Raw genomic sequence first — 57,671 nt, forward strand, 5'->3', positions numbered from 1 at the left:
ATTGCTCGTGCAAAAGCGCGTAAAGCGCAACAAGAGACTGAATCTCAACCTGTTGCAGAAACAGCTTCTCAAGAGCTTGGCGAAGATCCGAAGAAAGCCGCGGTCGCTGCTGCGATTACTCGTGCAAAAGCGCGAAAAGCTCAACAAGACGCGAATAAAAATAATACCGAGGAGAACGAGTAATGTCGTTTTTTATTGCCAGTTCACCGCATGCGCATAGTCGTCGCAGCACGCCTGACTTAATGAAATGGGTAGCCTTATGTGCTATCCCTGGCTTGGCAGCGCAAACGTACTACTTTGGTTGGGGCACATTAATCCAGCTGATTTTTGCTATCGCCGTTGCAGTATCACTTGAAGCACTCGTGATGATCTGTCGTAAACGCTCGCCAATGAGAGCGTTACGAGACAACAGTGCAATTGTCACCGCATGGCTGCTCGCCGTTGCCATTCCACCTTGGTCTCCGTGGTGGATCATAGTTATTGGTTTAATTTTTGCGATTGTGATTGCCAAACACCTTTATGGTGGCATTGGACAGAATCTCTTCAACCCAGCAATGGTCGCCTACGTTGTACTTTTGATTTCCTTCCCGGTTCAAATGACCAGTTGGAGTGCACCAACACTGTTGATTCCAGACCATGTAAATTTCGCAGATACCCTCTCTTTGATTTTCACTGGTTTTGATTATGACGGTCTTTCATTGCAGCAAGTTCGCGCTGGTGTTGATGGTGTAACAATGGCAACTCCACTGGATGCCTTTAAAACAGGTATTCACACGGGAGCAACCCCTAGTGAAGTGCTTTCACAGCCGATCTTTGGTGGCTTGGCTGGTATCGGCTGGCAGTGGGTGAACATAGCCTATCTGATTGGCGGCTTAGTGATGATCAAAAAACGCATCATTCAGTGGTACATTCCAGCAGGCTTCCTCGCGAGTTTGACTCTGTTTAGCCTTATTTTCAGCGTTATCACGCCGGGAGAGACGGCTTCGCCAATCTTCCATCTGCTGTCAGGCGCAACCATGCTAGGTGCGTTCTTTATTGCGACAGATCCAGTATCGGCATCTACCACAGTAAAAGGCCGCCTTATTTTTGGTGCGCTAATCGGTGCTCTTGTCTTTATTATTCGTAGTTGGGGCGGCTTCCCTGATGGCGTCGCCTTTGCGGTTCTTTTAGCCAACATGTGCGTTCCGCTTATCGACTACTACACCAAACCTAGAACTTACGGCCACTGAGGTAAACATGTTAACCGCAATTAGAAAAAATGGTCTGACACTGGCGATCTTTGCTTGCGCCACAACAGGTTTGGTCGCGTTGACTCAGTACTTAACCGAAGATCAAATCAAGCTTCAGGAACAAAAGCAGCTACTTTCAGTGCTTAACCAAGTAATTCCTGAAACGATGCACGACAACGCATTAACTCAATCATGCACGTTGGTGACGTCTCCAGAGCTTGGCACGATGCACGCGATGCCTACCTACATTGCCACCAAAAATGGTGAGCCAACAGCCATCGCCATTGAGTCGATTGCACCAGAAGGCTATAACGGTGAAATCAAAGTCATCACAGGTATCGATAATCAAGGTAAGATTTTAGGTACGCGCGTACTTAGCCATCAAGAAACTCCGGGACTAGGCGATAAAATAGATCTTCGCGTTACCAGTTGGATTCTTGGTTTCACGGGTAAGCAAGTCACCGAAGATAATTGGAATTCTTGGAAAGTTCGTAAAGATGGTGGAGACTTTGATCAGTTTACTGGCGCTACCATTACGCCTCGAGCTGTCGTCAAAGCAGTCAGAAACACCGTAAACTACGTAAATCAATCTCGTGATGAGATTCTCAGCCAGCCACTAAACTGCGCAGGAGACAATCAATGAGCGAAAACAAACAATTGATGAAGAACGGCATGTGGAGCAACAACCCAGCATTGGTTCAGCTGCTCGGTTTATGTCCTCTACTCGCCGTTTCATCGACGATCACCAATGCGCTGGGGCTTGGTATTGCCACATTACTGGTACTAGTGGGGTCTAACGTAACGGTTTCACTGATCCGTAACTATGTTCCTAAAGAGATCCGAATTCCGGTTTTCGTTATGATCATTGCGTCACTCGTAACCTGCGTCCAGCTACTAATGAATGCTTACGCTTACGGATTGTACCTATCACTGGGTATCTTTATCCCGTTGATCGTAACCAACTGTATCATCATCGGTCGCGCCGAAGCTTACGCTTCAAAAAATGATGTGCTTCCTGCCGCATTGGACGGCTTATGGATGGGACTGGGCATGACCAGTGTGCTAGTTGTGTTGGGCTCAATGCGCGAGCTTATCGGCAACGGCACATTGTTTGACGGCGCAGACTTGCTATTGGGTGACTGGGCTGCAGCGCTGCGCATTCAAGTATTCCAATTTGATAGCAGCTTCTTATTAGCACTATTACCACCAGGTGCTTTCATCGGTGTAGGACTTTTGATTGCGTTGAAAAATGTTATCGACAGCTCAATTCAGGCTCGTCAGCCGAAAGAAGAAAAACCGGCCATTGAGCGTGCTCGCGTAACTAACGCATAATATAAGAATTCTAAAATCAAGGCTCTACCACTCGTAGGGCCTTTTTCATAAACCGCAAAGACGGGTTTGGAAGTCAGCAATGAACAAAGAAAAAAGAATAGAAATTCTTGAACGATTAAGAGAAAACAACCCCAATCCTGAAACGGAACTGAACTGGAGCTCTCCATTTGAGTTACTCATCGCTGTGCTACTTTCAGCGCAAGCGACCGATGTCAGTGTCAACAAAGCCACTGATAAACTCTTCCCCGTTGCGAATACGCCACAAAGTATTCTCGATTTGGGTGTCGATGGTTTGAAGGAATACATCAAAACCATTGGCCTGTTTAACTCAAAAGCAGAAAACACCATCAAAGCCTGTAAGATCTTATTAGAAAAGCATAATGGCGAAGTACCAGAAGATCGCGCCGCTCTTGAAGCTCTTCCAGGAGTCGGACGTAAGACCGCCAATGTCGTGCTCAACACCGCATTTGGTTGGCCAACCATTGCCGTCGATACGCACATTTATCGCGTTTCGAATCGTACTAAGTTTGCGATGGGAAAAACGGTAGATGATGTCGAACAAAAGCTATTAAAAGTGGTACCAAAAGAGTTCAAACTCGATGTACACCACTGGTTAATTCTTCATGGTCGCTACACTTGTTTAGCGAGAAAGCCTCGCTGTGGAAGCTGCATTATTGAAGATTTGTGCGAATATAAAGAGAAAGTATACCCAGATAGTTAACGCTATCTGAAAACAGAAGCTAGGAGCTAAAAATGTCAAACGGTCGAATTCTACACACTATGCTTCGCGTAGGTGATCTAGACAAATCAATCAAATTTTATACTGAAGTCATGGGCATGCAGTTGCTTCGTACCAACGAAAACAAAGAGTACGAATACACACTTGCCTTTGTTGGTTACGGTGATGAATCCCAAGGTGCCGTGATTGAACTGACTTACAACTGGGGTAAGACAGAATATGACCTGGGCACAGCATTTGGTCATATTGCAATTGGCGTAGACGACATTTACGCAACATGTGATGCAATCAAAGTTGCAGGCGGTAACGTTACTCGCGAAGCGGGCCCAGTGAAAGGTGGTACAACACACATCGCCTTTGTAAAAGATCCTGATGGTTACATGATTGAGCTTATCCAGAACAAACAAGCTTCTGCGGGTCTAGAAGGCTAGTTCATCTGATTCACTTGCATTGCAAGTCGAACCTCAATTACAGGCAGGTCTGCGATCTGCCTGTCCTTTTGTAAACAAACCACTTTACTTGATAATGATTATCGTTTAGATTCATCCCAAATTCGATACGTGGGACAACGATAATGATCAGTGAATGGGAAAAACACACACTCCTAGCCGATACTGCCCTGCAACTAGATGATCCTGTACGCAGCATTCTTCACTATCAACAAGCTTTAAGCTTAAGTGAAGACATTAGTGAATGCGTGGAAATTGAAGCAGACGAACGACTTTTGATTTCTGTAATCTCTTGTCACAACCTCGCGCAATTTTGGCGCTGGGCTGGTGATACCGAATACGAACTCAAATATCTTCAGCTGGCATCTGAAAAAGTGCTCACACTTATTCCCCAATGCCCAAACCAGAATTGCGCGAGCTTTATTGACTCCATCGGCTGTTGCACAAAAGCACTTATCGACTTTATGAAGCGTCATCCAAACCCAGCAATTGCGAAACAAGTAGAAAAGATCGATACCGCAACCAATTGCGAAGTGATCGCTAAGTTTCGTTTAAATTAATGAGCAAAGGTCGAAAATAAGCTGACCTCATCACTTGGAAATAACTCACGAAAGTTATTCAACAGTAAGTAGATACTCACTAACATATACAACGTAAGACTTGAGCGTTTTCGATGCTCTTACTTAATTTACAAGCTAACAACGTCAATATACAAAAACGCCGGAGATTATTTCTCCGGCGTTTTTTATGTAAGCATGCTTACTACGGCCTAAACTTGAGTTCGACCTAAAGAGATGACTACACGACGGTTCTTGTCTTTACCAATCGGCGTGCCATTATCAGCAATAGGTCGGCGCTTGCCATAACCTTGCACTTGAATACGATCCTCTGGCAAACCCAGTGATTCAAAGTAAGTGCGTAGAGACTCTGCTCGTCGCTCCGATAGGCTCTGGCTTTCGCTCTTACCATCGGTTGAATCAGTGTATGTCGCCACCAGCACGAGGTCGATATCTTGATTGTGACGCACATAATCAGCAATCTGAGCAAGACGCTTTTTAGACGCTTTCGTCAGTTGGTCGCCCTGACGTTCGTAATGCAAAATCGTAAACGCAATATCTTCGAAACTGTACTTCAACAAATTGGCGATACAGTCACTAAACGCATTGTACTTACTTTGGAATAATACGGATGACAACGCGACTTCAATTCGTTGATCGCGACTTTGCCAATCTTGATAGCTGAATGTTGGGTAACGGCCTTTCTCTAATTCAGATAAAATACCCCAAGCAGTTTGCCCACCGACATACCCATCAAACTGTTTGAAAAACTTCAGATTCGTGATGCGGTCGGCATGCTCACCCGGTCGCCAAGGTGGTGGCATTGAGATCAAGCTGACATTGCGTGTTTCACCCATAGGGCGACGCATCTTAAGTTCAAAATCCAAATTGATTTTTTTACTCGCACGCGACGAAAACACCGCATCACCAAAGCTTGGAATTGGATGCACAAGCTGACATTCCAAAGGGGTATTTACCACCATTTCCCATTGTGATTGCTGCGGAGTAGCGACATAACGCTTGCCCATCACCGCGTAACTGTTTGCGCTAAGCAGTGAAAGCATGACACCACTGGTTATCAGCCATTTATTCATCTAGTACAATCTCTCAAACGGCAGTCTTTTGCCGTTAATTGGAATCATTAAAACTACAACGATTGTCATGCAAAAATCCCGCCAATGCTCTAACTTTCTTGGTGAGAGTATCAAAATGAACGATTCCAGCTCTGATTTCTCCCACAAATGCCGCTAAATCGTATCTATTTCCGAGTTAAATATGCACCTGCGTGATACAAAAATCGGTACTTGTGCTCTTTATCTCAAGCGCCGCGCGAGCTTATTGATTAGATGGAAAATAGAATTCCGTTTTTCTCCGAAATTGCGGTTTTTCTCATCGATATAATCTGCAATAATGCAGCCTTCGTCACACAAAAATAAGCCAACATGACAATAGAAAATGAAGCCCTAACCCTGAAAAAGCGTTTTCGTGGTTATTTCCCAGTGGTTGTTGACGTTGAGACCGCTGGTTTCAATGCTCAAACCGATGCACTTTTAGAAATCTGCGCCGTCACCCTTCGTATGGATGAAGAAGGCGTTCTGCATCCAGCCTCCACTATTCATTTTCATATTGAACCTTTTGAAGGCGCGAATTTAGAGAAAGAAGCGCTTGAGTTTAATGGTATTCGTGACCCTTTCAGCCCATTACGCGGTGCAGTTTCTGAACAAGAAGCATTAAAAGAAATTTATAAGCTGATTCGTAAAGAACAAAAAGCATCTGATTGCTCACGTGCAATAATGGTTGCACATAACGCCGCTTTCGACTTAAGTTTTGTTAATGCAGCGAACGAGCGCTGCAAGTTAAAAAGAGTCCCTTTTCATCCCTTTGCTACTTTTGACACCGCCACATTAAGCGGCCTTGCTTATGGTCAAACTGTTCTCGCTAAAGCATGCAAAACGGCAGGGATGGAATTCGACAATCGTGAAGCGCACTCTGCCCTTTACGATACACAAAAAACTGCAGAGTTATTCTGTGGCATCGTGAACAAATGGAAGGCCCTCGGCGGTTGGCCGCTTGTTAACGAAGAATAATAAGTAAACACAACATATTGGGAATAGTATGAATCCTGTCGTTATCTCAGTTTGCGTCATGCTCGTGTTAGCATTGATGCGTGTAAACGTGGTGGTCGCCCTCACGTTTAGTGCCATTGTTGGTGGCCTTGTTGCGGGAATGAGCTTAGGCGATACCGTAGCGGCCTTCGAAAGTGGCTTAGGTGGCGGTGCAACGATTGCACTTAGCTACGCTATGCTTGGCACATTCGCCGTTGCCATTTCTAAATCTGGTATCACTGACCTGCTCGCAAAAAGCGTGATTAAACGCCTAAACGGCAAAGAAAGTGCGGCATCGACTACTGGCCTTAAATACGCTGTATTAGTGGCGTTAGTGCTCGTAACCATGTCTTCTCAGAACGTAATTCCTGTTCATATCGCCTTTATTCCAATTTTGATTCCACCTCTTTTGGGCGTATTTGCGAAGCTTAAACTGGATCGTCGCTTAATTGCGTGTGTGCTGACTTTTGGTCTGATTACACCTTACATGGTGCTTCCTGTTGGTTTTGGCGGGATCTTCTTAAACAACATCTTGCTAAAAAACCTGCATGACAACGGTTTAGAGAACGTTGTCGCAAGCCAAGTACCAACCGCAATGTTGCTTCCTGGCGCGGGTATGATTTTTGGTTTGCTACTGGCCATTTTTGTTAGCTACCGAAAACCTCGCGAGTACAAAGAAACAGAGCTGACGGTGGTTCACGAAACCGACCACAGCATTAACAAACAGCACATCCTAGTGGCTGCACTTGGTATTATTGCCGCGCTTGGTGTTCAGCTTTACACCGGCTCAATGATCATCGGTGCTCTCGCTGGCTTTATGGTGTTCACGTTTGGTGGCGTTATCGCATGGAAAGAAACCCACGACGTATTCACCAAAGGCGTTCACATGATGGCGATGATCGGCTTTATTATGATCGCAGCCGCGGGTTTTGCAGCGGTAATGAAACAAACCGGTGGCGTAGAAACCCTAGTTCAGTCACTGTCTACAAGCATTGGTGACAACAAACCGCTTGCAGCGCTACTTATGCTGGTTGTTGGTCTGTTGGTAACCATGGGTATTGGTTCTTCATTCTCGACGATTCCAATTCTTGCAACCATCTACGTTCCGCTTTCTTTGGCGTTTGGTTTCTCACCAATGGCAACGATCGCATTAGTAGGTACAGCTGCAGCGCTAGGTGATGCAGGTTCTCCTGCATCCGACTCAACATTGGGCCCAACTTCTGGCCTAAATGCTGACGGCCAGCACGAACACATTTGGGAAACGGTTGTTCCAACCTTCATCCACTACAATATCCCACTGATCATCTTCGGTTGGATCGCTGCAATGGTGCTTTAGTATCAAGTTTTCTAACAGAAAAGACTGATACCTTTGCTAACAAAAAAACCGCTCGATATGAGCGGTTTTTTTAATTCAATCGAAAACGAAGCCACTATTGCGCTGGCATGTTTTCGATAATGCGTTCACGAATCAACTTAAGCGTTGGCTCGGTCGATAGGTAATCCACCTCAATTGGGAAATACGCATCGTTGATTTGCAGCACCAAACTAGGGTAAGAGTTAACACCCAAACTTTTCGCTAAACTCAGTTGGTCTTGGAATACACCTTCCAATAACGTGCCATCCATATCATTTTTAAACTGCTGCACATTCAAGCCAATCTCTTTCGCTAATTGAAGATGCGTTGCTTCTTCATGAGGCGGCATTGCACGTAGATAATAGGCGTGCTGAATCGCTTCGAGCATTTGCTCATACGAATCTTGAAATCCCGCGGCGATAACAGCGCGGCATGATTGATACGTACTTCTCACTGGTGTGCACAGTTTCCAGAAATCGTAATTAAACTTGGTGCCTAGCTGAGTTTCGATTTGCTTCCAAATCCCCTCAAGCTTTTGTTGCATTTCTGGCGGCATTGGCAAATTAGTATCTGGTGCAAGCCCACCCACCACATACTCAAACTGAATCACACCTGGCAGTTGTTGTTTTAGTTTTTCGATGGTTGGTTTGTATCCCCAGCACCAACTGCACATAGGGTCATGTACGTAGTAAAGCTTTATGTTCATTCCACTAACCTAAAAAAGAAAAAGGAGCCAATGCGGCTCCCTCGTATTCTATCGCCAAATGTAAGTATTTACGAATTACTCAGCTTGACCTTCAGCGCGTGCTGCAGCTTCTTTGATTAGAGGCTGAAGTTCACCCTTCTGGAACATTTCCAGAATGATGTCACAACCACCAATTAGCTCACCTTCAACCCATAGTTGTGGGAACGTTGGCCATTGTGCGTATTTTGGTAGCTCAGCGCGGATGTCTGGGTTTTGTAGAATGTCTACGTAAGCGAACTTCTCGCCACATGCCATTAGCGCTTGTGATGCTTGAGAAGAGAAACCACAGCTTGGCAGTTTCGGTGAGCCTTTCATGTACAGCAGGATTGAGTTTTCAGAGATCTGCTGTTTGATTTTGTCGATAGTTTCCATCGCTTCCTCATTCATGGATGTGAACTTGTTTCTTTGCCACATTCTACTCAATAACGACAGAATAAAAACCATATAATTGATGCGGTTTATACTGAGATGATTTAAAAGCAAAAAGTTTGACCGCTTACTACCACTTCGTTGGTAAGTGGAGGAGCATGAACAACACTTAGCATCTCAAAATATTTTCATATCGGGGTTTTAATAAAGTAAAAACTTGCTAAAATACCTAGCAAGTCAGCCGTAAAGGCTACATAGCTATAAAAAAACACTGGAAGCAATCGAAAGGTTAACCTTTCATATCAATGGAGAATCGAGTAATGGCATTTGAACTACCAGCTCTTCCTTACGCGAAAGACGCACTAGAACCACACATCTCAGCAGAGACTCTAGACTACCACCACGGTAAGCACCACAACACTTACGTTGTTAAGCTTAACGGTCTTATCCCTGGTACTGAGTTCGAAGGCAAAACTCTAGAAGAGATCATCAAGACTTCTACTGGTGGCGTATTCAACAACGCAGCGCAAATCTGGAACCACACGTTCTACTGGCACTGTCTTGCTCCAAACGCGGGCGGCGAACCAACTGGCGCAGTTGCAGACGCAATCAACGCAGCATTCGGTTCTTTCGAAGAATTCAAAGCGAAGTTCACTGACGCAGCAATCAACAACTTCGGTTCTTCATGGACTTGGCTAGTTAAGAAAGCTGACGGTTCTCTAGAAATCGTTAACACTTCTAACGCAGCAACGCCACTAACAGAAGAAGGTACTACTCCACTTCTAACTGTTGACCTATGGGAACACGCGTACTACATCGATTACCGCAACGTACGTCCTGATTACATGAACGGCTTCTGGGCTCTTGTAAACTGGGACTTCGTAGCTGAGAACTTAGCGAAGTAATTGACTTCCCCCTAGTTCAATTTAGTCTTATTTTAAAAGCTCGCTGAATCAGCGAGCTTTTTCTTTTCTCGCTTAAAAATACCCATTTAATCTCTTCTTTTTCCTAAAGTTCTTCTTTGATGCGCCGTTATAAAAGCATCTCAAGAGGAACATCATGCAAATTCATACGTTAGACAAAGCAGCAATTATCAACGAAATTCAGTTCGGCAACGGTATCAACCATGCTGTTCACGAAGGTCGTCGTGCCGATTTTTCGCTGATTTTGTCTATGTTCTCAAACGATGTTCGAGATGTCGTACCGGTTGAAGAAATTAAAGAAACGGCCACAAGCGACGAGATTCTTCGTCAACAGTTTGGGCTCTCTCAGCCACAAGCTTTGCGCTCCGATAGCAGCAGCTACGAACTCGCCGCATTACAAGCGAAACAATTCCATAATGCGGGTCTGCCATCTGCAAAGTTAAGCCACTACCTAAAACCAGACGCCCTAACCTACTTGCCAGAAGATACGTTCGATCTTCCTGAAGACGTTTATCATAATTTGTCAGGCCATGAGCGCCGCACTTTAGGTGAGCGCAACAAGAGCCTTATCCCTGATGCGGGCCTCTACAATCAGCTAGTGACGGCTCAACGTCAGTATCAGATCCAAGCTCAAGCATAGAGATCAGCTTTTCATCCAACAGCTTGCAGTATCAACACGTCAGAAATGTGACGCCTTACAAATTACCGCACAATAGTCCTTACTCGAAAGCGTTAGTTTGAGGCCTTTCACACTGAGCTCAACGATTTTCAACCATGCTGATAGCACAAACCACTGGTGTATTGTTTTTCACACATGGATACAGTGAAGGTGTTATGGATATTAAAGAGTCAATCATTCTCGTCACATCTGCGGGTTCGGTCATCGGAAGAACGTGCTCCAGCCATTTCGCTCACCTCGGAGCGACGTTGATCCTGTGTGACCAAAATTCAAGCGCCCTAAAGGCGAGTTATGATCAGATCCGCGCATTTACCGACAAAGTCTATGCAATGAATGTGTGTAGTGATAACCCCACATCCATAAATCTATTGTTTGATCAGATCGAATCGCAGCTAAGAGCAACGCCAGATGTTATCGTTAATTGCTGGACGAGCTCACCGATGCCAAGCCTAATGGCGCCAGAACCAATGAGTATCTATATCGACCACCTATCTTCCGCGGCACGTTTTCTCTATACCTACGGGCAAGTCGGCGCGGAACGATTTAGAGCGCGCAATAAAAAAGGCGTGATCGTGAATGTCATTTCGCACGATAACCACGAAGATCTGACTGGTGTTGAAAGCATGGCGGCTTTGGTGTCTGGCTTTACGCACAGCTGGGCAAAAGAGCTCACCCCTTTCAATATCCGCGTCGGCGGCGTCATTCCCTCTGTCAGTCATACACGAGAGGATCTTGACGAAAGGCACTGGGCAGAGATCCAAGACGAACTGGTCCGTAACACAGCGTACATCGTCGCGAATGAATACTTCAGTGGCCGAGTAGTTGCGACCGAAGTGTAAACATACACCATTACTCTGTGTTTCCCGGCTCCGATGTAAGCAACCTCCGATACCTAAACAAAAAAAGCCCCAGTCATTTGACTGGGGCTTTAACCTTTTCCCGATTAAGGTTTCGTGCTAGCGAAAACCTTACTCAAAGCGACTCTTAATTACGCGTCAGCTTTTTCTTTTTTAGCTTTAGGAGCAGATTTCGCTGCTTCTTGGTCTGCTTTCTTCTTGATTACTGTAGTACCTTCAAAAGTTTCACCTTCAACGAAAGCTTTACCGTAGTAAGAAGCTAGTAGAACGTCTTTTAGCTCGCTAATTAGAGGGTAGCGTGGGTTCGCACCAGTACATTGGTCATCGAACGCTTCAACCGCTAGCTCGTCTAGTTTCGCTACGAAGTCAGCTTCAGCAACACCTGCCGCTTGGATAGACATTGGGATGTCTAGGTTAACTTTTAGTTCATCCAACCATGCTAGTAGACGTTCAATCTTCTGAGCAGTGCGGTCACCAGCTTGGCTTAGGCCTAGGTGGTCTGCAACTTCAGCGTAACGACGACGTGCTTGTGGACGGTCGTATTGAGAGAACGCAGTTTGTTTAGTTGGGTTGTCGTTCGCGTTGTAACGTACCACGTTAGAGATTAGTAGTGCGTTAGCTAGGCCGTGTGGCAAGTGGAACTCTGCACCTAGTTTGTGCGCCATTGAGTGACAAACACCTAGGAATGCGTTCGCAAATGCTACACCAGCGATAGTTGCTGCGTTGTGAACTTTCTCACGAGCGATTGGGTCATTTGCACCATTCGCGTAGCTTGATGGTAGGTATTCTTTTAGCATCTTAAGTGCTTGAAGAGCCTGACCGTCAGAGTATTCGTTCGCAAGAACAGATACGTAAGCTTCTAGAGCGTGAGTTACTGCATCGTAACCACCGAATGCTGTTAGAGACTTAGGCATGTTCATTACTAGGTTCGCATCAACGATAGCCATGTTTGGCGTGATTTCGTAGTCAGCTAGTGGGTACTTAGCACCAGTCTTGTCGTCAGTAACAACTGCGAATGGAGTAACTTCTGAACCAGTACCTGAAGTAGTAGTGATACATACAAGCTCAGCTTTTTGACCCATTTTAGGGAACTTGTAGATACGTTTACGGATGTCCATAAAGCGCATTGCTAGTTCTTCGAAGTGAGTTTCTGGGTGCTCGTACATTACCCACATGATTTTCGCTGCATCCATTGGTGAACCACCGCCTAGCGCTAGGATAACGTCAGGTTGGTAGCTAGCCATTTGAGCCGCGCCTTTTTCTACTACAGATAGTGTTGGGTCAGCTTCAACATCGAAGAATGTTTGAACTTCCATGCCTTGAGCTTTCAGTAGGCTTACTACGTCATCTGCGTAACCGTTGTTGAATAGGAAACGGTCAGTTACTAGGAATGCGCGTTTCTTGCCTTCTAGGTCGCCAAGTGCGATTGGAAGGCTGCCACGACGGAAGTAGATTGACTTAGGTAGTTTATGCCACAACATGTTTTCAGCTCGCTTCGCTACAGTTTTCTTGTTGATTAGGTGCTTAGGACCTACGTTCTCAGAGATAGAGTTACCACCCCATGAACCACAACCTAGAGTTAGAGAAGGTGCAACGTTGAAGTTGTACAAGTCACCGATACCACCGTGTGTAGTCGGGATGTTGATTAGGATACGAGCAGTCTTCATCTTGTCACCGAAGTAACGGATGCGGTCTGCATTCACGTCTTGGTTAGTGTATAGACCAGATGTGTGACCGATACCGCCGATCTCTACCATTGTTACTGCTTGAGCGACTGCATCTTCGAAGTTGTCAGCACGGAACATACCTAGAGTTGGAGACAGTTTCTCGTGAGCAAATGCGTCATCGTAAGATACTTTGCCTAGGCCTTCACCGATAAGCACTTTAGTATCTGCAGGAACTTTAACACCCGCCATTTCAGCGATAGCTGTAGCTGGTTGACCAACGATTTTCGCGTTTAGCGCGCCGTCGATTAGAAGCACTTTACGTACTTTGTCAGCATCTGTTTTAGATAGAACGTGAGCTTTATGAGAAGCAAAGCGCTCTTTTACTTCGTCGTAAACTTCGTCAACTACGATTACAGCCTGCTCAGAAGCACATACTACGCCGTTATCGAAAGTTTTAGACATTAGTACAGAAGCAACTGCACGTTTGATGTCTGCTGTTTCATCGATAACTACAGGAACGTTACCTGCACCTACACCGATTGCTGGCTTACCAGAAGAGTAAGCTGCTTTAACCATGCCTGGACCACCAGTCGCAAGGATAAGCGCGATGTCATCGTGTTTCATTAGAGCGTTTGATAGCTCAACTGAAGGTTGGTCGATCCAACCGATGATGTCTTTTGGTGCACCTGCTGCTACTGCTGCATCTAGAACAAGTTTAGCTGCATCGTTAGTAGAGTTTTTCGCACGTGGGTGTGGTGAGAAGATGATACCGTTACGAGTCTTCAGAGAGATTAGAGATTTGAAGATCGCTGTAGATGTAGGGTTAGTTGTTGGTACGATACCGCAGATGATACCAACAGGTTCAGCGATAGTCATAGTACCTAGGTTGTCATCCTCTTCTAGGATGCCACACGTTTGTTCGTCTTTGTATTTGTTGTAGATAAACTCAGAAGCGAAGTGGTTCTTGATTACTTTATCTTCAACAATACCCATACCAGATTCTTCTACCGCTTGTTGCGCTAGAGGGATACGAGCTTGGTTAGCTGCAAGAGACGCTGCACGGAAGATTTTGTCTACTTGCTCTTGAGAGTAAGTAGCGAACTCTTCTTGCGCTTTCTTAACGCGAGCAATCATTGCATCTAGTTCAGCCATATTAGTTACAGGCATAGGGATTCTCCTAAAATTAACAAATATTAAAAACTTTTTATTAAGGCAATTGTCTTTCGTTTTTACTGTTTATCAGTCACTTAGAGAACAAACGTCTTAGTAAATTGCTTTCAGGACTGAGTATAATATTTCAGAGTGTGAAAAAAATTGACTTGGATCAGTTCTCACACTCGAAATACCACCAAAGTAGTGGTTAACCACAACAATTCAATGTAACCATTTGATAAACAAATAAATTAAACCAACTTATTTATTGCATAAAAAACAAGCAAACAGACAAAAAAATAAAAGAAACAACAACAACCTGTAAAAAAGTTTCATTTTTAGCCAACAAAATTACATGTAGGCCTAATTTTTTGTGCTACTGAGAGTATATCGAATCAAATACATCTCTCTACAAACCACCTTTGTTTTTATCAAAAATGTGCGAATGTTAACGTTTGTGTAAAACAGCACAATTTCACAGCAACACCCTATGTAACATTTCACTCTCAGATTAGATACATTTTATTAAAAAATTAGTTTTTCTCACAAATAGTGGGGTCAATACGTTAGTTTTTTTCATTTCTTCCTAATGCACTTTTGCCTTACATTTAGCGCCGAAAACCAATCTGGAATCTGGTAAGTAGATGTTCCAATAATTGCGCAGAAATTCGATAAGAACAAAGGTGCGTATCGCAGTTATCCATCCCTTTCTAACTGTAGTCACCTCCCACGAATTTACTTAGCAACAAAACCCGATAGATTGGTGTAAATTTACCCTTTCCGTTTTTCACTAATGTGAACATTTACGAGTACGCAATATGCAGACTTTAGAGCTAGCCATTTTCCTGCAGTTTTTCTTGGGGTTGGTTGCCGCCGTTAACCCTGTAGGCATCATGCCTGTTTTCGTGTCTTTAAGCGGACATATGACACCAGAAGAAAAGATCAAAACCGCGACAACAGCCAATGTGGCAGTGGCCGTCATTCTGATCATTTCCCTGCTTGCAGGTCAGTTACTGTTGGATATGTTCAGTATTTCACTGGATTCATTCCGAGTGGCAGGTGGCTTGCTGCTGTTAAGCATCGCCTTTTCGATGATGAGCGGTAAGCTCGGTGAGGATAAGCAGAACAAACAAGAAAAATCTGAATACGTTAGCCGCGAACAGATCGGCGTTGTACCACTAGCGATGCCACTAATGGCTGGTCCTGGTGCAATCAGCTCAACAATCGTTTATGGCGCGCGTTACCCAAGTATGTTCGATACCGTGGGCATCGTTATCACGATTGGTCTGTTTTGCCTTTGTTCTTGGTTGCTATTTCGTTCGGCACCTTTGATCGTTCGTTTCTTGGGTCAAACAGGCATCAACGTGATCACACGTATCATGGGTTTGATTCTTGGTGCGCTAGGCATCGAGTTTATTGCAAACGGCTTACGTAACTTGTTCCCTGGATTAGCCTGATTTTATTAATGACGTTATGATAGAGCGATTCAACAATGGATCGCTTTGTCATGACGACTCACTCTCTAAAAAATACACTTTACGTCACTATATTTGGCACCCACACCAAAGCCGGCCGTGCTTTTGATATCGCGCTTATTATTGCCATCATCAGCTCGTTAGCCGTTCTCGTTCTAGATTCCATTCCCTCGGTACGTGCCGAGTGGGCAAAAGAACTGAAGTACCTTGAATACACCTTCACCGGCCTGTTTACCATTGAGTACTTGCTACGTCTGTATTGCTCGCCAAAACCGGTGGCGTACGCAAAAAGTTTCTACGGTATTGTCGACCTGTTGGCGATTATCCCAACTTACTTAGTATTGTTCTTCCCATCCGCCTCTTTCATGGGCGTGATCAGAGCACTACGTGTGATGCGTATTTTTCGTATCTTGAAGTTGGTGAGGTACCTGCAAGAGTCCAACATTTTGTTGCGCTCATTACTAATGGCTCGCAGAAAGATCTTCATCTTCTTCACAACCGTCGCCATTTTGGTCACGATTTTCGGTTCATTGATTTTTATTGTTGAAGGGCCAGAAAACGGGTTTACCAGTATTCCGAAAAGCATTTATTGGGCTATTGTGACCATAACCACCGTGGGATATGGAGATTTGGTTCCGCAAACTAACTTAGGTAAAGCGCTGGCATCTATAACCATGCTCTTGGGTTACTCGATTCTCGCGGTTCCGACAGGGATATTTACAGCTGAGCTACATCAAGAGATGCAATCCCACAAAGTACTGGTGAAGTGCCCTAATTGCTCTCAAGCTGGACATGACTCGGACGCTATCTACTGTAAACATTGTGGAAGCGAGTTGGCCGACCCGGACAAACGAGTGGTTCGAGGTGAAGGTTAAAATAGAAGGTAAAAAAAGAGCTCCTACTAATAGGAGCTCTTTTTACGAAGTTTTGTCGATTACGCTTTTTCAGAAAGGATAATACGAAGCGTACGACGCAGCGGCTCGGCTGCACCCCAAAGTAATTGGTCACCAACAGTGAACGCGTTTAGGAAATCATCACCCATTGCCATCTTGCGCAGACGACCAACAGGAACTGACATAGTGCCGGTGACCTTCGCTGGCGTTAGCTCTTGAGCCGTGATGTCACGATCGTTTGGAATCACCTTCACCCAGTCATTGTGAGTTGCAATGATTTCTTCGATTTCATCCATCGGCACATTTTGCTTAAGCTTAATAGTCAATGCTTGAGAGTGACAACGCATCGCACCGATACGCACACATGTACCATCGATAGGAACTGGAGCGCCTTGAGAACCAAGGATCTTGTTTGCTTCAACACCCGCTTTCCACTCTTCTTTGCTCTGACCATTATCGCGCTTCACATCGATCCACGGGATCAACGAGCCAGCTAGTGGTACGCCGAACTTGTCTGTAGGGAATGACGCGCTGCGCATTGTGTCTGCAACTTTCTTGTCAATATCAAGAATTGAGCTTGCTGGGTTTGCCAGTTCTGAACTTACTGCATCGTTGATAACGCCCATTTGAGAGATCAACTCACGCATGTTTTGCGCGCCAGCGCCAGAAGCCGCTTGGTAAGTCATCGCACTGGTCCATTCCACCAACCCTTTTTCAAACAGGCCACCAAGACCCATCAGCATCAGGCTAACGGTACAGTTACCACCTACAAAGGTGTTCGTGCCGCCATGAATGCCATGTTGAATTTGTTTTAGGTTCACAGGGTCTAGCGTGATGATCGAATCTTCCGCCATACGCAGTGTTGAAGCTGCATCAATCCAGTAACCTTTCCAGCCTGCTTGACGAAGTGCTGGGTACACTTTTTCAGTGTAGCTGCCACCTTGACACGTAATGATCGCATCAAGCTGTTTTAAACTTTCGATATCAAAGGCATCTTGAAGCATACCTGCATCTTTTCCTAGATTAGGCGCAGGGATACCTACTTGAGAAGTGCTGTAGAAAACTGGTTCAATCAAGTCAAAGTCTTTTTCTTCGACCATACGCTGCATTAGAACCGAACCGACCATGCCGCGCCAACCAACTAAACCTACTCTCATCGCATAACTCTCCATGTAATAAATTAAACCTACCCCATAGTTCATTTTTCGCAGAAAAATCTCAAGCCCTAATTTGTAAATGAGGTCAATTTTTACCCTTTTACCGAGAAAATTCACGTTAGCCGTAATTTCGAACTATTTGTGCTGCCTTTACTCCTCGATTAACAAGTAGGGAAATCCCCTACTCCGAGCGTATTGGTCTTACCACTCAGTGAGAAAACAACAACTGAAGCACAATAAATTCACATCACACAACATTTAAATACATAGATTTTAAAATTAATTGGCAGTTAATTTTACAAGCAAACGTTTTAGCCGACGAACATCAAGATAAAACACCAAATATTCGAAATATAATTTTTGTTAATGTATGTTATGCGCCATTACAACAAGGAGCGTCTTCCTCTATTGCTCCAAGATTGACAGAGGCACATATGAAGCAAGTTACAACACGCCTTCCTAGCTTGATACAGGTATTTATCTCGCTAGGTTTATTTCTACTTCTGGCATTTTCCTTTACTGCCAAGCTAGACCTGCCAATTCAGCTCGCGCTGTACATCGGCTGGTTTATCATCATGCTATTGGGTCTTAAACTTGGTCATCAGTACAAAGACTTAGAAAAAGCCGCGCTTAACGGTATTTCTAATGGTCTGGGTGCAGTATTGATTCTCCTTGCCGTTGGTGCACTTGTCGGCACTTGGATTTCAGGCGGAATCGTACCAACCATCATCTACTACGGTCTTAAAGCCATCCACCCTTCTATCTTTTTGCTAGCAACAATGATCATCTGTTCATTGACTGCGTTGGCAACCGGCACATCTTGGGGTGCAGCAGGTACCGCAGGTATCGCAATGATGGGGATTGGCCAAGGTCTTGGCGTTCCTGCCCCAATTACAGCGGGTGCAGTACTTTCAGGTTGTTACTTCGGTGACAAGATGTCGCCTCTATCAGATTCAGTGATTCTTGCTTCATCAATGTCTAACGTTGAAGTGATGGAGCACATCAAAGGCATGCTGCCTATCGCGCTGATCAGCTACGTGATCACTGGCATTATGTTTACTGCTTTTGGTTTCCACTACGCAGGTCAAGTAGACATGAGCCAAGTGGACTCGGTGATTAAAGCGATGGAACAGCAGTTCTACATCACGCCTTACTCATTTGTTCCTGTGATCATCGTATTGTCACTTCTAGCAATGCGTATGCCTTCATTCCCAGTGATCAGTTTTGGTTCTCTGCTAGGTATTATTTGGGCAGTAATGATTCAAGATGTGGACTTCCTGACTGCGTTCAACACTGCTTGGGCTCCGTTTGCAATCTCATCTGGCGTAGATTTCATCGACTCGATTCTTAACCGTGGCGGCATGTCTTCAATGCTTGGTTCGGTAGCGGTTATCGTGTTCGGCCTTGGTTTTGGTGGCCTGCTAGACAAAGTGGGCGTGCTTGAAACTATCGCGAAACTGTTTGAAAAACGCGTTCAAAGTGCAGGTTCACTGGCAACAAGCACAATTGGTACAGCCTTTATGGGTAACGTGTTTGGTTCGGCGATGTACGTTTCACTTATCCTGACACCAAAAATCTGTGCGAAGAATTACGACCGTCTAGGCTACAAACGTAAGAACTTATCTCGTAACGCAGAATTTGGTGGCACGCTAACATCAGGTATGGTTCCTTGGAGTGACAACGGTATCTACATGGCAAGTATTTTGGGTGTTGCTACGCTGTCTTACGCCCCATTCATGTGGCTAAGCTTTGTATGTATTATTGTGACTATCTTCACGTCTTACATGGGTTGGTTTGTTGATAAATGCGAACCAACAGCAGAAGCAGTTGAACAAGCTGAAGGCGAATTAAAGCAGCAAACGGCTTAACTTCGCAGAGTTAGGAAGAACCTCCCTTCCGAATGAAAGACAAAGAAAAGAGCGCATTCGCGCTCTTTTTTGTATCTAAACTACACGTTAGCTTTGTTTTACTTTTGTTTTCACCGCCGCTCGCTTGCCAAGCACATAACCTAAACCAAGCGGAGCGAAGAATATCGCAGCAATGAACAGAATAAAGTAGACAATTGTGCTCTTCACTAATTCTATCAACTTGGTCATGGCGAGATTCACAACCTCTTGAGACACTCTATCCATATCCTGAGCAAACTTCTCACGTTCATGAGTGATGATCAGAGCGATCTCTTGGCGCTCTCTTGCCACCATTTCTTCTAATGCTTGTCGCTCTTCACCTAACTGAGACAAACGCGCTTCGGTTTTTTGATCAATGTCGTCCACTAAAGGCTGCAGTTCAACCGCCATTTGTTCAGCCAAATAACGCATATACTCAGGGTTGTTATCGATGAAATCTCTCATTGAGTCAGCAGTCACTTGCAGACTGTTCAAAGCGGCATTAACCTTCTCAATACTTGCCGAACTGTTCAACGCTAATAACTGCGCCTTCCAAGTCATGATCTTTGGCGTTTGTTCAGAGACCAAACTCAATCTATCGGATACATCTCCCAATGCTTCCGGCATCGTACCCAACGTTGTTACCGCGTCTTCCTCACTGATTTGATTGGCTTCTAACCAAGCACGGTAAGCGGGCGTTCTAATCATGCTTAAATCAGCAAACGGATACTGTCTAACAAAGTCAGCAACAAAGAGCTTCGTTTTATCGTAAACCTCTTTTTTCAACAGTGATTGAGCGAGCTGGTCTACCTCATTGGCTAAGTGTGCCGAGACTTGTTTGGCTTCATCCGTAGCAAAAATGTCACGGCCAGCGCCCGTTGCATAAAACTGGTTCATTTGATGAGTGAACACCCACGTATCAATCAATGCAGCCATTGGTGATACTTGATATGCTGCTGCTTGCAAGCCTTCTTCTGCATTGATCTTCCACAGCAGGACGTAAGACTGGTTCACTTTATCATTGGGGTCATACTGCTCTTGAAGCACATCGGCGGCTTGCTCAACTTGAGCAAAAAATTGAAGTGCATATTCGCGCGTTAAAATGCGCATATTAAGCTCTTGCTTGGTGAGAGGAACGGTCTGGCTGTCAATTTTCACTTCTAACAGGGAACACCCTGAAAGAGTGGTAACCAACCACAAAACCATTAGTGACGATATTCGACGAATGGACATGAAGCTACCTTTATCAAATTGTATAGAACAGGAATTAAGCGGAACCCAAGTGTAGGTTCGAACGCGCCTTTAATACCTCAACCGCCAACATTTTAAGTCAGAGGAATATCAATCTGTTAGCACTTCTCGTATCTTTTCACTGTTGAGAACTTTCTCTGCGAAAAGTGTTGTTTGTTGTAATACATCCCTTAATTGACAGAGCTTATTATCCGGTACCTCTTTGCCCTGTTTTATCAATAATTCTATCTCACCTGAGATGTAATGCAGGGGCATTGCACCTAAACTTCCTGACACCCCTTTCAGGCTGTGCGCCGCGCGCTGTGCGTTGTCTATATCTTCGTTTAGAAGTTTATATAATTTAGAGCCATCTTCAGCATGATCTTGAATAAAGACCTCGAGCAACATTCGGACAGCGCCTTCATCGCCAGAAAGCGAATCCAGCATTCTGTTGATATCGATAAACGGTTCTTGCGGAGCCAGCAATTCTTGTCGCGAATCAGGGGTTAGCTCTTGCGTTTTATTCGCTTGAGCATCACTTGCCAACTCACGCGCTTTGTTCTCGTGTTCTAAAGAATTGGATGCGTTTTCAGTTTGAGAAACGGCAGGATCTGATGAACTTGAATTCGCCACCGCATTTTTAGAGAAGACAGCCCATGAGACCAACGCCAACAGACAACCGCTCACGACAATGAGCCAAAAGATGAAAGAAACCAGTTTTTGTTCGAGCGTAGCCTTCATCGACACCAACTGATTAGGAAAATCTGGCTTTAATAACTGATTCGCCAAATAACTACCCTGCGCATTCGCCGCAAGAACACTTGAGGTTTGTGCGAGTCGACGTTGAAATGCAGAACGCTCCCCTGTCGAAAGTGAATCCGATTCGATGAACAGTAAATCCAGTTCGCGATAGGTATCCGTATTGGTGTTGGAATCGCTAAAAATCGATTCAAGAACCAAGGCTCCCAAGCGGTAATACATGTTTTCAATTTGCTGCGAGTTGTTTTCCGCACCTCGGCTGGTGTGCAGTTGCTCCGCCAACGATACCAACTCGCCATCACTACCAATAAAAGCGCGTGCACTTTCCAAAAATCGGTCAGTTGAATAAAGCAATTGCGTGACGTCTGGCCCATTCGCATCAGAGACTTCACTTTCTAATTGAAGGCGAACCGCGTACACAAGCTGAAGTTTGAGTGAGACTTGATCGACATGCTTAACTCGATACGGCAACTCAAAATTAAAGAAGTTACGTACTTCCTCAACTTTGCTGCCGAGTTCATTCAATGTGGAAAGCGTTTGCATCGTCTGCTTTGCCTGAAACCAAAGAGTTGCAGAAAATACACACCACAAAATGAATAAGAACCAAATAATCCGCTTAATCCCTGCTCTTAATTGATGCAACGCTCAGTCCTCATATAATCCATTAATTACAAGCATATACCATGTTCTGAGCTCTGGCAGTGCTTGCTTCACATAAAAAAAGAGAGCCTAGGGCTCTCTTCATAAGAATTAGTTACGACTTAACTGATCTTTCAAGTTTGGCGGTGTCCCTTTGATCGTCAGCGTATCTGTTTCTGGATCGTAGAAAATACGCTCGCCCAATAACAAGCTGTCAAAGCTGATATTTAAACCACCACCGGCACCCACATATTTAGTCAGCTTACGAACCGTTGAGCGATCACCAGGGAATGATTCTTCAAGCTCGTAACCTTGCTCTTTGGTGAAGTCCATAAAACTCGTACCATCTTGGCTTGGCGGTAACTCACCAGAAAGTTCAGAAATTTGAACCTCTTCACCAGATTTGATCTGCTCGTTACAGTAGTTATAAACCTGCTTTTTGTACTCGTTAACTTCTTGCTTTTCCAACTTAGAATCCGCACAGAAGTCATCCACCGCTTGCATCAACACAAGGTTTTGCTGTTTCGTGTCTAACCCAATATCGGCTTGCAGAAAATCAAGGAAGAAGTCAGCGACTTTACGACCAACACGCCCTTTGATGTATTGTAGGTAACGGTTAGATTCTTTATCCGTCTCGTAACTCGAAAGGTCAATGCGCGCCGCGATGTCCATCTTCGTGATATCGAGGTAGTCCGTCGCGCTGATGTCCAAACCCTCAGTCACTTTCAGGCTTTGGTTCATCGGCAAGATACCAATGAAAAGATAATCTGTTGCTAAACTTTGGTACTCAGCAAAAACCAAAATGCCTTCATCCGCAAATGGGTACTTAATCAGTTCTTCTTTCAGGCGATTTGCACTAATTTGTGAGAAGTCGTAAAAATCTCGCTCTCCTTTGCGCATTTCTTGAAGCCAAAATTGAAATTCGCTGTCTGACTGGAAAGAGCCAAAACCTTTACCAGCTTTAGAATGGAATACTCGATGGAGCTCTGCGACGAGATTTTCAGTTGAAGCATCGTTTTCTAGTGATGCTGGACGAAGTTTAACAACCAGTTCGTCCTGATCGTTTTTGCACAGTTGATGCAGAATAACGTTTGAAAGATGAAGGCTCATAGTGATTTTATCTTGCTACAAGGTTTTAGTTGATGGGCATTGTAGGTTATCATAAGCCGCTTTTACTATCATTATTAGAGTCTTTATGCCGATTACATCTAAATATACTGACGAACAAGTAGAGAAAATTCTTGCTGAAGTCGCTTTGGTTCTTGAAAAACATGCCGCTTCTCCTGAATTGACGCTAATGATTGCCGGAAATATCGCAACGAATGTCTTAAATCAACGTGTTGCAACTTCACAACGCAAACTGATTGCTGAAAAATTTGCTCAGGCGCTGATGTCTTCATTAGAAACACCAAAAACACATTAATAACGGATAAATAGAACACATACATGGTAGACAGCGGAAACTCATACGGCGAACGTGTATCTCGACTGGTTGGTTGGGGTCATTGGTTTGCATTCTTCAACATCGTAGCTTCGATGTTGATAGGCACACGCTACATTGTTCAGTCGCCTTGGCCCGAGACGTTGCTGGGTCAGTTCTATCTTGCGGTTTCGTGGGTTGGCCATTTTGGCTTCCTTGTTTTCGCTCTCTACTTATTGGTTCTGTTCCCGTTGACGTTTGTCCTGCCATCACGGAAGTTATTCCGTTTGGTGGCAGTGATCTTTGCCACTGTTGGACAAACAATCTTATTGATTGATACCCAGGCATACCAATCCATTAACCTGCACCTAACCCCTGTGGTTTGGGAGCTGTTATTCAGCGATGATAAAAGTGCGTTAAGCTCGGATCTACAACACCTGTTTGTTGTGATGCCGCTGATATTCCTTGTTCAGCTCGCCTTATCAGAATGGGTTTGGCGTAAACAGCGCAAACTGTCTCACAAACACGTTGGTCGTCCACTGGCTGCCGTGTTCTTTTTGAGCTTTATGACCAGCCATTTGGTCTACATTTGGGCTGATGCCTATTTCTATAATCCGATCACGAGCCAACGCTCAAACTTCCCGCTTTCTTACCTAATGACGGCGAAAAGCTTTATGGAAAAACATGGTCTGCTTGACCGTGAAGAGTACCTAAAACGCTTAGCGGAGAATGAAAATAACGTTGAGCTGGTGAACTACCCACTAGAAAAACTTGAATTCAACCGCCGTGTAAACAAGTTGAACGTGTTGATGATCAGCGTAAATAACCTGCGTGCAGACGCGCTGAATCAAGAAGAAATGCCAAACCTCTACGAGTTTGCACAACAAAACCAAAACTTCCGTAAACACTACAGCTCAAGCAATGACACCTATGGTGCATTTGGCTTGTTCTATGGTTTACCAACGAGCTACGCCTCTAGCATCAAGGCACAAGGTGCCTCGCCTGTACTTCTTGATGTACTTAAAGATCAAGGCTACACCTTCGGTTTGTTTAGCGGCAGCGGTTTTGAAGATGATCTTTATTCAGAAATCGTATTCCGAGGCGTAAACCTAGCTGAAAAACTGGATGGTACTCAAGCCCATACCGATAAACAATCTATCGCCGATTGGAACATGTGGCTAACGGAAAAAGCGAACCAGCCTTGGTTCAGCTACATCGAAGTTACTACGGTAGATAATTTTGAATCTATCCCGTCGAACTCGAAAGAAGATATGTCGGCGAGTGAACGCTTCAAAAATGCTTATGAGTTTGCCGTGAAATCTGCGGATGACAAAGTCGGCGGTATTATCAAAACACTTGAAGACGCTCAATTATTGGCAAACACCGTTGTTATCGTCACTTCCAACCATGGCAGTGAGTTTAACGAAACCAATACCAATAGCTGGGGCGCAAACAGTAACTACAGTCGTTACCAATTGCAGGTGCCTATGGTAATCCATTGGCCTGGTATGATGGCTGGTGAGTTTAATCACAGCACGAGCCATTTAGACCTTTCAGTTACGCTACTGCAAGATATGCTTGGTGTATCGTCCAATCCATACGATTACAGCAGTGGTCGTAACTTATTTGACGAAAGCCGTCGCCGTTGGATTCTTGCTGGTGATACTCGAGAACTTGCTCTCATCACAAATAACCAAACTACCGTGATCGATAAGTTCGGGAACTACAAGCTATACGATGAGAACTACAAGCGCATGCGTGATGAAACGCCTAAACTGCCGGTTCTTATGCAAGGCCTAACCGAGTTGCAGCGTTTTTATTCTAAAAGTGAATAGTTGAGCACTCAAAGTTGATAGAAAAGCTCTCCAAATGGAGGGCTTTTTTGTTTATTTAAGCAACAAACAACACAAAATCGAACAGGAAACACTCAAACGAATAATTTAGGGGTTTACAAGGTTTTCAAAGCCTTATATTATTCGCGTCAACAACGGAGAGATGGCTGAGTGGTTGAAAGCACCGGTCTTGAAAACCGGCATACGTTAATAGCGTATCTAGGGTTCAAATCCCTATCTCTCCGCCACATTTAGAAAAAGCCCGCTAAGAAATTAGTGGGCTTTTTCGTATATTCAGATTTGAAAGGACTTGGACAAATCCCTCCTTGAATACAAGCCCAACACTCCGCCACATTTAGCAAAAGACCACTAATACGTTAGTGATCTTTGTTCTGCCTAATTACCTTTTTCAACTATCAAGAGGCAAAGACTTCTGTCGCCGCTTTTATTAACTGCATGTGAATAGGTACAAGGTCTGCGTGGTTTGTTCTATATCCACCACCCACAACGGCGGCAACAGGAATCCCTCTGTTTTTCATCAGTTGAAAAAGAAAACGATCACGCTCAAAAATTGCTTGAGTCGATACGTCAAAGTAACCAAGCTCATCATCTTGATGAATATCTACCCCAGCGTCGTAAATCACCATATCTGGACGATGGAGATTCAACGCCATCTCGACCACCTCTTTAAACGTCATCAAAAATGTTTCATCGTCTGTTCCTTTTGCTAACGGAACATCCAAATCAGACTGTGGTTTTCTCGCAGGAAAGTTTTTATCGCAATGAAAAGAGAGCGTCACGATGTCCGGCTCTTCTTGGCACAAGGTGGCGGTTCCATCACCATGATGAACATCACTATCAATAATTAAAACCTTATCAACGTGCTCGTTATCCAACATGTGTTTAGCCGCAATCACTAAATCATTGAACAAACAGAATCCACTACCAAAATCTTTGTGAGCATGGTGGTAACCACCACTTAAGTGCAGTGCGATACCGTGTTCAAGCGCTTTTTCGGCTGTCAGAAGTGTACCAGCCGCTGAAGTCAGTGTTCGAGTGATCAGAGCTTCACTCCAAGGAAAGCCGATTCGACGCATTTTAGCGGCGGGCATATTACCTTGTGCCAGTAAGTCAACATACTCCGCATCATGCACGCGCTTGATCGCTTCAATTGACAGCGCTTGTGGTTCAAAAAACTGTACCCACTCAGCTTGCACACCGCGACGTACCTCTTCATAGAGATATTGATACTTCATGATTGGGTAACGGTGCCCTACAGGCAATTCAAGTTTTGAGTATATAGGGTGGTATATCAGTGGCAACATGAGACATTCTTTTCATACAACGTTGTGAAATATTACCAACTACAAAGGTTGAATAGAAATTAATTTAATTGATAATGATTTTCATTAAAAAATGAAATTTCATACTCCAACGATGAAGAAAACGACATTTACGGTCCTAGGCGCTTTGTTTGGTTCCTTCTGTGCTATCTCTGTATTTATATCCCTGTTGTTTAGTGCATGGTGGTTAGTTGATTTTGTCGCACTCAGCTAACACAATAGTTCGATAACGAGTCGTACCAGAGAGTTAAAAATGGCCCATTATGTTTTTATCACAGGCGCAAATCGTGGTATTGGTTTGAGTCTGACAGAGCTTTATCTTGAACGCGGGTGGAACGTCCACGCTACTAGCCGTAACGTCACAGACAGTGACGAACTACAAGCTTTGAGAGCACGTTACTCCTCTTTGAGCTTGCATGAACTGGATGTTACTGATTACGCAAAAATCGCGTTACTTGCTCAGAGCCTGCCACCTATCGACCTTTTGATTAACAACGCTGGTTACTACGGCCCTAAAGGTTATGGGTTTGGAAACACCGATGTGGATGAATGGCGTAAAGTACTTGAGATTAATACGATAGCGCCACTTAAACTGGTCGAAACGCTCTATCCACAACTGCAACAAGGACAGTTGAAAAAAATCGCCTGCATCTCTTCAAAAGTCGGGAGTATGACGGAGAATACATCGGGTGGCGGCTATATTTATCGCTCGTCAAAGGCGGCACTCAATTCCGTAGTCAAAAGCTTAAGCAATGACTTAACGCCTGACGGTTTTACTGTCCTTGCTTTGCACCCTGGTTGGGTACGCACCACAATGGGTGGGCCAAATGCACTTATAGATGCTGAGACATCAGCTCAAGGACTGGCACAAGTTATTGACCAAAGCACCGTTGAACACTCTGGTCAATTCATCAATTACGACGGAACTTCGCTTCCTTGGTAAGTATTTTATAAAAAGATGAGAGGTAGGTTAGCTTTATGCTTTCTACTTCTCTGACAACCTTGAATTTCTGCGTTTCCTTTCCAGACTTAGTAAGGCTATCAAACAAATAAGGAGAGTGAGCATGGCTGCGGATAGAGATCTGGTGAATTTTAGTGAAGATCACGAACTCAACTACTGCTTAAGAAGCGCAGGGAAACGTCAGACACAAGCGAATCGCGATGCGTTGGTCGATTTAGGTAAGCAAGTCAAACAAGTCTCGGGCAAACGAGTTCTTACGCAAGATGATGTAAGAGGTGCCATTCAAAATCACGGCGATCTGTTTGAGTAACACCACCACAAACAACAAGCAAAAGCGGCGCTATCATGCGCCGCTTTTGTTTAAGAGCTCTTTCGCTTTGAGGCTCCCGCTTTCGATGCCCCACTCTTTGGGTAGCTTCGCTTTTTACGCTTGAACGCCGGACGTTCGACTTTAGGTAAGTGGCACAGAGAATCCGGTATTGGCCCTGATTTTACTTGGCTCATCAACCCATCAATACGCTGTTCAAGTGCCTGCATGAAAGGTTGATAAGCTTGATTTCTTTCTGCCATCCCCTGAAGTTGGTGCTCCCAATGAGCGGTCATGTCAGGATACGTCGCATCTTGTGGTAATGCGTTGATTAACCCTCGTCCAGCTTGCGAGCTGAGTATGGATTTACCTTGCCTTGTCAATAACTGACGCTTAAAGAGCGTATCCAAAATACCCGCACGAGTCGCTTCCGTACCTAATCCATCTGTGTCGCGCAGAATTTTTTTCAACTCTTTATCGGCAACATAACGAGCAATTCCCGTCATCGCTTGCAGCAGAGTGGCTTCAGTAAAGTGTTTTGGTGGCTCAGTTTTTCGGTCTTTAATTTCACCTTCACGGCATGTTAACACCGTGCCTTCACTTAACGGTGGCACTGCATCAATACCTTCGTCTTCTTTATCCGTTTTTCCCATCAGTGCTTTCCACCCCGGCGAAACAAGTTGACGGCCTTTAGCGATGAAAATGCCACCAGCGATGTCGAATACCAATTTCGCTTCGGCATAGACAGCCGCAGGATAAAACTGCATTAAATATTGGCGCGCAACGAGCTGATACACTCTCATTTCGTTGCCAGACAGCGCATTAACGTTGGCTTGCTTAGGCGTTGGAATGATGGCGTGGTGAGCATCGACTTTTTTGTCATTCCACGCTTTCGACTTAATCGATAAGTCGGCACCATTCACTGCGCTTTGCAGTTCTTTGGCGTTGTTTGCAATAGCGGATGTAACCGTTCCAGCTTGAGAATAATGCTCCAACGGCAAGTAGCGACAATCAGAACGCGGATAAGTGATCAGTTTGTGCTTTTCGTATAGTGCCTGACAAGTATCTAGCACCTGCTGCGCACTCATGCCATAACGCTTTGCTGCATCAATCTGCAAAGCAGACAATGAATATGGCAATGGTGCAGATTGCTTGGTTTGCTTCTGCTCTGATTCCTTCACTATCGCTGGCTGGTTCGCGATCCGATTAGCGACGTTTTCGACTAACTTGCGATTTAATACTCGCCCTTCTTCATCCTGCCATGGTTTGCAAGCCTCACTGGGTTTCCAGCGTGCGCGAATATCAAACGCCCCATTTTGGTCTTGATACGGGATCAATGCGTGCAGCGTGAAGTAATCTTTCGGAACAAAGTTTTCAATTTCTTCATCTCGACGGACGACAAGCCCTAGAACCGGAGTTTGCACACGCCCAACCGAGAGCACACCTTGGTAGCCAGCCTTTTGTCCCAGTAAAGTATAGGCGCGAGACATATTCATTCCGTACAACCAATCCGCTCGCGAGCGCGCAAGAGCAGAAACAGACAGAGGAATAAAATCACGATTGCTGCGCATTGAGCTTAGTGCGCGCTTCACTGCAGGTAAGTTCAAGTCAGAAATCAGCAAACGCTGTGTCGCTTCTTTCTTAGTTTTGGAAAGCTTGCAGTAGTCGAGAACCTCATCAACTAACAACTGCCCTTCACGGTCTGGGTCTCCCGCATGAATCACTTCAGTTGCTTCTTTGAGCAATTTACGAATCACGGTTAACTGCTTACTGGCACTTTTTCTCGGTCTAAGTTGCCATTGCTGAGGAACAATCGGCAGATCGGCCATGTTCCATTTTTTGTAGCGTTCATCGTAAGCGTCTGGCTCAACTTGCTCTAGCAAATGACCAATACACCACGTCACCACATCACCATTTCCACAACGGATAAAGCCTTGGTCTTTCTTTTGGGGATTAGGTAAAGCAGCCGCAATAGCACGACCTAGACTGGGTTTTTCAGCAATAAACAGACGAGACATAAGGATTTGGAAATCAAAATAATTAGGGCCACATTATCGAATGTAGCCCTAAGAAATCAAGGAAAAACTGTATAAATGAACAGTAAGCGTTATCTAGGTATGTATTTATTGAAATTCAACAAACTTAGACAAATCGCGCTCTGGCACTTTCATTGGAGTACAACCTGGTGTACCAAGGTATAGAAATCCAACAATTTCATCTTCACCTTCTAGGCCAAATGCTTGATGTACCTCAGGGTGGAACATCCATTTACCTGAACGCCAAAAACCTTGGAAACCTTGCGCAACCGCCGCCATTTGCATTGCTTGAACAGCGCAGCCCGCAGAAAGATATTGTTCCAATGCAGGGACTTTCTCATGCTCGGTTACTTTCGCGATCACGGTAATGACCATTGGGGCACGAAACGGCGCATTTTTCACTTTTTCGATCACAGCCTCATCACTATGGTCTGCAATCGCGGCTTTCACCAAAATATCTGATAGCTTCTTCAAACCATCACCTTGAGCAATCACAAAACGCCAAGGGGTTAAGCCCGCATGGTCAGGAGCACGAAGACCTGCGCGAATAATATTCTCCAACGCTTTGCCCTCTGGTGCTGGCGCAGATAATTTGGCGATAGAGCGACGGTTAAGCAAAAGATCGAGAGCTTCCATGAGCGAGTCCTTATTGAATCTAACTGTTATTTTCTTTGCTGCTCACTTTAGCATAATCCTCTCACTCGAATAACAATCTGTTTTTTAGGGATTATCGTGATGATTCACACAAACCGAGAGTGACAGAAACAAAAAAGCTGCGCATCACACGCAGCTTTTGAGTCATATAAAGCTCGATGTTATAGCTTCACAGCAAGTTTTACGCCTTGGCGAATTGCACGCACTGCATCCAACTCACCGGCATGATCAGCGCCACCGATGATATGCAGTTTTTCACCAAGTTCAGACCACTTGTCTTCAAACGGACGTACTGATTCCTGTCCCGCACAAATAACGACTTTATCAGCCTCTAAAAGCTGCGCCTTACCATCTACATGAATGTGTAAACCGTTGTCATCAATTTTGTCATAAGACACGCCACCAAGTAGATGCACTCCGCGTTTTTCTAATGTGCGTTTATGGATCCACCCTGTCGTTTTACCCGGTCCTTTACCAACACGACCTTTGCGACGCTGAAGCACCCACACTTCTTTGTCACTCACCGCGTCTGGGTATGGGTACAGTCCACCTGGTTGCGACATTTCTTTATCAATGCCCCATTCATGCAGCCAATCATCCAACGTTTGCCCTGCTGGCTCGGTAATCATTGTTGCAACATCAACACCAATACCACCAGCACCAACAATGGCGATTTTTTCACCGACCGGCGTTTTGTCACGAATCAGCGTTTGGTAATCCACCACTTTTTCTGCATTATCAATACCTTCGATATTGACCTTACGCGGTTCAACACCAGAAGCCATCACAACCTCATCGTACTCTGTCAGCAAATCGTAGTTCGCTTCCGTAGACAAATGCAGATTTACACCCGTTTCATCAATTCGGTTGGCAAAGTAGCGAATCGTTTCTCTGAATTCTTCTTTACCTGGGATTTGCATCGCTAAGCGGAATTGCCCACCAATTCGGTCGTTCTTTTCAAACAGATCAACTTTATGACCACGTTCAGCTAAAGTCGTCGCACAAGCTAAACCAGCAGGGCCTGCGCCTACAACGGCAATATTTTTCTTCTTGAACGTTGGTTCAACCACAATTTCTGTTTCGTAACAGGCAAGTGGATTGACGAGACAACTAGCGCGCTTACCTTTAAATACGTTGTCCAGACACGCTTGGTTGCAACCGATACAAGTATTAATAAACTGCGCTTTCTCTTGTTCTGCCTTCGCGACAAAGTATGGATCCGCCAAGAACGGGCGAGCCATTGACACCATATCCGCCTGACCAGAAGCAAGGATTCGCTCTGCTTCATCAGGAGTGTTAATTCGGTTACAGGTGACGATTGGCACAGAAACGTGCGGTTTCACCTTCTCGGTTACCCATGTAAATGCACCGCGAGGTACTTGCGTTGCAATGGTCGGAATACGTGCTTCATGCCAACCAATACCAGTGTTGATAATGGTGACGCCCGCGTCTTCCAATCCTTTGGCTAATTCAATCACATCTTCGAACGTGCTGCCCTGCTCGACGAGATCCAGCATCGAAAGACGGAAAATGATGATGAACTTCTCACCCACCGCTTTACGTACAGCTTTCACTATCTCCAACGGGAAGCGCATGCGTTTTTTGTAACTGCCGCCCCAATCGTCATATCGCATATTGGTGCGCTTACAAAGGAATTGATTGATTAAATAACCTTCTGAGCCCATTAATTCCACGCCGTCATAACCGGCAAGTTGAGCGAGTTCAGCGCTGTTGGCAAATGCATCGATGGTCTTTTTGATCTGACGCTCGCTCATTTCACTCGGCGCAAACTTCGCGATCGGCGCTTTAATGCCAGAGGCGCTCTGCGCAAACGGGTGCATCGCGTAACGCCCAGCATGTAAAATCTGTAGTGCAATTTTGCCACCATGCTTGTGCACGGCATCGGTAACTACTCGGTGCGCCTTTGCGTGTTTTGGCTTACTAAACTCCGCACTTAACGGGTGCAAACGACCGCGTAAATTCGGTGAAAAACCGCCGGTCACGATAAGCCCGACGCCACCTTTCGCGCGCTCTTCATAAAACGCGGCGAGCTTTTGCAATCCTTCCTTGTGCTCTTCTAGACCTGTGTGCATTGATCCCATCAGGACTCGGTTTCGTAATTGTGTAAAACCTAAGTCCAGTGGTTTTAATAAATTAGGGTACATGGCAGACATCACTAAACATCCATTTTTATTATCATGGTCTGACCAGACTACGTCCGGAAAACCAAAAAATCAAACAGGCGTTTACATTTTTGTAACACCGATCAATCTCGCGCGAAAATATGCCAATTGTTGAGTGAGCGTGATAAGCTAAAAAAATGTTATCTTTTGAGATCTTAGAGATAAGAACCCATACTTTGTAAGATTAGGGAAAGACTATCTCGTTATGGAGACAAGATGAAAAAACTCTTCAAATTTATTGGTTTGATATTTAAGGGGATATGGAAAAGCATCACCTTTATCAGACTCGCGTTGGCAAACCTGATCTTCCTTTTGATGATCGCCGTGTTTTACTTTGCGTTTACCTACACTGGCGAAGGACGACCTGTTATCGAGAAAGAATCTGCTTTGGTTATGAACCTTTCTGGTCCCATCGTGGAACAGCGTCGTTATGTCAATCCAATGGACTCAGTTGCAGGTTCTCTTTTAGGTAACGAGATGCCAAAAGAGAACGTTTTGTTCGATATCGTGGACACCATTCGCTACGCAAAAGACGATGCCAAAGTCTCTGGCTTGGTATTGGCACTGCGCGATCTGCCAGAAACGAACTTAACTAAACTTCGTTACATTGCTAAAGCGTTAAACGAGTTTAAGGCATCAGGTAAGCCAGTTTACGCGGTGGGTGACTTCTACAATCAAAGCCAATATTACTTAGCAAGCTACGCCGATAAAGTGTACATGGCGCCTGATGGTGGCGTGCTGATTAAGGGCTACAGCGCTTATTCTATGTACTACAAAACTCTGCTAGAGAAGTTAGACGTATCCACTCACGTTTTCCGAGTCGGTACTTACAAATCGGCTATCGAACCGTTTATTCGTGACGACATGTCGGATGCGGCAAAAGAGTCTGCCACGCGCTGGGTCACTCAGTTGTGGAGCGCATTTGTCGATGACGTGACAACTAACCGCAACATCAACGCCAAAGTGCTAAACCCAACGATGGAAGAACTGCTTACCGAGATGAAATCTGTGGATGGTGATTTGGCGCAATTGGCAGTCAAAATGGGATTAGTTGATGAATTGGCGACACGCCAAGATATTCGTACCTTATTCGCCAAAGAATTTGGTAGCGATGGTAAAGACAGCTACAACGCCATCAGTTATTACGACTACCTAGCGACGATTCGCCCAGACTACACACTCGCAAACCATGATATTGCCGTTGTTGTTGCAAGTGGCGCCATCATGGATGGTCAGCAACCTCGTGGAACAGTAGGCGGTGACACGGTTGCAAGTCTACTGCGTCAAGCGCGTAACGATGAGAAGGTAAAAGCAGTCGTGCTTCGCGTAGACAGCCCTGGTGGCAGTGCGTTTGCGTCAGAAGTGATTCGCAACGAAGTGGAAGCGCTAAAAAAAGCAGGCAAACCTGTTGTAGTTTCGATGTCGAGCTTAGCGGCCTCTGGCGGTTACTGGATTTCAATGAGCGCAGATAAAATCGTCGCGCAACCAACAACACTGACGGGTTCTATTGGTATCTTCAGCGTTATTACGACGTTCGAAAAAGGCTTCAGCAAACTTGGTATCAACACCGACGGCGTTGGCACGTCACCGTTTTCTGGCGACGGCATTACAACTGGCTTGTCTGAAGGCGCGTCTCAAGCGTTCCAATTAGGCATTGAGCATGGCTACAAACGCTTTATCTCTTTGGTTGGTTCAAACCGAGATATGACGGTAGAAGAGGTAGACAAAGTCGCGCAAGGCCGAGTTTGGACAGGTCAAGATGCCTTATCATTCGGTCTTGTTGACCAAATGGGTGACTTCGATGATGCCGTTGAGTTAGCTGCGAAGCTGGCAAACGTGACAGATTACGGTATTTACTGGGTTGAAGAGCCATTGTCACCAACAGAACTATTCCTACAAGAATTCATGAATCAGGTAAAAGTATCCCTTGGTGTTGACGCAACAAGCCTTCTGCCAAAGAGCCTTCAACCTGTGGCTCAACAGTTCGAACAAGATGCAAGTCTGCTTCAAAGCTTTAACGATCCGAAAGGACAATACGCTTTCTGTTTGAACTGCCAAGTACAGTAGATTTTCAGTAAGAAACACAAAGGGCATCTCTACGTGAGATGCCCTTTTTTATTGAGCTCAACATCTCCTCAGATGACTTTCATATGCTGTGCGCCGAGCCTCGCATCTCAAGGTTATTTAGGTATATAATCCCGCCTCTGTTCCCCTACATGAAAGAAAAAACGATGACTAGAAAACACATCTACATCGCTTACACCGGTGGCACCATCGGTATGCTAAAATCGGATCACGGTTACGTTCCTATCGCTGGCTTTATGGAAAAACAGCTTGCCAGCATGCCGGAATTTCACCGTCCAGAGATGCCGGAATACACTATCCACGAATATGATCCTCTTATCGACTCATCAGATATGACACCAGCAGACTGGCAACAAATCGCTGATGACATTCGTGACAACTACGACAAGTACGATGGTTTCGTTATTCTGCACGGCACTGACACGATGGCTTACACCGCGTCGGCTTTGTCTTTCATGCTAGAAAACCTAGGTAAGCCAGTTATCGTTACTGGTTCTCAAATTCCTTTGGCTGAACTGCGCTCTGATGGTCAAGCAAACTTACTAAATGCTCTGCACATCGCAGCAAACTACCCAATCAACGAAGTCACCTTATTCTTCAACAATCAGTTGATGCGTGGCAACCGCAGCACAAAATCTCATGCTGACGGCTTTAATGCATTTACGTCACCAAACTTGCCGCCACTGTTGGAAGCGGGCATCAACATTCAGATTAGCAACAGCATCAAGGTGAACGCGCAACCTGAAGGTGAATTCAAAGTTCACAACATTACTCCTCAACCAATCGGTGTGATCACAATGTATCCGGGTATTTCGCATGAAGTTATCCGCAATACCTTGCTTCAGCCAGTGAATGCAATGATTTTGCTTACCTTTGGTGTGGGTAACGCTCCGCAAAACCCAGAACTACTAGGCCATCTTAAAGAAGCCTCTGAGCGTGGTGTTATTGTGGTCAACCTGACTCAATGTTTGGCTGGTAAAGTCAACATGGGCGGTTATGCAACAGGCTGTGCGTTGGCAGATGCAGGCGTAATTAGCGGTTACGATATGACGCCAGAAGCGGCGCTCGCAAAACTGCATTTCTTATTGAGCCAAAACCTGTCTTACGAAGAAGTAAAAGAGAAAATGCAGGAAGTACTGCGTGGCGAAATGAGCCTGTAAGCGCTTCTTCGAATCTCTAACAATGCTTCGAATATAAAAAAAGCCCAATATTGATTGGGCTTTTTACTTTGGCATGAAGTGACAGAATCAATCGAGATTCGGGTTTACACGAACAATGTCACTTTCATCGGTATTGAACTGTTTTTTCAGTTCCTGTTTAGACTTAAAACTGATTTCACCACCAGCCGCAACCGTCATATGTTGCGCCTCGGTATTGTGTTTTGATTGATACAACATCACAGCTTGCATACACGAATCTCGCTGCTCTCTAGAAAGTGTTGTACCCTCAGGCCATCTTCCCGTTTCTACTGCATAAACCAAACGATCATAAACTTCTGGAGTTATCGCTTTTAATAGTTGTTCTGCGTCCATAATGTACCTTCTTATTACATTCTATTTACAGAACATAACGGGTTAAGAAACTGAGTCAAGAACACGAAAATGAATTGGTGTAACGGATCACAAGCAAAACCATGAAAAAAACATACTGGTTACTCGCCAGCCTCACTACCCTTACTTTGACGGGCTGTTTTGAAGGCAACGTTACAACAGAAGAGTTGTGTCAAAAAACGCCAGAGCTCCGTTGTGAAAACCTCAATATGGATGACGGCCAATGTCGAATTCCTAGAACCAAGTTAATTTGGCACCGTTTTGAGCTACTGAAAAACCCATCAGAAGCAAACCAAATTACCGAATACAGCATCGTTGCTGATTATCGCAAATGTTTGGAGCTCGCGTCTCAGATCACTCCTATCGATCAAAGTGAGCTAAAAAGGCAACGCTTTAATGCCTTGGTACACAGCATAGATGAACTCAAGCGTATCGTCGAAGAACTGAAAGGTTCTCAACAACCAGAGACACTCTATTTTCTTTGGTCACAAACGGGCGATACACAAGCACGTCGCCAATTTTTACAAATGGAAGGCACACCCCAGTTAAATACTGCAGAAATGCAGTATGCCTTAGCCACTTTCTATACCAATAGAGACGCAAAAAAAACGCTAGTCTTGCTCAATAATGCTTTGGCTCTGTCAAACAAAGACAACCTAAACCCTGTGATACTTAAATCACTGGCAAGCATTAACCAAGGTTTAGGCGAGAAAAAGCAGGCGTACTTATGGGCGATGGTTGCCAAACGATTTGATGTGCCTTTAGCAGATGAAAAGCAGTTGCAGCGTATGTACCACTTCGAGGATCCGAACCAACACGAAAAGTTAGATGAGTTGGCCGATACGATTGCAAAGGCAATACGCAAAGGCAGTTACTCGCCCGATATGATCCCTAAAGACATGTAAACAAAAAACTCCCGCTTAGCCGGGAGTTTTTTTCCTATTGCTGGTGATTATGAGTGGTCTAACGGTACGATGAAAGGATAAAACACTCTTAACAGCAAAAATGTCATTATTCGTCAGATTTGTTGAAAATTAACGACACCGAATTTACACAATAACGCTCGCCAGTGGTCTTCGGACCGTCTTCAAAAACGTGACCCAAATGGCTATCACAGCTCGCACAACGAATCTCCGTGCGAACCATTCCGTGACTTAGATCTTCCAAATAGCGTATTGCTTCATTATTAAGAGGTGCATCAAAACTCGGCCATCCACAACCAGAGTCGTACTTGTTATCCGAGATAAATAGAGGGGCATTACAGCACGTACAAGCGTAAACGCCCGTCTCTTTATTATGCAGTAACTTACCACTGAACGGCGGCTCTGTACCTTGCTCTCGACAGACACGGAACTCTTCGTCAGATAACTGCTCACGCCACTGTTCATCAGACTTCGTTACTTTTTTTCCGCTTTGTTCCACGAATTTCGGTTCCTTCTTTACTATTTTGGGCATTGACTTTTTTAGCAAAAAACTTGCTTCTCGTAACAGTTGTAGCACATACTTTCTCACCAGGACACCATGTGTAATGAATTTGATACGAGTACTTATCTCGCAAGTTATATTACGCCAACTGGACTACAGAAGATTCAGTAAAAGTTTAAAAAACGAACATTTGCGAAGAATTGTTAAAAAAAGCGTCGCTTTTTTTTGACTTTAAACAAGTTAAGTCCGATTATCTGTTGCAGATGTTTACTGGATTCTGTAATTTTACTACCAGTTATCTTTAATCAGAAATTAAGTTGTGGAGCAACTATAATGACTATCAAAGTAGGTATTAACGGTTTTGGCCGTATCGGTCGTTTCGTATTCCGTGCAGCGCAAGAGCGCGCAGACATCGAAGTTGTAGGTATTAACGACCTTATCGACGTAGAATACATGGCATACATGCTTAAGTACGACTCAACTCACGGCCGTTTCAACGGTACTGTTGAAGTTGAAGGCGGTAACCTAATCGTTAACGGTAAAACTGTACGTGTTACTGCAGAGCGCAACCCAGCTGACCTTAAATGGGACGAAATCGGTGTTGACGTTGTAGCAGAAGCAACTGGTCTTTTCCTAACTGACGAGACTGCACGTAAGCACATCGAAGCTGGTGCGAAGAAAGTTGTTCTAACTGGTCCTTCAAAAGACGCTACTCCAATGTTCGTAATGGGCGTTAACCACGCTACTTACGCTGGTCAAGACATCGTTTCTAACGCTTCTTGTACTACTAACTGTCTAGCGCCTATCGCTAAAGTTCTTAACGACAAGTTCGGTATCGAATCTGGTCTTATGACTACAGTTCACGCTACTACAGCAACTCAAAAAACTGTAGACGGTCCTTCTGCTAAAGACTGGCGCGGTGGTCGTGGTGCTTCTCAAAACATCATCCCATCTTCAACTGGTGCTGCTAAAGCTGTAGGCGTTGTTCTTCCAGAACTAAACGGCAAACTAACTGGTATGGCTTTCCGCGTACCAACAGCTAACGTTTCTGTAGTTGACCTAACAGTTAACCTAAAAGAAGGCGCATCTTACGAAGCTATCTGTGCAGCAATGAAAGAAGCTTCTGAAGGCGAACTAAAAGGCGTTCTAGGCTACACTGAAGACCAAGTTGTTTCTCAAGACTTCATCGGTGAAGTTCAAACTTCAGTATTCGATGCTAAAGCTGGTATCGCTCTAACTGATAACTTCGTTAAAGTTGTATCTTGGTACGACAACGAAATCGGTTACTCAAACAAAGTTCTAGACCTAATCGCACACATCTCTAAGTAATTAGAAATCGTGATTAGCTCTTAACTGAGTTGAAAAAGAGGCGGCTTGATAGTCGCCTTTTTTGTATCTGGAATTTGAGAAAAATCTCAGACGTACTTTCATAAATACTGAGAAGTGCGCCGAAATCTACCTCTTCCCCAGTGTAGGAAACAAGCACATGGATTTAAAAACTCTTCCTCCTCTAACTGTTCTTTCAGACAACGTAACTGTTGTCGAAATCGATAACGTAAAGATCGTTCGTATTATTCATGACAAAGCGACAGCAGGTATTGCTTTACACGGCGGTCATGTAGTCTCGTACGCACCACAAGGTCAAGAAGACTTGATCTGGATGAGCGAAAAAGCCATTTTTGATGGCAAAGCAGCATTACGTGGTGGCATTCCTGTTTGTTGGCCTTGGTTTGGCCGTATTGCTGCACCAGCTCATGGCTTTGCGCGTACATCCGAATGGGAATTAGTTGAGCACCGCGAAAATGAAAATGGTGTCATCGTCGAGTTGGCACTGTTCCCAACCGAAGAAACACATCAAATTTGGCCACACATGTTTGATGCGCGTCTTCTTGTCGAAGTGGGTGACGAACTCAAAGTAACGCTGAAAGTTCTTAATATCGATGATGAAGCTTGGACGTTCTCAGGCGCATTACATACTTACCTAAACGTGGGCGATATCAAACAAGCGCAAACAACAGGTATGGGCAATGAGTACATCGACAGCTTGAAAAATAGCGAAGTGTGTCAGGGTGGTGAGGTTCTTCAACTGACTGACACCATCGATCGCGTATACACGCAACCAGAAGCTCAAATTTTAGTGAAAGACCCTGTGCTTAACCGTACGTTGAGCGTAGCGAACCGCGGCCACAACTCCGCAGTACTATGGAACCCGTGGGCGGAAGGTGCACAAGGGATGGGAGACATGGCTGACAATGGCTATGAAACCATGCTGTGTGTGGAATCGGCCCTTCATGCGCCAAGTATTGAAGAAGGCAAAACTCTTGAGCCAGGCGAGAGCTACGAGCTCGTGACAGTGATTGCTGCACAATAATCTTCCTAGGCCGGCTCATCCGGCCTTTTTTTGAAATCATTTCCGTTCTTCCTCGGTCACTTTCTAACTAACTCATTGGTTATCTGAGTTTTTTGACAATTTAATTAATAGATATCAAAAAAATTATTCATATAAACCGATAGCATGCCGATACAAAACTCATAAGTTATAAATATATCAGGAAGACATTCCATGTTAGAAAAGTACAGAAATCAAAGTGTTGGCTTTCAACTAAAGCTAGTCATCACTTTGTGCCTAGTAATTGCCTTTTCCAGCATTGCTGCGCTCGTTTATCGAAACGCATCTGGCGTGCTGCTAGAAAGTACGTTGAGAGAACATCAATCCAAAGTCGAGTCGATGGCAAAAACCATTGCCGGTCAGTTCGATGCTTACCTTCATACTGCTCAAGTACTCGAATCAACTTTTCGCAATGGTTACCTTGCAGGCGTTTATGTAGAAAACTACACGGTAGACTTCATGGGCCATGAAGTACCAAATATCACGCAATACAGCGAAAGTTTGATTAACGACACAAAGCTGGTCGACAGCTTCACACGTGATACCGGAGCAATCGCAACATTATTTGCACCACTTGGTGATGACTTCATTCGCGTTTCAACATCGTTAAAAGATCCGCAAGGTAAGCGTGCAGTAGGCACGACTCTTGGACGCAACCATCCTGGTTACCAACTCTTAAAGAGCGGAAAACCTTACTACGCGCAAATCAAACTATATGGTGAACGCTACATTACCTATTACGCGCCAATCAAAGACGCTAACGGTAACGTATCTGGCTTGTCATTTATCGGTTTGCCAGTAGACCAAGCCACACAAACTCTGTTTGATGCACTAGAAGAGATTAAGTGGGGCGACACAGGCTACACCATCATTGTCGATAACGACAAAAACAATCTTGGTAAGTACTTACTCCACCCGACTAAGAGCGCTACCGATCCTTCAATCGTAGAAGTTCGTGATTACGATGGTAACAAGCCTTTCCATAAGATTTTCGAACAAAAGAGTGGTCTGATCCGCTACCCATTCCAATACGGCTCAACCGTCGGTGAAAAATACTTAGTGTTCACCGAAGTACCCGGCTGGAACTGGAAACTACTGGGCGGTACATTCATCAAAGAAGTGACCAAAGGCAGCGACACGCTACTTAAACTGATAGCCATCATTTCTTCGGTAGCAGCGAGCATCACTTTTGTTGTGCTCACTCTGTTCTTAAACCGCAGCTTACAGCCTCTAACAGTGTTGAACTCTTACATGACGCGCCTAGCTAATGGTGAAGTCAGCTTACAAATTCCGTCGTCTCGTAAACGTTCGAAAAATGAGATTGTGAATTTGAATAACGGCGTTGCAAGCATGGCAAATCAACTGAATGAGTTAGTTGGCCAGATTCGTTCTACCAGCGATTTAGTCGAAAGTAACTCGACCAGTGTAGCAAGCGATGCTCATAGCAACTTAACCCAAGCGGATCGTCAGCAAGAAGAAGTTGAGCAAGTCGTAACAGCGATCGAAGAGATGGCCTCTTCCGCTCAATCGGTGGCGCAGCAAGTAGAAAGCATTGCTGAGAATGTCCGCTCAGCGAACTTAGATAGCCAATCTGGTTTGACGATTGTTGAAGGCGTATGTGTCGACGTGGCGCAGTTGAATGATCAATTGGATCAATCAGCCGAAGCCATCGAACAAGTCAACCGTGACAGTGAAAGTATCCAAACCGTCACAAGAATGATCGACGAAATTGCCGAGCAGACCAACCTACTCGCTCTCAACGCAGCAATTGAAGCGGCACGTGCCGGTGAGCAAGGCCGTGGGTTTGCTGTGGTCGCGGATGAAGTTCGCACATTAGCGCACCGTACGCAAAGCTCAGTGCAAGACGTAGTTGGAATTATCGAGAAGCTAAAAGGCTCAACACAAAATGCCGTAACCATGATGACTGACAGCCAACGCAGTGCGAATCAGGTGCTAGACAAAGCGCAAGACGCAGGCACCGCACTCGAAGCGATTGCCGTTCAGGTACAATCTATCGCCTCTCAAGCTGATGCCATTGCCGCGACCTCGGAAGAACAAGCTCAAGTTTCACAAGAAATTGCAGCCAACGCGCATTCAATCAGTGAGCTAAACCGAGAGAGCCGTAACATCAGCGCGAAAACATCACAAAGTGCGATCGAGTTACAGCAACAAGCGAGAAATTTAAAAGAGCAAGTGGACTTCTTCCATTAATCCCTTGCCCTTCTCCTCTTATCATTGTTCAAAACGTGTAAGAGGCACTCAAGAACCTAAAGAGCCGAAGATCTCGGCTCTTTTTGTTTCACTTAAAGCCACGCTTTTTGATAGAATTTGCCGCCCTACTTTCTGTTCGAGATCGTCATGAACTATCAATGCCCTCTATGTCACCAACCACTTTCGCTGACTGAAAAGACGTTTAAGTGTGAAAACAATCATCAGTTCGACCTAGCAAAAGAAGGTTATGTGAATCTGATGCCTGCGCACCACAAACGTTCGAAAGATCCAGGTGACAACAAAGAAATGATGCAAGCTCGCCGCCGTTTTCTCGAAGGAAACCACTACGATCCAATGCGTCAAGAAGTGGCTCGACTATGTGCGAAATACACAGAAGGTACGACACACCAATTACTGGATATCGGTTGTGGTGAAGGTTATTACACCGATCAAGTGCAGCAATCTCTCTTCGAACAAGATCCACAAGCCACTGTTTTTGGTTTGGATATTTCTAAAGTGGCCATTCGTTACGCTTCTAAGCGCTACCCAAACTGCCAATTTAGTGTAGCGTCTAGCCATCGCTTGCCGTTTGCAGACCAATCACTGGATGCGATTTTGCGTATTTACGCGCCATGCAAAGCAGAAGAGTTGCAACGCGTCATCAAAGACAACGGCGTGGTGATCACGGTAACGCCCGCTGGTCGTCACCTTTACCAGTTCCGCGAACGCATCTATCAAGAAGTTCGCTTACACAATGAAGAACCAGAGAACATTGAAGGCTTTGAGCTAGAGCATCAACAAAAGCTGAACTACACCATGGACTTAGAAAATGGTGTTGCATTTGATTTGTTGCAAATGACTCCATTTGCTTGGAAGGCGACGGATGAACTTCGTGAAGAGCTAAAGTCCGCTACACTTTTCCAGTGTGAGGCCGACTTCATGCTACGCGTTTACCGCAAAAAGCCAGTTCAATAAGAGAATTAATAGAGAATAACAAAAATCATTCTCATTCACATTGATTCATAGCTCAGCCTCCATTAATATCACTCGGACATTTTTGGAGGCTTTTCAATGCGCTTTTCTATTTTAGGCCTTGCATTTGCAAGCGTACTTTCAGGGTGTGTTTCTACCACGCCAACCACATCGGCCCTTTCTTCAACAGACGTCACCACCTTTTACGATTACCAACTGCATTCTCCTTCTGGCAACGCCCTTGCTTTGCAGAACCTGCCAGATGAGTTAAAAAACGCTGACGTGATCTTGGTTGGAGAGTGGCACACTCATGCTGGTATTCATCGCTTCCAAACCGATCTACTGAGGCAGCTTTCTTCTGGCGAACGCCGTATTGCCTTATCTATGGAGCAAGTCACGCGTGACAAGCAATCGGTGCTAGACGCTTATCTAAAAGGCGAAATCGGTGAACAATACTTCATGTCACAAAGCAATGCGTGGCCAAACTATGAAAGCGATTACCGCCCACTCGTTGAGTTCGCCAAGCAAGCCAACTTACCTGTTATCGCCGCAAATGCACCCAAATACATCGTCCGCTGTATTGGTCGTCAAGGTGTTGATTACCTGAATAAATTAGATGATGAAGAGCGCAGCTTTGTGGCTGAAAACGTCAATACCGCGAACAGTCCATATAAAGAAAAGTTCATGGCATCCATGCATCATGGCAAGCCAGAGCAAACTGAAAAGCAATACGCCGCACAAGTAACGTGGGACGAAACCATGGCGGAGTCGATTGTGAAATACCTCGCTCAAAACCCAAATGCTCAAGTTGTTCATGTCGCGGGGAAATTTCATACAGAAGCAGGTTTAGGTACCGCAGCATCCATTTTACAACGCAACCCTGAACTTAAAGTGGTGGTGGTTAATCCAACGTCGGAAATCAGTACAAACAGCCCAGATTATCAGTTAGAAGTACTCGAACCGCCGGTTCGCTTCGTTCAAGACGCGAACAGAATGGCCGCGTATAAGCACCTATCTACACGTAATGACGATCTTCAATGTAAATAACGCGGCCTATCCTACATTTTAATCTAGTTATACGGTCTGTTTTTTGCTTTGCTATTTAAGAAACAATCTTGGCGGCAAAAACAGGCCCGTTTTCTCCTATCATGAGTTCCAACTTTTGATTCAGAATATCTGCGTCAAATTGGTACAAATTGATTCAAGAAATACCCTATGCCGTCGATATAGAGATAACTGCTTTTTACCCGCACTCAGTGAAAGAGTGTCGATGTTCCAAGGAGTATTCGATGAATCCAGTAGGAAGCAACCCAGTAAACTCTTATGCTAAGCAACCGGCAGTAGTGGCACAAAATCAAGACAATCAAGTTGATACGGTTGCCGCGCCACTCAAAGTTGAGCAAAACAAAGTGACGCTTTCTACGGAAGGTAAGGCACTGCTAGCGGCGTTGCAGCAAATTGACCATGAGAGTAAAAAGGTAGAAGCAGAAAACAAAACAATGGGTGAAAAAGTAGAATCTTTCACTCACGGTGCACTTGGCATGGATCATCCCGACAAGATTGAAGAAGAGGAAGACGGCTCATATTCTGCAGGGCAGTATCTTTCCGCTGCGCTCACTGTTGGTGGTATCATTTTAGCTCTCGTCTAGCCGCAAAATTCCTACTCGACACGATAACAAACCGTGTTTGAATCCGTACTGAAAAGCAGACCATAATTCCTTTCGCTTAAGAACAAGCCATCATACAACATGGATGAATCTTTCATCTATAAGGCATGGTTCTTACTGCATTCACTCGTTTATTGCTCCCTCAATCAGGTTTCTTATGAAGGCGCTAAATGGATGACTTTAGTCCATGCTTTCAACTCCTAAGCGTAATCCAAGCCCACTTCTGTGGGCTTTTTTATACCCCAACATCTGCGACCGAGTTGGCTAGCAACCCAAAATGACAATGCCGTGAATCTTTTATTACCGCCACAAAAGCGTCATAAACCGCTGCTTTAATTTCTGCGCTTTCAATAAACAAGGAAAATATAATGAAGCGTTTAGTTTCTCCGATTATTACTGCAGTGGCTGCATCTACACTTTCATTCAATGCGCTATCCGCTGAAATCAAAAACGTTATTCTGATGATTGGTGATGGTATGGGTCCTCAGCAAGTCGGCTTGCTAGAAACCTACGCGAACCACGCACCAAACTCGATTTACAAAGGCCAAACCACCGCGCTCTACAAGTTAGCGCAAGAAGGTGTGATTGGCTCATCTTTAACGAACCCAGAAGATGCGATCGTTGTCGACTCTGCATGTTCGGCAACAATGCTCGCAACAGGTATCCCAACCGCATCAGAAGTGATTGGTATTGACAGCCAAGGCAATCACGTTGAGACCATTTTGGAAAAAGCCAAAAGCAAAGGCAAAGCAACGGGTCTTGTTTCAGATACGCGCATGACTCATGCAACACCAGCCGCGTTTGCTGCGCATCAACCTCATCGCTCGCTAGAAAACAACATCGCTTCCGATATGCTAGAAAGCGGTGTCGACGTGTTGTTATCTGGTGGTCTTCGTCACTGGATTCCAAAATCGACTAACGACAAAGGTGAAACTTACCAAGCGCTAGAAAAACTTACGCAAGGCAGTGTTTACCTAAAATCTAAGCGTAAAGACGAACGCAATCTGCTTACCGAAGCGCAAGACCAAGGCTACAGCCTAGCTTTCAGCCGAGACATGTTGGCACAAGCAAAAGGCGACAAACTACTTGGCTTGTTCGCTTACTCAGGTATGGATGATGGTATTGCTTATAGCAACAGCAAAAACGATCCAAAACGCACACAACCATCGTTGAAAGAGATGACGGTCAAAGCGCTTGATGTTCTTTCTAAAGACAAAGACGGCTTCTTCTTGATGGTTGAAGGTGGTCAAATCGACTGGGCTGGCCACAGTAACGATGCTGGTACCATGCTACATGAGTTGATTAAGTTCGACGAAGCGGTGAACTCTGTTTACGAGTGGGCGAAAGGTCGTGACGACACACTTATCATTGTTACCGCAGACCACGAAACAGGTTCTTTTGGCTTTAGCTACTCATCAGCAAATCTACCTAAACCAGAAAAACGCAAAGGTGAAGCCTTTGAAAAACGCGATTACGCGCCAAACTTCAACTTCGGTAAGTTTGAAATCCTAGATGGTTTATACAACCAGAAGAAAAGCTACTACGGCATGATCAGCGAGTTCGAAGCGCTAGATAAAGCACAGCAAACTCCAGAAAAGCTAGCTGAAGTGGTGAATGCCAACAGCGATTTTTCTATCACACCTGAGCAAGCCGCTCATGTACTAGCAAGCAAACCAAACCCATACCGAGTTGCTGGCCACTCCTACCTAGAAGTAGAAACGGTACCAACAATTAACGACTTTGATGCGTTCTTCCCATACAACGACCGCGGTAACTTGCTCGCTCGCGAACAAGCGACCAAACAAAACACGGTATGGGGAACAGGCACGCACACTCATACACCAGTGAACGTATTCGCTTGGGGGCCTGCAGAAACCATTCTTCCAGTTTCAAAAATCATGCACCACTCCGAGCTTGGTGAGTTCCTAAAGCAACAAATTAAATAATCATCTTGCACTTACTTCACGTCTTGTGATGTTCCAACGCTCTCTCACGAGAGCGTTTTTTTATCCGCAAAAACAGTTGACGTTTTAAGCAACAATACTCAATATTTGCACGTCTTAAATCATATCTACGAATACCATGTGCGAAATATTTGCTAAACAACCACAGGATAATTATCAGTTCATCACTCGTTCCATCCGCATTGACGGCCATGCCACCAGCGTAAAATTAGAGTCGAGTTTTTGGACGATTCTTGAAGAAATTGCCAGTGCGCAAGACATGACGGTTCCAAAGTTTATCAGCACGGTGTATCAAGAAGCACTGGAATACAATGGTGAAGTGAACAACTTTGCATCCTTACTGCGCTGCGCATGTCTCACGTATGCTCGCCAACCGGAAAACACACTCCATCAAGCTCTTGCCCAACTTAACGCTTAACACCTAACTATTCTTACCAAAATATTCAATGGCATCGATGAGGCTTTACGCCTCAATCGTAAGCTATTGAGCTTATTCTTATTTGTCGTACTCTAGTACTACCCAAACTCCTTTTGTACTCGCTAACCTATGCGGACAATTAAGGAGTACTCATGACAAAAATGATACACACCATGATCCGAGTACGCGATCTGGACCGTTCCCTACAATTTTACCGCGACGCACTTGAGCTAGAGATCAAAGACCAATACGTTTTTGATGGTTTCTCCCTAACCTATCTAGCAAATGAAGAAACAGGCTTTGAATTAGAACTTACCCACAACCACGACCAAAGCGAACCTTATACTCACGGTTCTGGTTACGGTCACCTTGCCGTTAGCGTGGACGACATCGAACAAGCTCACAAACGAATTAAATCTCTAGGTATTGAAGCAGGTGACATCAAAGCGTTTGACCACCAGCAAAAACACCTAGCGACCTTCTTTTTTGTCACCGATCCTGACGGTTACAAAATTGAGTTCCTGCAACGACAGGGACGCTACCTATAACTAAAACCGACAATTAAAAAAGAGTAAAAATTATGATTCACTTGACTGCTACCTTTCACGCACAACCGGGGAAAGAACAACAACTGAAAGAAGTGCTAACACAAGCGCTTGAGCCAACTCGCCATGAAGAAGGTTGTGTTCGTTATCAGTTGTTCCAAGATAAAGACAACGCGAGCCACTTCGTTTTTCAAGAGCAATTTAAAGACCAAGAAGCGTTCGAATTTCACGGTAAAACTGAGCACTTTGCACGTTTGATCAACCAGATTGAAAACTTGCTTGAATACGAACCGAAGTTAGCGTTCTTTAACGAACTGTAAGACACAAAACTTACCGCAAATAAAAAGGCACTCTTTATCGAGTGCCTTTTCGTATTTGGATAACACGCGATTACGCGTCTTTTTTCTCCACCATGTGCAAATGCACATCTTGTTGTGGGAAAGGAATCGAAATGCCTTCGCGATCAAAGCGTAACTTCACTTCTTTCGTTACATCCCAATATACCTCCCAGTAGTCATCTGTTTTAACCCAAGGGCGAACGATGAAATCTACCGACGAAGTATTCAAAGTGTGCACTTTAATCATTGGCTCAGGCGCGCGAAGTACCGCAGGGTGTGAAGTCACGATATCCGTTAGTACCGATTCCGCTTTCAATAAATCGTCTGCGTAGCCAATACCAAACACCATATCCACACGGCGAATACGCTCATGGGTTACGTTCTTGATCACATCGCCCCAAATTTTACTGTTCGGCACAATGATGATCTGGTTATCGAAGGTGCGAATCGTGGTGTTCACTAAGCTCATGTGACTTACCTTGCCATCCACACCACCGGCGTAGACAAAATCACCCACATCAAACGGACGGTAAATCAAAAGCATCATACCCGCTGCGAAGTTCGACAACGTATCTTGCAACGCGAAACCAATGATCACACCGGCAATACCGAAACCAGTCAGGATTGGCGCTAAGTTCAAGCCAATCTGCGACAGGCCAACCATAATACCAATCACCCACACCACTTTGCCGGACATGGAGATAAAGAAGTCCTGCATTAGGTGGGAAAGTTTCAAGTTCTTAGAAGACACCGCTTTGCTCACCACTTTGCGCGTGAGTTTAGCCAGTGCACGAGCAATCAATAAGATCAGCGCGAACACGAATAGCTGGAAGATATGCTGTGGTGCGTTTTCCGCAAACCAATCCACCGCGGAGTTTGACCAGTGGCTGATGATGGACCACACCACTTTGGTGTCTAGCAAGTCGTGCGTGATGCTGCCTGTGATTTCAAAGATCTGACGCTTGTACTCCGACGTCTCAATACCCATTTTGTCGCCGATCGACATCAGGTTACGCAAACTTTCCGTTGCGATATTCAGTCTCTGCTTCACGATCAATTGGCTAAGTTGCAAAGACGCTTTTTCTGATTCTGGGCTGGATGAAAGCTGCGTACCGATGATTTCTGCTTGTTGACGCAGATACGCCATCGATGCCGATAGCAAACGCATGCGCTTATCTAGCTTGTCTTGCAATTCCGCTTCTGCACGCTCATTTTGTACGCCTAATTGCTTGAGCCATGCCAAATTCTGCCAGCTCGAATCAAAGCTCACATCCAAGTAATGTTGAAGCTCGCGGTAATCGTTAATAAGCGCGAGCTTTTCTTCGTCTTTCGCTTTGTTTAACTCTTCAATGACTTCTTTGGTTTTGGTCGTCAGATAATCGGTCGCGTCTTTTGAGTACTTTTCTTGCGTTTTGACGAGCTTAATCAGCTTGTCACGAGGGATGGACTCACGCTCAATCGCGGACGCTAATTGATTTCTCAACTCTTCATTTTTTTGGAAAAGTTGTAGCTGAAGCGCATCACGCTCGTCACCTGCCGTTTGAGATAGGCTTTGCGATAAATCAACAATGTCGATGTTCAAGCTATCTATAGAAGCTTCTGCTTCAGAGATAATAGGAGGCTCTGTGCTTTCTGTGGCCTGCACAAAAATAGGGGTCATCATCGTGATGAATAAAGCGAATATCGCTACCCAAGGTGTCTGGCGATTTTTCAGGGGGAAATGAAACGTCATTTTTACCTCGTAGGAAACGAATCCCGATCGGAGCGATCAAGAATCGGAATGTAAAGCCTTGAAATGATATGCCCTAAGTTTACATCACTAAATTGCAAACCGAGCAGCATTTAGTTAATTAAGCGTCAGAGTTCAACAATGACCGTCGTTTTGTCATCACTTATGAGAATCCGGTCTTTTATTGACCCTAAAAGCAAACAAGCCTTTCACTGTTGGTAAAAGGCTTGTTTCAATTTGGCTATGGGCGATTTGGGTGATTCAAAACCCACAAGAATTAATTTTTGTTTTTATGAATCATGAGAGAGACCTGCAATACCAATGGGTTCATGGTTTTCTCAACAAAAAGCCCTTTCTCTAACCAAAACCTGAGAAAATCACCCCGAAATTCTCAACTTTCCCATCAAGTCGATCAAAGCAATACTCGACATTTTGTTGCTAGTCAGCGCTCTGCTATACACACCGCACTCTTCCACAGAACTATCCATCACATCATACAGTGCAATGGTGAACACATTTGATAGAGATAGCTGCTAACTCACCTTTGGTCAAAAGTGAGTCAGGCTATTTACTAATTTAGTAATATACGGATAACAATAAGTTTTCAGTTGTGTTGATATGGAAGCACCAAGATCTTAAGGCTTCCATGTTATATTTCGTATTATCTTACTTGCTTTAGTTGGTATGACGCTCTACTCGAGATCTGATATACGCAGTTTGCTTTCTGTAAGCAAGTACAAACAGCGCACCTAGCACAATGATAACAAGTGTCTCAAAATTTTCACTGAGCCAAGGAAAATCAGATGTGTAAACTTCCCATAGCTTTGCACCGCCAAGACACAACATGACCGAGCATAATGTTCGGTACATATTATTCTGTTCGGACAGCGTCACAATAAGCTCATCAATTTTTGATGCCGCAGCATAGTTCGCATACTCAGCAAACTTAACAACTCTAAAAAGCTTAAGGAGCGGCTCAATCACAATAGACCCTAAACGGCTTATAACCAAACCTATAAAGTAATAAAAGAAAACACTAAGAACTATGTCTTCTTGCTTCAGTGAAAATACCGTTAGTTGTTCTAACAAAACAACAAATAACGCTCCTGGAAATAGATAGTTAAACAGGTTGTAAGATGAAATTTTTGAAATCAATTCTTTCATGTGTGAATTATTGCACCCTCGTTATGCTCATAATCTAGATATTGAATGGCAGTTACATTTTTTTAACAATGCCGTTATTTGCTAGCTTAAGATTCATCACTCCATCACCAACTTTTTTTATATCTGAAATGGCGTATTTATAAATGCCAAGTTCAGGTTCAGTGCTACTATACCCTACTATTACAAGTATTTGAGACTCAGAAGCAAACCCATCTCTACACATTATTCCTGCCATACCCTCCATATCTGTTTCACTAGGTATTGCAGCACTAATAGGATGTGTGTGCCACATCCCAATATATGAAATTGAACCTTGTGTATTCTTAGAAATCTCATTGTTAAATTTATGAGTGCCTTTTATGCCACAAATGAACTTTTCTGGCTTTGCCGTGCTGTCACTTGGGGGACCAATAATCTTACTTATCCAGACGATTTCGCTTGCATGGTCTATTTGCCCAAAGAGTAAACCTCCTGTTTCGCAAACTTCTTTGCCTCTTCGTTTTGATTTGGATATGTATTTTTTGATATCAGTCAAGACGCTAGGTTGTACCCTTACCTGATAACTATCCGGTAAGTCCACTACAAGGTCTTTAGGATGGATAACTGAGGCATATCCATGAGACTCACTACACTTGGAGAACATCACACTTTGTATGTTATTGTCTGACTTGAAGAAGTTACCGATTTGCTCTAATGCTTTTCCTACTAGAATCATCATATCAATTGATGAACCTACAAAAGTAGGATCAGAACAGCCGGGTTCGGGTTGAAAATTTAAGAACTCTTCGTTTTTAGGCCAAAATTCAGTTGCAAATTCTTCAAGTTTTTTCCGACCTTTAACTATTATTTTGAGTTTCCTAAGAGAGTCGAATGTTGAGACTTTACTTACAGCAGGAAAGTAATTGACTATAGCCTTATTAGCGCTGGCCCCTATCAGTACAGATGATAACGAAACATTTGGTTTGCTACATTTGATATAACATTCCAAGGTCAACTGAACCTTATTAGATGCTGTAGCATCAATAAGCAAATCATATGGATTATCTTCAGCTACAGATAATTCAGGTAAGGTATTCATAGATGAAGTAATATCATCATTGCTTACTTCTACAGTTAAATTAGGGTTAATTCTCTGAAGCCTAACTTTAAGACTCTCTGCTTTCCAGAGTCCGATGTCAGAATCTTCATAATTTTGCCGAACTAAAATTCCAGGATGAACCTTCTTGTTATCGCGCAAGACAATGTGCTTAACACCAGCTCGAACAAGAGCTTCAGCAATATAGCTACCTAAAGCACCACACCCCCATATTACAACCGCTTTGTCCAAAAATGCATTTGCTGTAGTTTGAGTATCTCTTCTTACAGTAACCTCCTCACGGTCTTCTTTAACAGAACACCAACGAAGGTTTGCCGATTTCAAACATTTTAACGAAAGTTCTTTACAATCTTGTCTATGTTGTTGGACTTTTTCCCTGAATTCCGTATCTGTCGATTTAGCCAGCATATTTAAGCAGCTGATCTCAAGGCTAATTGTGTCTTTAGTCATACTGTCGATTGACCAAGTTGAAATATGTTGTAGTTGCTTATCTCCCTTAGTACCTCTCATTGGTGTACCAATAACCAGATACAAATCGCTATCTGGAGAATTCACAGCGGCAGCAAACAAAGACAGCAAATGAATACTATCGACACTAACACCAAATTTTTCTATGAGAGAGAATAGCTCCTCTGCCTTATTTGGATACTCAAAAGGAAAATCTTCGTTAAGTAATACTACTGGAGCTAACTCTCCTTTTTCTGACTTAACAAGTTCTTTTTGCCAACCAATTAAATCAATTCTGTCTTCGGTTATTTGCTTAATTATTGCAAAACCAGCCCAAAAAGGTTCATCAAATGATGGAGTGTTTTTCTTTACAATGACACTTGGTAGGTCTTTATTTACGGGGTAGGCAACTGGTGGGTGAAGTGGCTGCCCATCCTGCTCATGTGAGTTAGTGGCGGCCCGAATTAACCACTGATTTAATCGTTCAATGTAGCCATACATACCATCACTAATATTCCACTCAGTGTCTGGTGATAAATACAAACACAGTTGTCTAACCCACTGAACGTGTGCGAAGCCATTAAATCTAGCATGATTAACGAATACAGATGGATATTCAAATGGGAAGTTTTCGGGTATACACAATGTAAACTTTTCTTTAGGACGAAGTTTTAATCCATCATCACTTGATTTTATTCCAAAACAATTGATCTCTATTAGAGCGTACATTGTTGAGTTTTCTTCATGTGGTTCGTCTATACGAACTACCCTAAAAGAATTATTTGACGCTGCTTCAATGCGGTTAAGTTGATTAACCGCTTTATCTTGTCCATTTGAGCGCAACTTACAGCTCTCCAAATCCTGCAGTATTTGTTGGGGGTGTTCCACTAGCACGAGCATCATTCACACTTTCAGAAAGTGATTTAGCAGCGTCTTCACTTACTGCTTCACCATTTAATATTAGTGCATTCTCGGTTTTCTCAAACACAATTGGTTCCGCATCTTCTGACTCGTCATTGTGAGTACATAAAAAATCAGTAGAAACAATCTCTTCGTATCGTTCTTTAGCTATTGCGTGAGGGGGGTTATCGCCTTTTTTATTTGATGCTGGTATTGATTTTGAGCTACTAACGACATAACCAATATCAAGACAATAACTCTCAAGATCATCCATCATTTCACGTTGAAAAACGTTCTTGTCATTTTCATCTTTTGTATACATAACAGATTTAGAGCAGTGATGAGGCGCAAGTAAAATATTCCACTCTAACTTGTCTTCATTTTCATTAACCTTTGAAATATCGATTATTTTTCTAAGGCTGTCATGCTTTAAATCTCCAAAAATTAATACTTTCAGATCATCATCTTCGTCCCCTAAGGAGATTTGCATACCTAAGCTAGTGTCGTTCCTTTCATCATCTTCTTCTGCTTTGAAGGGGGAGTGGATGAAAGCACGAAACTCTGCACCTAAATCTTCTCCATCCAATAAGGATAAACTTTCACCTGGTAATGTTAGTAGATCCTCAGGGAACCCCTTAAACTTATCTTCTTCTAAAATACTGCTATAGCCGAATATCCTAATTTTATCACCTGATTCTAAATCGCCATTTTTTTCAATTGCCAGCTTTCTTCTTCTATCTGCTTCTTCATAAAACGCATCAGCTTCTTTCGAAAGCTCTTCATCATCAAAGATTCTTGGTGTAAGCCAAAGTTCGCCTATTGTTGCTTCATCTAATAGCTTGTCGAAACCTTGTATATGATCTTTATCTGGATGAGTTAAAGCAAAAACTGACAGGTATGGCTTTCCATCGACTTCTGGAAGTTCTTCTACTAAATGGTCAACAACTGGGAAATACTCCTCACCCTCATCCTCTGCAGCAACCATATGATGCAAATCTATTTGTAGCTTTACATCATCATTAATTGATACTGTTGTAGAGTCACCGTTACCTATCGGCCAAAACGTAACACCTTGCGTTGGTAAATAGTCTGACATTCTATACTTCCTCAAAAGTTTTCGATTTAGAAAATTATAATACTATGAACAATAATTTAATTGCTATTGGGCGTCACCCACGTAACCCCTCTTGTGAATGTCTTAACAAACCCTAAACTTCTAACTCATAGAGATAGAAAGAGATCTGTAATACATTAGGTGCATATTGAAGCATCAGAAAAATCAGGTCAAATGTAGAGTCTTAAAACTGTAGCGAGCATCTACTCTAAATGGTTTTGGGGCGTGCGATATGAGGTCGTATGCAGCGCTGTCCATCGCGTTAAGAATGAACCATCTGTATCACCAGATGAGCCTAAGAGCCTGAATCAAGTAGCGGCTCTGACAATATAACGAAGACAAGATACTATCTTGTCGGGAGCTAAATCGCGAGAGAAGGCTCCTCCTGATAACCACATAAATCGGGTAAGTGCTAGGCAGGTAGTACGGTGAACAAACGCGAATCCGCATAAGATGCGTTATATCATAAGCAGCGGAAGTGGTTTTTTCGCTGTCGCCAAAAGGCACTAAGAGTAGGAAAGAGATAGTCCCATGCTCTTTCGTGATCGACACGCTATTCGCATTATAGCGGGCACCCAGCCTACCATTGCGTTGCATACGGAACATCGATAGTGATGCAGGTAGAGGCTTGAGCCTGGTGCAGTGAAAGTTGCACGCTGGGTTCTCAGGGAGACGGCACTTGGTAACAAATGTCGTCCACCCGCCAGAAACGTGTTACGCATACGTCCCTAGCCCCATTGTACTTGAGCGTGAGTGCAGGCTACTTGATTGGTGTCACAACCGAATTTTCATCTAACAGCTCTTGTTGGAGCTCAAACACCCTAAATCGGAGCCTGGCGTTCTCAGCTTCTAACTGCTTTCGGGCCTCAATTGCATTGTTTCGTTGCACCCTGTATTTATCTTTGAGCTCATTAGCTTTCTTCAACTGATGTTTTAGCCCATCAAACTCAGACAAAGGAACGTCTAGCTCAATATCTAAACCTGTTGTCATCGCCTTATCACGATAGAGGTTGTACTCGTCGATAACAGGTTTGGCGTAGGCCACGAACTCTTTGAACTTATGGACATAGCTATTGCCAAGTAGGGCTTCATTATTGATTCGGTTCAACGTTAGCTTGCCCGTTGCCTTAACATGAAGCGGCTTACCATCTAATAGTCGCTGAAATGCATTGACCAGTAACCCCTCAGCCCTGCAGGTTGCTCTATACTCCACTTTCATGACCACACCGCCTTAATATCATCATTGAAGCTATCAAATCGGATGCTGTGCTTGACCAACGTTGGTTCAATAGACTGAATCTTCTTTTTTCTAGCATCAAGAATCAATTCATTGGCATAATCACCCATATCATTGATTGCCCGAAATGAAGCAATGAGGTTGTCTCGCTCCCTCGACAGCCTTTTGGCCGCCCTATCAGTGATAACCTTATGCTCACAGGGGGCTTCAACAATATCCATTAAAGAGCAAAGGCGCTCACAATTACGGTTGGTGCAATACCCTCCTGTAGGAAGTAACACAATAGATTTGTCACCAGACCTTACCAATGCAAGCAATTCACTTCGGGACATAACTATTTCTTCACCCTGTGCTAGCCGCTCTGCTCTATTCTTTGCTAACAGCTCTGGTCGTTCCTTAGCTATACGCTCACCCTCTGCGCCGCTGAGCGTATCAGATACATTGTAAATATCATCCCATGCGTCGACCGCAGAACTTTCAATGGCTTCATCAAATTCACTCATTAACTTTGTATCCATCAGCAGTTGGTTGGTACGCGCCAGTTCAGAATAGTTCGCATACCAGTTGGACATATTAATATTGCGGTGCTTAAGCTGGTATTTTACTGTGAGTGCGTTGCCCAGCCGGTTTTTCACCATAAAGACCACAAAACTCCGCCGTAAATCATGAGGGCTAAGCCTTGGTAGACCGCCTCCAACCTTTAAACTCCCTGCTCGCTCTGGGTTTAACAGATCGAACTCGTCAACGTCTTCGGCGGTCGCAGTAATGTTGAACTCTTTCATGTTCAATGCATCATCAGCACCATCAACCTTGTACTTTAACGATATTTTATTCATGAGCACGTCACTGTCATAAGGGATATCGGGAGAAATAAAGGCACTCTCAAGGTCTTGTTTCTTTGCGTTGTATTGGTCTAAGGTTAGCTGACCATTTTGATAGCCGTCATCCAGTCGTTCTAAACTATATTTCCTCGCGGCTTGCGTGGCGTCAAAAGCGAGCTCCAGTGCCAGCTTTACGACAGGAGCTGTATTCCACGTTGTATAAATCTTTTCGCCCTTATTTCCCTTTGTCGAAAACGCTGAGACCTTGGGCACAGCCGCTAATGTATCGTCATAGCTCTCTTTGTTCATGGAGAGCAGCTCTTCCTTTCGGGCAGCGGAGAACAAACCCACACAGATAAAGCACATCCTGAGCAATATGCCTAACCAATTCCCACGTCTGTAAAATGAGAAGTTAGGAATTGCTTTTCGTTCAGGCCACTTGCTTATTTTGCGGGACATCCTCATTCGGAGTGTTTTCATTTGCCTCTCGTTAAGGGTACTCACATCAAGCGCTTTAAGCTCAGCGTTGAGCATCTCATCCTGATAGATGTAAAGCTTTTCCATCGCCGCTGAAATTTGGTGGCGATAAGGGTGATAGGTTTCAACAAACTCAACAACTGTTTTTAATATACTGACATGAATCGCTTCAGGAAACGCAATTGCCTGA

The 57,671-nt window shown here is 44.3% G+C and carries 52 protein-coding genes and 1 tRNA gene (1 of these 53 running past the window's edge); 33 read left to right on the forward strand and 20 right to left on the reverse strand.

Annotation, left to right across the window (positions count from 1 at the left end; genetic code table 11):
• The 7 genes from OU793_RS14595 to OU793_RS14625 form a co-directional block, all read left to right on the forward strand.
• A partial coding sequence (locus tag OU793_RS14595; RefSeq protein WP_274647788.1) for an electron transporter RnfC occupies window positions 1–183 on the forward strand: 183 nt, incomplete at its 5' end.
• A complete protein-coding gene (gene rsxD / locus OU793_RS14600) occupies window positions 183–1,229 on the forward strand; it encodes an electron transport complex subunit RsxD (RefSeq protein ID WP_005480820.1) in 1,047 nt (348 codons plus the stop codon). The genes OU793_RS14595 and rsxD, both read left to right, overlap by 1 nt.
• A 7-nt stretch (window positions 1,230–1,236) precedes the next feature.
• Window positions 1,237–1,872, forward strand: coding sequence for an electron transport complex subunit RsxG (gene rsxG, locus OU793_RS14605; RefSeq protein WP_140103896.1), 636 nt, complete (start codon window positions 1,237–1,239; stop codon window positions 1,870–1,872).
• Entirely contained in the window at window positions 1,869–2,561 is a 693-nt protein-coding gene (locus OU793_RS14610) for an electron transport complex subunit E (RefSeq protein WP_005480817.1), read from the forward strand. The genes rsxG and OU793_RS14610 overlap by 4 nt, the downstream gene beginning before the upstream one ends.
• A gap of 79 nt (window positions 2,562–2,640) precedes the next feature.
• The gene (nth, locus tag OU793_RS14615) at window positions 2,641–3,282 is read left to right on the forward strand and encodes an endonuclease III (RefSeq protein WP_140103897.1); all 642 of its coding nucleotides are present in this window, start codon (window positions 2,641–2,643) and stop codon (window positions 3,280–3,282) included.
• A gap of 32 nt (window positions 3,283–3,314) precedes the next feature.
• On the forward strand, window positions 3,315–3,731 hold the full coding sequence (gloA, locus tag OU793_RS14620) for a lactoylglutathione lyase (RefSeq protein WP_042765735.1): 417 nt from the start codon (window positions 3,315–3,317) through the stop codon (window positions 3,729–3,731).
• A 143-nt stretch (window positions 3,732–3,874) separates the two neighbouring features.
• Window positions 3,875–4,309 carry a DUF2753 domain-containing protein gene (locus OU793_RS14625; protein ID WP_005490627.1) on the forward strand — a complete coding sequence of 145 codons (435 nt, stop codon included), beginning with the start codon at window positions 3,875–3,877 and terminating at the stop codon, window positions 4,307–4,309.
• Between the two features lie 209 nt (window positions 4,310–4,518).
• Here OU793_RS14625 and OU793_RS14630 read toward each other — a convergent pair whose 3' ends face one another.
• Entirely contained in the window at window positions 4,519–5,400 is an 882-nt protein-coding gene (locus OU793_RS14630) for an OmpA family protein (RefSeq protein ID WP_005494483.1), read from the reverse strand.
• A gap of 348 nt (window positions 5,401–5,748) precedes the next feature.
• Between OU793_RS14630 and rnt the strand changes: the two genes are divergently transcribed.
• Both rnt and OU793_RS14640 read left to right on the forward strand, forming a co-directional pair.
• Window positions 5,749–6,393: a ribonuclease T gene (gene rnt, locus OU793_RS14635; RefSeq protein WP_005490636.1), complete on the forward strand. Its 645-nt coding sequence runs from the start codon at window positions 5,749–5,751 to the stop codon at window positions 6,391–6,393.
• 28 nt (window positions 6,394–6,421) lie between these two features.
• Window positions 6,422–7,747 (forward strand): Na+/H+ antiporter family protein, encoded by a 1,326-nt coding sequence (locus OU793_RS14640; protein ID WP_005490613.1) that lies wholly within the window; start codon window positions 6,422–6,424, stop codon window positions 7,745–7,747.
• Between the two features lie 94 nt (window positions 7,748–7,841).
• Here the strand turns inward: OU793_RS14640 and OU793_RS14645 are convergent, their stop codons facing one another.
• Complete coding sequence (locus OU793_RS14645; RefSeq protein ID WP_005494474.1) at window positions 7,842–8,471, reverse strand: DsbA family protein; 630 nt, start codon at window positions 8,469–8,471, stop codon at window positions 7,842–7,844.
• Window positions 8,472–8,546: 75 nt separating this feature from the next.
• Window positions 8,547–8,882, reverse strand: a complete 336-nt coding sequence (locus OU793_RS14650; RefSeq protein WP_005494473.1) for a Grx4 family monothiol glutaredoxin — start codon at window positions 8,880–8,882, stop codon at window positions 8,547–8,549.
• A gap of 317 nt (window positions 8,883–9,199) precedes the next feature.
• Between OU793_RS14650 and sodB the strand changes: the two genes are divergently transcribed.
• The 3 genes from sodB (at window position 9,200) to OU793_RS14665 (ending at window position 11,320) form a co-directional block, all read left to right on the forward strand.
• A complete protein-coding gene (gene sodB, locus OU793_RS14655; protein ID WP_005485383.1) occupies window positions 9,200–9,784 on the forward strand; it encodes a superoxide dismutase [Fe] in 585 nt (194 codons plus the stop codon).
• 154 nt (window positions 9,785–9,938) lie between these two features.
• Window positions 9,939–10,442 carry a VC2046/SO_2500 family protein gene (locus OU793_RS14660; RefSeq protein ID WP_005494471.1) on the forward strand — a complete coding sequence of 168 codons (504 nt, stop codon included), beginning with the start codon at window positions 9,939–9,941 and terminating at the stop codon, window positions 10,440–10,442.
• A gap of 134 nt (window positions 10,443–10,576) precedes the next feature.
• Window positions 10,577–11,320 (forward strand): SDR family oxidoreductase, encoded by a 744-nt coding sequence (locus tag OU793_RS14665; RefSeq protein ID WP_005494469.1) that lies wholly within the window; start codon window positions 10,577–10,579, stop codon window positions 11,318–11,320.
• Window positions 11,321–11,469: 149 nt separating this feature from the next.
• Here the strand turns inward: OU793_RS14665 and adhE are convergent, their stop codons facing one another.
• Window positions 11,470–14,172: a bifunctional acetaldehyde-CoA/alcohol dehydrogenase gene (gene adhE / locus OU793_RS14670; protein ID WP_023585254.1), complete on the reverse strand. Its 2,703-nt coding sequence runs from the start codon at window positions 14,170–14,172 to the stop codon at window positions 11,470–11,472.
• An 803-nt stretch (window positions 14,173–14,975) separates the two neighbouring features.
• Between adhE and OU793_RS14675 the strand changes: the two genes are divergently transcribed.
• Together OU793_RS14675 and OU793_RS14680 are read left to right on the forward strand one after the other, a co-directional pair.
• Window positions 14,976–15,614, forward strand: coding sequence for a YchE family NAAT transporter (locus OU793_RS14675; RefSeq protein ID WP_005461786.1), 639 nt, complete (start codon window positions 14,976–14,978; stop codon window positions 15,612–15,614).
• Between the two features lie 35 nt (window positions 15,615–15,649).
• Window positions 15,650–16,507 carry an ion transporter gene (locus tag OU793_RS14680; RefSeq protein ID WP_005461750.1) on the forward strand — a complete coding sequence of 286 codons (858 nt, stop codon included), beginning with the start codon at window positions 15,650–15,652 and terminating at the stop codon, window positions 16,505–16,507.
• A gap of 59 nt (window positions 16,508–16,566) precedes the next feature.
• Here OU793_RS14680 and asd read toward each other — a convergent pair whose 3' ends face one another.
• Complete coding sequence (gene asd / locus OU793_RS14685; RefSeq protein ID WP_005479551.1) at window positions 16,567–17,682, reverse strand: aspartate-semialdehyde dehydrogenase; 1,116 nt, start codon at window positions 17,680–17,682, stop codon at window positions 16,567–16,569.
• 434 nt (window positions 17,683–18,116) lie between these two features.
• On the opposite strand from asd, the gene nhaC reads away from it, so the two are divergent.
• Window positions 18,117–19,550: a Na+/H+ antiporter NhaC gene (gene nhaC, locus OU793_RS14690; protein ID WP_005494466.1), complete on the forward strand. Its 1,434-nt coding sequence runs from the start codon at window positions 18,117–18,119 to the stop codon at window positions 19,548–19,550.
• A gap of 87 nt (window positions 19,551–19,637) precedes the next feature.
• Here nhaC and OU793_RS14695 read toward each other — a convergent pair whose 3' ends face one another.
• The 3 genes from OU793_RS14695 to yejK form a co-directional block, all read right to left on the reverse strand.
• Entirely contained in the window at window positions 19,638–20,801 is a 1,164-nt protein-coding gene (locus tag OU793_RS14695) for a hypothetical protein (protein WP_005494465.1), read from the reverse strand.
• 108 nt (window positions 20,802–20,909) lie between these two features.
• Window positions 20,910–22,199, reverse strand: coding sequence for an Hpt domain-containing protein (locus OU793_RS14700; protein WP_140104016.1), 1,290 nt, complete (start codon window positions 22,197–22,199; stop codon window positions 20,910–20,912).
• Between the two features lie 108 nt (window positions 22,200–22,307).
• Window positions 22,308–23,306 carry a nucleoid-associated protein YejK gene (gene yejK / locus OU793_RS14705; RefSeq protein ID WP_005461746.1) on the reverse strand — a complete coding sequence of 333 codons (999 nt, stop codon included), beginning with the start codon at window positions 23,304–23,306 and terminating at the stop codon, window positions 22,308–22,310.
• Between the two features lie 85 nt (window positions 23,307–23,391).
• Between yejK and OU793_RS14710 the strand changes: the two genes are divergently transcribed.
• From OU793_RS14710 to OU793_RS14720, 3 genes are all read left to right on the forward strand, one after another.
• Window positions 23,392–23,619, forward strand: coding sequence for a YejL family protein (locus OU793_RS14710; RefSeq protein WP_025505649.1), 228 nt, complete (start codon window positions 23,392–23,394; stop codon window positions 23,617–23,619).
• Between the two features lie 23 nt (window positions 23,620–23,642).
• Complete coding sequence (locus OU793_RS14715; protein ID WP_274647789.1) at window positions 23,643–25,451, forward strand: DUF3413 domain-containing protein; 1,809 nt, start codon at window positions 23,643–23,645, stop codon at window positions 25,449–25,451.
• Between the two features lie 154 nt (window positions 25,452–25,605).
• Window positions 25,606–25,696, forward strand: a tRNA-Ser gene (locus OU793_RS14720).
• A 168-nt stretch (window positions 25,697–25,864) separates the two neighbouring features.
• Here the strand turns inward: OU793_RS14720 and OU793_RS14725 are convergent.
• On the reverse strand, window positions 25,865–26,773 hold the full coding sequence (locus tag OU793_RS14725; protein WP_025442127.1) for a histone deacetylase: 909 nt from the start codon (window positions 26,771–26,773) through the stop codon (window positions 25,865–25,867).
• 271 nt (window positions 26,774–27,044) lie between these two features.
• Here OU793_RS14725 and OU793_RS14730 point away from each other — a divergent pair, with 271 nt between their 5' ends.
• Both OU793_RS14730 and OU793_RS14735 read left to right on the forward strand, forming a co-directional pair.
• On the forward strand, window positions 27,045–27,734 hold the full coding sequence (locus OU793_RS14730; RefSeq protein ID WP_140103478.1) for an SDR family oxidoreductase: 690 nt from the start codon (window positions 27,045–27,047) through the stop codon (window positions 27,732–27,734).
• Window positions 27,735–27,855: 121 nt separating this feature from the next.
• Entirely contained in the window at window positions 27,856–28,062 is a 207-nt protein-coding gene (locus OU793_RS14735; protein ID WP_005461782.1) for a hypothetical protein, read from the forward strand.
• Between the two features lie 50 nt (window positions 28,063–28,112).
• Here the strand turns inward: OU793_RS14735 and OU793_RS14740 are convergent, their stop codons facing one another.
• The 3 genes from OU793_RS14740 to OU793_RS14750 all read right to left on the reverse strand — a co-directional run bounded on the left by OU793_RS14740 (window position 28,113) and on the right by OU793_RS14750 (window position 32,923).
• Complete coding sequence (locus OU793_RS14740; RefSeq protein ID WP_140103477.1) at window positions 28,113–30,077, reverse strand: DNA topoisomerase III; 1,965 nt, start codon at window positions 30,075–30,077, stop codon at window positions 28,113–28,115.
• Between the two features lie 105 nt (window positions 30,078–30,182).
• Window positions 30,183–30,731: an NAD(P)H nitroreductase gene (locus OU793_RS14745; RefSeq protein WP_005461733.1), complete on the reverse strand. Its 549-nt coding sequence runs from the start codon at window positions 30,729–30,731 to the stop codon at window positions 30,183–30,185.
• A gap of 179 nt (window positions 30,732–30,910) precedes the next feature.
• The gene (locus OU793_RS14750; protein ID WP_025535494.1) at window positions 30,911–32,923 is read right to left on the reverse strand and encodes an NADPH-dependent 2,4-dienoyl-CoA reductase; all 2,013 of its coding nucleotides are present in this window, start codon (window positions 32,921–32,923) and stop codon (window positions 30,911–30,913) included.
• 225 nt (window positions 32,924–33,148) lie between these two features.
• On the opposite strand from OU793_RS14750, the gene sppA reads away from it, so the two are divergent.
• Together sppA and ansA are read left to right on the forward strand one after the other, a co-directional pair.
• Window positions 33,149–34,999: a signal peptide peptidase SppA gene (gene sppA, locus OU793_RS14755; RefSeq protein WP_005494455.1), complete on the forward strand. Its 1,851-nt coding sequence runs from the start codon at window positions 33,149–33,151 to the stop codon at window positions 34,997–34,999.
• 164 nt (window positions 35,000–35,163) lie between these two features.
• Window positions 35,164–36,177, forward strand: a complete 1,014-nt coding sequence (ansA, locus tag OU793_RS14760; RefSeq protein WP_005479567.1) for an asparaginase — start codon at window positions 35,164–35,166, stop codon at window positions 36,175–36,177.
• Window positions 36,178–36,264: 87 nt separating this feature from the next.
• On the opposite strand, the gene OU793_RS14765 is transcribed toward ansA, so the two are convergent.
• Window positions 36,265–36,549, reverse strand: a complete 285-nt coding sequence (locus OU793_RS14765; protein ID WP_005461780.1) for a YeaC family protein — start codon at window positions 36,547–36,549, stop codon at window positions 36,265–36,267.
• 101 nt (window positions 36,550–36,650) lie between these two features.
• On the opposite strand from OU793_RS14765, the gene OU793_RS14770 reads away from it, so the two are divergent.
• Entirely contained in the window at window positions 36,651–37,472 is an 822-nt protein-coding gene (locus OU793_RS14770; RefSeq protein WP_025516132.1) for a DUF2989 domain-containing protein, read from the forward strand.
• A 106-nt stretch (window positions 37,473–37,578) separates the two neighbouring features.
• Here the strand turns inward: OU793_RS14770 and msrB are convergent, their stop codons facing one another.
• A complete protein-coding gene (msrB, locus tag OU793_RS14775; RefSeq protein ID WP_011106032.1) occupies window positions 37,579–38,022 on the reverse strand; it encodes a peptide-methionine (R)-S-oxide reductase MsrB in 444 nt (147 codons plus the stop codon).
• A gap of 303 nt (window positions 38,023–38,325) precedes the next feature.
• Here msrB and gap point away from each other — a divergent pair, with 303 nt between their 5' ends.
• The 10 genes from gap to OU793_RS14825 all read left to right on the forward strand — a co-directional run bounded on the left by gap (window position 38,326) and on the right by OU793_RS14825 (window position 48,478).
• The gene (gap, locus tag OU793_RS14780) at window positions 38,326–39,321 is read left to right on the forward strand and encodes a type I glyceraldehyde-3-phosphate dehydrogenase (protein ID WP_005479552.1); all 996 of its coding nucleotides are present in this window, start codon (window positions 38,326–38,328) and stop codon (window positions 39,319–39,321) included.
• A gap of 157 nt (window positions 39,322–39,478) precedes the next feature.
• On the forward strand, window positions 39,479–40,363 hold the full coding sequence (locus OU793_RS14785) for a D-hexose-6-phosphate mutarotase (RefSeq protein WP_005460080.1): 885 nt from the start codon (window positions 39,479–39,481) through the stop codon (window positions 40,361–40,363).
• A gap of 192 nt (window positions 40,364–40,555) precedes the next feature.
• A complete protein-coding gene (locus OU793_RS14790) occupies window positions 40,556–42,592 on the forward strand; it encodes a methyl-accepting chemotaxis protein (RefSeq protein ID WP_140103476.1) in 2,037 nt (678 codons plus the stop codon).
• Window positions 42,593–42,739: 147 nt separating this feature from the next.
• The gene (rlmA, locus tag OU793_RS14795; protein WP_021454422.1) at window positions 42,740–43,567 is read left to right on the forward strand and encodes a 23S rRNA (guanine(745)-N(1))-methyltransferase; all 828 of its coding nucleotides are present in this window, start codon (window positions 42,740–42,742) and stop codon (window positions 43,565–43,567) included.
• Between the two features lie 96 nt (window positions 43,568–43,663).
• Window positions 43,664–44,611: a ChaN family lipoprotein gene (locus OU793_RS14800; RefSeq protein ID WP_005460090.1), complete on the forward strand. Its 948-nt coding sequence runs from the start codon at window positions 43,664–43,666 to the stop codon at window positions 44,609–44,611.
• A 242-nt stretch (window positions 44,612–44,853) separates the two neighbouring features.
• Window positions 44,854–45,213 carry a hypothetical protein gene (locus OU793_RS14805; protein WP_017447812.1) on the forward strand — a complete coding sequence of 120 codons (360 nt, stop codon included), beginning with the start codon at window positions 44,854–44,856 and terminating at the stop codon, window positions 45,211–45,213.
• Between the two features lie 386 nt (window positions 45,214–45,599).
• Window positions 45,600–47,177, forward strand: a complete 1,578-nt coding sequence (locus tag OU793_RS14810) for an alkaline phosphatase (protein WP_005460094.1) — start codon at window positions 45,600–45,602, stop codon at window positions 47,175–47,177.
• Window positions 47,178–47,313: 136 nt separating this feature from the next.
• Window positions 47,314–47,613 (forward strand): ribbon-helix-helix domain-containing protein, encoded by a 300-nt coding sequence (locus OU793_RS14815; RefSeq protein ID WP_005460130.1) that lies wholly within the window; start codon window positions 47,314–47,316, stop codon window positions 47,611–47,613.
• Window positions 47,614–47,765: 152 nt separating this feature from the next.
• Window positions 47,766–48,161, forward strand: a complete 396-nt coding sequence (locus OU793_RS14820) for a VOC family protein (RefSeq protein WP_005460098.1) — start codon at window positions 47,766–47,768, stop codon at window positions 48,159–48,161.
• A gap of 32 nt (window positions 48,162–48,193) precedes the next feature.
• Complete coding sequence (locus OU793_RS14825) at window positions 48,194–48,478, forward strand: putative quinol monooxygenase (RefSeq protein ID WP_274647790.1); 285 nt, start codon at window positions 48,194–48,196, stop codon at window positions 48,476–48,478.
• Window positions 48,479–48,548: 70 nt separating this feature from the next.
• On the opposite strand, the gene OU793_RS14830 is transcribed toward OU793_RS14825, so the two are convergent.
• The 6 genes from OU793_RS14830 to OU793_RS14855 all read right to left on the reverse strand — a co-directional run.
• Complete coding sequence (locus OU793_RS14830) at window positions 48,549–50,228, reverse strand: mechanosensitive ion channel family protein (RefSeq protein ID WP_005479510.1); 1,680 nt, start codon at window positions 50,226–50,228, stop codon at window positions 48,549–48,551.
• Window positions 50,229–50,900: 672 nt separating this feature from the next.
• On the reverse strand, window positions 50,901–51,389 hold the full coding sequence (locus OU793_RS14835) for a hypothetical protein (protein ID WP_274647791.1): 489 nt from the start codon (window positions 51,387–51,389) through the stop codon (window positions 50,901–50,903).
• Window positions 51,390–51,441: 52 nt separating this feature from the next.
• Entirely contained in the window at window positions 51,442–53,775 is a 2,334-nt protein-coding gene (locus OU793_RS14840) for a ThiF family adenylyltransferase (protein ID WP_274647792.1), read from the reverse strand.
• 1 nt (window position 53,776) lies between these two features.
• Window positions 53,777–54,928 (reverse strand): hypothetical protein, encoded by a 1,152-nt coding sequence (locus tag OU793_RS14845; RefSeq protein ID WP_274647793.1) that lies wholly within the window; start codon window positions 54,926–54,928, stop codon window positions 53,777–53,779.
• 778 nt (window positions 54,929–55,706) lie between these two features.
• A complete protein-coding gene (locus OU793_RS14850; protein ID WP_274647794.1) occupies window positions 55,707–56,165 on the reverse strand; it encodes a hypothetical protein in 459 nt (152 codons plus the stop codon).
• Window positions 56,162–57,671, reverse strand: partial view of a hypothetical protein gene (locus OU793_RS14855; RefSeq protein WP_274647795.1) — the 3' portion only. 497 nt of this gene lie beyond the right edge of the window; the window shows 1,510 of its 2,007 coding nt (coding positions 498–2,007); its start codon lies beyond the right edge, outside the window; it ends in the stop codon at window positions 56,162–56,164. The genes OU793_RS14850 and OU793_RS14855 overlap by 4 nt, the downstream gene beginning before the upstream one ends.

It is taken from the genome of Vibrio sp. VP6 (genome assembly GCF_028823755.1).
GTDB lineage: Bacteria > Pseudomonadota > Gammaproteobacteria > Enterobacterales > Vibrionaceae > Vibrio > Vibrio parahaemolyticus.

Excerpts from the sequence above, each read along its gene's own strand:
- rsxD (WP_005480820.1), top strand. The coding sequence starts at position 183 with ATGTCGTTTTTTATTGCCAGTTCACCGCATGCGCATAGTCGTCGCAGC.
- rsxG (WP_140103896.1), top strand. The coding sequence starts at position 1,237 with ATGTTAACCGCAATTAGAAAAAATGGTCTGACACTGGCGATCTTTGCT.
- OU793_RS14610 (WP_005480817.1), top strand. The coding sequence starts at position 1,869 with ATGAGCGAAAACAAACAATTGATGAAGAACGGCATGTGGAGCAACAAC.
- nth (WP_140103897.1), top strand. The coding sequence starts at position 2,641 with ATGAACAAAGAAAAAAGAATAGAAATTCTTGAACGATTAAGAGAAAAC.
- gloA (WP_042765735.1), top strand. The coding sequence starts at position 3,315 with ATGTCAAACGGTCGAATTCTACACACTATGCTTCGCGTAGGTGATCTA.
- OU793_RS14625 (WP_005490627.1), top strand. The coding sequence starts at position 3,875 with ATGATCAGTGAATGGGAAAAACACACACTCCTAGCCGATACTGCCCTG.
- OU793_RS14630 (WP_005494483.1), bottom strand. The coding sequence starts at position 5,400 with ATGAATAAATGGCTGATAACCAGTGGTGTCATGCTTTCACTGCTTAGC.
- rnt (WP_005490636.1), top strand. The coding sequence starts at position 5,749 with ATGACAATAGAAAATGAAGCCCTAACCCTGAAAAAGCGTTTTCGTGGT.
- OU793_RS14640 (WP_005490613.1), top strand. The coding sequence starts at position 6,422 with ATGAATCCTGTCGTTATCTCAGTTTGCGTCATGCTCGTGTTAGCATTG.
- OU793_RS14645 (WP_005494474.1), bottom strand. The coding sequence starts at position 8,471 with ATGAACATAAAGCTTTACTACGTACATGACCCTATGTGCAGTTGGTGC.
- OU793_RS14650 (WP_005494473.1), bottom strand. The coding sequence starts at position 8,882 with ATGGAAACTATCGACAAAATCAAACAGCAGATCTCTGAAAACTCAATC.
- sodB (WP_005485383.1), top strand. The coding sequence starts at position 9,200 with ATGGCATTTGAACTACCAGCTCTTCCTTACGCGAAAGACGCACTAGAA.
- OU793_RS14660 (WP_005494471.1), top strand. The coding sequence starts at position 9,939 with ATGCAAATTCATACGTTAGACAAAGCAGCAATTATCAACGAAATTCAG.
- OU793_RS14665 (WP_005494469.1), top strand. The coding sequence starts at position 10,577 with ATGCTGATAGCACAAACCACTGGTGTATTGTTTTTCACACATGGATAC.
- adhE (WP_023585254.1), bottom strand. The coding sequence starts at position 14,172 with ATGCCTGTAACTAATATGGCTGAACTAGATGCAATGATTGCTCGCGTT.
- OU793_RS14675 (WP_005461786.1), top strand. The coding sequence starts at position 14,976 with ATGCAGACTTTAGAGCTAGCCATTTTCCTGCAGTTTTTCTTGGGGTTG.
- OU793_RS14680 (WP_005461750.1), top strand. The coding sequence starts at position 15,650 with ATGGATCGCTTTGTCATGACGACTCACTCTCTAAAAAATACACTTTAC.
- asd (WP_005479551.1), bottom strand. The coding sequence starts at position 17,682 with ATGAGAGTAGGTTTAGTTGGTTGGCGCGGCATGGTCGGTTCGGTTCTA.
- nhaC (WP_005494466.1), top strand. The coding sequence starts at position 18,117 with ATGAAGCAAGTTACAACACGCCTTCCTAGCTTGATACAGGTATTTATC.
- OU793_RS14695 (WP_005494465.1), bottom strand. The coding sequence starts at position 20,801 with ATGTCCATTCGTCGAATATCGTCACTAATGGTTTTGTGGTTGGTTACC.
- yejK (WP_005461746.1), bottom strand. The coding sequence starts at position 23,306 with ATGAGCCTTCATCTTTCAAACGTTATTCTGCATCAACTGTGCAAAAAC.
- OU793_RS14710 (WP_025505649.1), top strand. The coding sequence starts at position 23,392 with ATGCCGATTACATCTAAATATACTGACGAACAAGTAGAGAAAATTCTT.
- OU793_RS14715 (WP_274647789.1), top strand. The coding sequence starts at position 23,643 with ATGGTAGACAGCGGAAACTCATACGGCGAACGTGTATCTCGACTGGTT.
- OU793_RS14725 (WP_025442127.1), bottom strand. The coding sequence starts at position 26,773 with ATGTTGCCACTGATATACCACCCTATATACTCAAAACTTGAATTGCCT.
- OU793_RS14730 (WP_140103478.1), top strand. The coding sequence starts at position 27,045 with ATGGCCCATTATGTTTTTATCACAGGCGCAAATCGTGGTATTGGTTTG.
- OU793_RS14735 (WP_005461782.1), top strand. The coding sequence starts at position 27,856 with ATGGCTGCGGATAGAGATCTGGTGAATTTTAGTGAAGATCACGAACTC.
- OU793_RS14740 (WP_140103477.1), bottom strand. The coding sequence starts at position 30,077 with ATGTCTCGTCTGTTTATTGCTGAAAAACCCAGTCTAGGTCGTGCTATT.
- OU793_RS14745 (WP_005461733.1), bottom strand. The coding sequence starts at position 30,731 with ATGGAAGCTCTCGATCTTTTGCTTAACCGTCGCTCTATCGCCAAATTA.
- OU793_RS14750 (WP_025535494.1), bottom strand. The coding sequence starts at position 32,923 with ATGTCTGCCATGTACCCTAATTTATTAAAACCACTGGACTTAGGTTTT.
- sppA (WP_005494455.1), top strand. The coding sequence starts at position 33,149 with ATGAAAAAACTCTTCAAATTTATTGGTTTGATATTTAAGGGGATATGG.
- ansA (WP_005479567.1), top strand. The coding sequence starts at position 35,164 with ATGACTAGAAAACACATCTACATCGCTTACACCGGTGGCACCATCGGT.
- OU793_RS14765 (WP_005461780.1), bottom strand. The coding sequence starts at position 36,549 with ATGGACGCAGAACAACTATTAAAAGCGATAACTCCAGAAGTTTATGAT.
- OU793_RS14770 (WP_025516132.1), top strand. The coding sequence starts at position 36,651 with ATGAAAAAAACATACTGGTTACTCGCCAGCCTCACTACCCTTACTTTG.
- msrB (WP_011106032.1), bottom strand. The coding sequence starts at position 38,022 with ATGCCCAAAATAGTAAAGAAGGAACCGAAATTCGTGGAACAAAGCGGA.
- gap (WP_005479552.1), top strand. The coding sequence starts at position 38,326 with ATGACTATCAAAGTAGGTATTAACGGTTTTGGCCGTATCGGTCGTTTC.
- OU793_RS14785 (WP_005460080.1), top strand. The coding sequence starts at position 39,479 with ATGGATTTAAAAACTCTTCCTCCTCTAACTGTTCTTTCAGACAACGTA.
- OU793_RS14790 (WP_140103476.1), top strand. The coding sequence starts at position 40,556 with ATGTTAGAAAAGTACAGAAATCAAAGTGTTGGCTTTCAACTAAAGCTA.
- rlmA (WP_021454422.1), top strand. The coding sequence starts at position 42,740 with ATGAACTATCAATGCCCTCTATGTCACCAACCACTTTCGCTGACTGAA.
- OU793_RS14800 (WP_005460090.1), top strand. The coding sequence starts at position 43,664 with ATGCGCTTTTCTATTTTAGGCCTTGCATTTGCAAGCGTACTTTCAGGG.
- OU793_RS14805 (WP_017447812.1), top strand. The coding sequence starts at position 44,854 with ATGAATCCAGTAGGAAGCAACCCAGTAAACTCTTATGCTAAGCAACCG.
- OU793_RS14810 (WP_005460094.1), top strand. The coding sequence starts at position 45,600 with ATGAAGCGTTTAGTTTCTCCGATTATTACTGCAGTGGCTGCATCTACA.
- OU793_RS14815 (WP_005460130.1), top strand. The coding sequence starts at position 47,314 with ATGTGCGAAATATTTGCTAAACAACCACAGGATAATTATCAGTTCATC.
- OU793_RS14820 (WP_005460098.1), top strand. The coding sequence starts at position 47,766 with ATGACAAAAATGATACACACCATGATCCGAGTACGCGATCTGGACCGT.
- OU793_RS14825 (WP_274647790.1), top strand. The coding sequence starts at position 48,194 with ATGATTCACTTGACTGCTACCTTTCACGCACAACCGGGGAAAGAACAA.
- OU793_RS14830 (WP_005479510.1), bottom strand. The coding sequence starts at position 50,228 with ATGACGTTTCATTTCCCCCTGAAAAATCGCCAGACACCTTGGGTAGCG.
- OU793_RS14835 (WP_274647791.1), bottom strand. The coding sequence starts at position 51,389 with ATGAAAGAATTGATTTCAAAAATTTCATCTTACAACCTGTTTAACTAT.
- OU793_RS14845 (WP_274647793.1), bottom strand. The coding sequence starts at position 54,928 with ATGTCAGACTATTTACCAACGCAAGGTGTTACGTTTTGGCCGATAGGT.
- OU793_RS14850 (WP_274647794.1), bottom strand. The coding sequence starts at position 56,165 with ATGAAAGTGGAGTATAGAGCAACCTGCAGGGCTGAGGGGTTACTGGTC.